Source organism: Coleofasciculus sp. A1-SPW-01, from assembly GCF_040217205.1.
Taxonomy (GTDB): domain Bacteria; phylum Cyanobacteriota; class Cyanobacteriia; order Cyanobacteriales; family Coleofasciculaceae; genus Coleofasciculus; species Coleofasciculus chthonoplastes_A.
In genome coordinates this window covers 57672-115342 of record NZ_JAVJNP010000102.1, presented here as the reverse complement: position 1 = coordinate 115342, position 57671 = coordinate 57672, and the positions used below count along the sequence as shown (strand labels likewise).

General features: G+C 45.0%; 42 protein-coding genes and 5 pseudogenes (2 of these 47 cut by a window edge). 18 read left to right on the top strand and 29 right to left on the bottom strand.

Annotated elements, in window-relative coordinates; translation table 11 throughout:
• The 9 genes from cofH to pipX form a co-directional block, all read right to left on the bottom strand.
• Nucleotides 1–540 carry the start of a 7,8-didemethyl-8-hydroxy-5-deazariboflavin synthase subunit CofH gene (gene cofH, locus RH949_RS15650; protein ID WP_446354346.1) on the bottom strand. The gene continues 636 nt to the left of window position 1, outside the view, so 540 of the gene's 1176 nt are visible here — the first part of the coding sequence; the start codon lies at nucleotides 538–540; the stop codon falls past the left edge of the window.
• Nucleotides 541–758: 218 nt separating this feature from the next.
• On the bottom strand, nucleotides 759–2741 hold the full coding sequence (locus RH949_RS15645; protein WP_446354344.1) for an ArnT family glycosyltransferase: 1983 nt from the start codon (nucleotides 2739–2741) through the stop codon (nucleotides 759–761).
• 17 nt (nucleotides 2742–2758) lie between these two features.
• Nucleotides 2759–4429 carry an ArnT family glycosyltransferase gene (locus RH949_RS15640; protein ID WP_446354342.1) on the bottom strand — a complete coding sequence of 557 codons (1671 nt, stop codon included), beginning with the start codon at nucleotides 4427–4429 and terminating at the stop codon, nucleotides 2759–2761.
• Between the two features lie 7 nt (nucleotides 4430–4436).
• On the bottom strand, nucleotides 4437–6047 hold the full coding sequence (locus tag RH949_RS15635; protein ID WP_446354340.1) for a glycosyltransferase family 39 protein: 1611 nt from the start codon (nucleotides 6045–6047) through the stop codon (nucleotides 4437–4439).
• Between the two features lie 41 nt (nucleotides 6048–6088).
• On the bottom strand, nucleotides 6089–7048 hold the full coding sequence (locus tag RH949_RS15630; RefSeq protein ID WP_446354338.1) for a glycosyltransferase family 2 protein: 960 nt from the start codon (nucleotides 7046–7048) through the stop codon (nucleotides 6089–6091).
• A gap of 95 nt (nucleotides 7049–7143) precedes the next feature.
• Entirely contained in the window at nucleotides 7144–7968 is an 825-nt protein-coding gene (gene proC / locus RH949_RS15625; RefSeq protein ID WP_446354336.1) for a pyrroline-5-carboxylate reductase, read from the bottom strand.
• 51 nt (nucleotides 7969–8019) lie between these two features.
• A complete protein-coding gene (locus RH949_RS15620; RefSeq protein WP_006103375.1) occupies nucleotides 8020–8604 on the bottom strand; it encodes a cell division protein SepF in 585 nt (194 codons plus the stop codon).
• A gap of 336 nt (nucleotides 8605–8940) precedes the next feature.
• Complete coding sequence (locus RH949_RS15615; RefSeq protein ID WP_446354334.1) at nucleotides 8941–9612, bottom strand: YggS family pyridoxal phosphate-dependent enzyme; 672 nt, start codon at nucleotides 9610–9612, stop codon at nucleotides 8941–8943.
• Nucleotides 9613–9678: 66 nt separating this feature from the next.
• The gene (pipX, locus tag RH949_RS15610; RefSeq protein WP_006103405.1) at nucleotides 9679–9942 is read right to left on the bottom strand and encodes a transcriptional coactivator PipX; all 264 of its coding nucleotides are present in this window, start codon (nucleotides 9940–9942) and stop codon (nucleotides 9679–9681) included.
• A gap of 476 nt (nucleotides 9943–10418) precedes the next feature.
• On the opposite strand from pipX, the gene RH949_RS15605 reads away from it, so the two are divergent.
• Nucleotides 10419–10892, top strand: coding sequence for a molybdenum cofactor biosynthesis protein MoaE (locus RH949_RS15605; RefSeq protein ID WP_006103379.1), 474 nt, complete (start codon nucleotides 10419–10421; stop codon nucleotides 10890–10892).
• A 178-nt stretch (nucleotides 10893–11070) separates the two neighbouring features.
• On the opposite strand, the gene RH949_RS15600 is transcribed toward RH949_RS15605, so the two are convergent.
• Both RH949_RS15600 and RH949_RS15595 read right to left on the bottom strand, forming a co-directional pair.
• Nucleotides 11071–11985 (bottom strand): hypothetical protein, encoded by a 915-nt coding sequence (locus tag RH949_RS15600; protein ID WP_446354331.1) that lies wholly within the window; start codon nucleotides 11983–11985, stop codon nucleotides 11071–11073.
• Nucleotides 11985–12569 carry a hypothetical protein gene (locus RH949_RS15595; protein WP_446354329.1) on the bottom strand — a complete coding sequence of 195 codons (585 nt, stop codon included), beginning with the start codon at nucleotides 12567–12569 and terminating at the stop codon, nucleotides 11985–11987. Before RH949_RS15595 ends, RH949_RS15600 begins: the two co-directional genes overlap by 1 nt.
• Before the next feature lie 612 nt (nucleotides 12570–13181).
• On the opposite strand from RH949_RS15595, the pseudogene RH949_RS15590 reads away from it, so the two are divergent.
• A pseudogene (locus RH949_RS15590) lies at nucleotides 13182–13914 on the top strand (ISKra4 family transposase); the annotation flags it as partial.
• A 411-nt stretch (nucleotides 13915–14325) separates the two neighbouring features.
• On the opposite strand, the pseudogene RH949_RS15585 reads toward RH949_RS15590, so the two are convergent.
• Nucleotides 14326–15198 (bottom strand): annotated as a pseudogene (locus RH949_RS15585) (N-6 DNA methylase); the annotation flags it as partial.
• Nucleotides 15199–15316: 118 nt separating this feature from the next.
• On the opposite strand from RH949_RS15585, the gene RH949_RS15580 reads away from it, so the two are divergent.
• From RH949_RS15580 to RH949_RS15570, 3 genes are all read left to right on the top strand, one after another.
• Nucleotides 15317–15583, top strand: a complete 267-nt coding sequence (locus RH949_RS15580) for a hypothetical protein (RefSeq protein ID WP_446354378.1) — start codon at nucleotides 15317–15319, stop codon at nucleotides 15581–15583.
• Nucleotides 15584–15951: 368 nt separating this feature from the next.
• Entirely contained in the window at nucleotides 15952–17856 is a 1905-nt protein-coding gene (gene sir, locus RH949_RS15575; protein ID WP_446354327.1) for a sulfite reductase, ferredoxin dependent, read from the top strand.
• A gap of 262 nt (nucleotides 17857–18118) precedes the next feature.
• A complete protein-coding gene (locus tag RH949_RS15570; RefSeq protein WP_006103463.1) occupies nucleotides 18119–18730 on the top strand; it encodes a LysE family translocator in 612 nt (203 codons plus the stop codon).
• A gap of 412 nt (nucleotides 18731–19142) precedes the next feature.
• Here the strand turns inward: RH949_RS15570 and RH949_RS15565 are convergent, their stop codons facing one another.
• The 3 genes from RH949_RS15565 to RH949_RS15555 all read right to left on the bottom strand — a co-directional run bounded on the left by RH949_RS15565 (nucleotide 19143) and on the right by RH949_RS15555 (nucleotide 24633).
• Nucleotides 19143–20336 carry a helix-turn-helix domain-containing protein gene (locus RH949_RS15565; RefSeq protein WP_446354325.1) on the bottom strand — a complete coding sequence of 398 codons (1194 nt, stop codon included), beginning with the start codon at nucleotides 20334–20336 and terminating at the stop codon, nucleotides 19143–19145.
• A 97-nt stretch (nucleotides 20337–20433) separates the two neighbouring features.
• The gene (locus tag RH949_RS15560) at nucleotides 20434–22989 is read right to left on the bottom strand and encodes a HEAT repeat domain-containing protein (protein ID WP_446354323.1); all 2556 of its coding nucleotides are present in this window, start codon (nucleotides 22987–22989) and stop codon (nucleotides 20434–20436) included.
• 153 nt (nucleotides 22990–23142) lie between these two features.
• Entirely contained in the window at nucleotides 23143–24633 is a 1491-nt protein-coding gene (locus RH949_RS15555; RefSeq protein ID WP_446354321.1) for a hypothetical protein, read from the bottom strand.
• Between the two features lie 927 nt (nucleotides 24634–25560).
• Here RH949_RS15555 and RH949_RS15550 point away from each other — a divergent pair.
• Both RH949_RS15550 and RH949_RS15545 read left to right on the top strand, forming a co-directional pair.
• Nucleotides 25561–26087 (top strand): annotated as a pseudogene (locus RH949_RS15550) (DUF4351 domain-containing protein).
• A 55-nt stretch (nucleotides 26088–26142) separates the two neighbouring features.
• Nucleotides 26143–26844 carry a DUF547 domain-containing protein gene (locus RH949_RS15545; protein WP_446354319.1) on the top strand — a complete coding sequence of 234 codons (702 nt, stop codon included), beginning with the start codon at nucleotides 26143–26145 and terminating at the stop codon, nucleotides 26842–26844.
• Here the strand turns inward: RH949_RS15545 and RH949_RS15540 are convergent.
• On the bottom strand, nucleotides 26826–27560 hold the full coding sequence (locus tag RH949_RS15540) for a TIGR04283 family arsenosugar biosynthesis glycosyltransferase (protein WP_446354317.1): 735 nt from the start codon (nucleotides 27558–27560) through the stop codon (nucleotides 26826–26828). The genes RH949_RS15545 and RH949_RS15540 overlap by 19 nt on opposite strands.
• A gap of 138 nt (nucleotides 27561–27698) precedes the next feature.
• On the opposite strand from RH949_RS15540, the gene ubiG reads away from it, so the two are divergent.
• On the top strand, nucleotides 27699–28478 hold the full coding sequence (gene ubiG, locus RH949_RS15535; protein WP_446354315.1) for a bifunctional 2-polyprenyl-6-hydroxyphenol methylase/3-demethylubiquinol 3-O-methyltransferase UbiG: 780 nt from the start codon (nucleotides 27699–27701) through the stop codon (nucleotides 28476–28478).
• A gap of 165 nt (nucleotides 28479–28643) precedes the next feature.
• On the opposite strand, the gene RH949_RS15530 is transcribed toward ubiG, so the two are convergent.
• Entirely contained in the window at nucleotides 28644–29618 is a 975-nt protein-coding gene (locus RH949_RS15530) for a rhodanese-like domain-containing protein (protein ID WP_446354313.1), read from the bottom strand.
• Nucleotides 29619–29830: 212 nt separating this feature from the next.
• On the opposite strand from RH949_RS15530, the gene RH949_RS15525 reads away from it, so the two are divergent.
• The 5 genes and pseudogenes from RH949_RS15525 (at nucleotide 29831) to RH949_RS15505 (ending at nucleotide 38410) form a co-directional block, all read left to right on the top strand.
• Nucleotides 29831–31849: an alpha-amylase family glycosyl hydrolase gene (locus RH949_RS15525; protein ID WP_446354311.1), complete on the top strand. Its 2019-nt coding sequence runs from the start codon at nucleotides 29831–29833 to the stop codon at nucleotides 31847–31849.
• An 86-nt stretch (nucleotides 31850–31935) separates the two neighbouring features.
• A complete protein-coding gene (locus RH949_RS15520) occupies nucleotides 31936–32205 on the top strand; it encodes a hypothetical protein (RefSeq protein ID WP_044209148.1) in 270 nt (89 codons plus the stop codon).
• 79 nt (nucleotides 32206–32284) lie between these two features.
• Nucleotides 32285–32953 (top strand): annotated as a pseudogene (locus tag RH949_RS15515) (PAS domain-containing protein); the annotation flags it as partial.
• 75 nt (nucleotides 32954–33028) lie between these two features.
• Nucleotides 33029–33756: pseudogene (locus tag RH949_RS15510) on the top strand (PP2C family protein-serine/threonine phosphatase); the annotation flags it as partial.
• A 511-nt stretch (nucleotides 33757–34267) separates the two neighbouring features.
• Entirely contained in the window at nucleotides 34268–38410 is a 4143-nt protein-coding gene (locus RH949_RS15505; RefSeq protein WP_446354309.1) for a transporter substrate-binding protein, read from the top strand.
• Between the two features lie 247 nt (nucleotides 38411–38657).
• Here the strand turns inward: RH949_RS15505 and chlG are convergent, their stop codons facing one another.
• From chlG to hetZ, 10 genes are all read right to left on the bottom strand, one after another.
• Nucleotides 38658–39638 carry a chlorophyll synthase ChlG gene (gene chlG, locus RH949_RS15500; RefSeq protein ID WP_446354307.1) on the bottom strand — a complete coding sequence of 327 codons (981 nt, stop codon included), beginning with the start codon at nucleotides 39636–39638 and terminating at the stop codon, nucleotides 38658–38660.
• A gap of 193 nt (nucleotides 39639–39831) precedes the next feature.
• Complete coding sequence (locus RH949_RS15495; RefSeq protein ID WP_006103376.1) at nucleotides 39832–40932, bottom strand: Get3/ArsA fold putative tail anchor-mediating ATPase NosAFP; 1101 nt, start codon at nucleotides 40930–40932, stop codon at nucleotides 39832–39834.
• Between the two features lie 32 nt (nucleotides 40933–40964).
• On the bottom strand, nucleotides 40965–41159 hold the full coding sequence (gene petP / locus RH949_RS15490) for a cytochrome b6f subunit PetP (protein ID WP_006103502.1): 195 nt from the start codon (nucleotides 41157–41159) through the stop codon (nucleotides 40965–40967).
• Between the two features lie 138 nt (nucleotides 41160–41297).
• Nucleotides 41298–42686, bottom strand: a complete 1389-nt coding sequence (gene argH, locus RH949_RS15485) for an argininosuccinate lyase (RefSeq protein WP_446354304.1) — start codon at nucleotides 42684–42686, stop codon at nucleotides 41298–41300.
• Between the two features lie 58 nt (nucleotides 42687–42744).
• Nucleotides 42745–42984 (bottom strand): hypothetical protein, encoded by a 240-nt coding sequence (locus RH949_RS15480; RefSeq protein ID WP_198016535.1) that lies wholly within the window; start codon nucleotides 42982–42984, stop codon nucleotides 42745–42747.
• Nucleotides 42985–43008: 24 nt separating this feature from the next.
• On the bottom strand, nucleotides 43009–44466 hold the full coding sequence (locus tag RH949_RS15475; protein WP_044209241.1) for a GAF domain-containing SpoIIE family protein phosphatase: 1458 nt from the start codon (nucleotides 44464–44466) through the stop codon (nucleotides 43009–43011).
• A 758-nt stretch (nucleotides 44467–45224) separates the two neighbouring features.
• Nucleotides 45225–45533, bottom strand: a complete 309-nt coding sequence (locus tag RH949_RS15470) for a P-II family nitrogen regulator (protein WP_006103327.1) — start codon at nucleotides 45531–45533, stop codon at nucleotides 45225–45227.
• A gap of 88 nt (nucleotides 45534–45621) precedes the next feature.
• Complete coding sequence (locus tag RH949_RS15465) at nucleotides 45622–47937, bottom strand: transglutaminase TgpA family protein (RefSeq protein WP_446354300.1); 2316 nt, start codon at nucleotides 47935–47937, stop codon at nucleotides 45622–45624.
• A 130-nt stretch (nucleotides 47938–48067) separates the two neighbouring features.
• The gene (locus RH949_RS15460) at nucleotides 48068–49183 is read right to left on the bottom strand and encodes a hypothetical protein (RefSeq protein WP_044209152.1); all 1116 of its coding nucleotides are present in this window, start codon (nucleotides 49181–49183) and stop codon (nucleotides 48068–48070) included.
• Nucleotides 49176–50339, bottom strand: a complete 1164-nt coding sequence (hetZ, locus tag RH949_RS15455; RefSeq protein WP_044209153.1) for a heterocyst differentiation protein HetZ — start codon at nucleotides 50337–50339, stop codon at nucleotides 49176–49178. The genes RH949_RS15460 and hetZ overlap by 8 nt, the downstream gene beginning before the upstream one ends.
• 107 nt (nucleotides 50340–50446) lie before the next feature.
• Between hetZ and RH949_RS15450 the strand changes: the two genes are divergently transcribed.
• The 4 genes from RH949_RS15450 to RH949_RS15435 all read left to right on the top strand — a co-directional run bounded on the left by RH949_RS15450 (nucleotide 50447) and on the right by RH949_RS15435 (nucleotide 53892).
• Nucleotides 50447–50932, top strand: coding sequence for a hypothetical protein (locus tag RH949_RS15450; protein ID WP_006103441.1), 486 nt, complete (start codon nucleotides 50447–50449; stop codon nucleotides 50930–50932).
• A 212-nt stretch (nucleotides 50933–51144) separates the two neighbouring features.
• Complete coding sequence (locus tag RH949_RS15445) at nucleotides 51145–52431, top strand: WD40 repeat domain-containing protein (RefSeq protein WP_446354297.1); 1287 nt, start codon at nucleotides 51145–51147, stop codon at nucleotides 52429–52431.
• Nucleotides 52432–52814: 383 nt separating this feature from the next.
• On the top strand, nucleotides 52815–53033 hold the full coding sequence (locus RH949_RS15440) for a hypothetical protein (protein ID WP_006103512.1): 219 nt from the start codon (nucleotides 52815–52817) through the stop codon (nucleotides 53031–53033).
• 586 nt (nucleotides 53034–53619) lie between these two features.
• Nucleotides 53620–53892 carry a hypothetical protein gene (locus RH949_RS15435; RefSeq protein WP_232231767.1) on the top strand — a complete coding sequence of 91 codons (273 nt, stop codon included), beginning with the start codon at nucleotides 53620–53622 and terminating at the stop codon, nucleotides 53890–53892.
• On the opposite strand, the gene RH949_RS15430 is transcribed toward RH949_RS15435, so the two are convergent.
• Both RH949_RS15430 and RH949_RS15425 read right to left on the bottom strand, forming a co-directional pair.
• Nucleotides 53876–54745, bottom strand: a complete 870-nt coding sequence (locus RH949_RS15430; protein WP_006103338.1) for a sugar kinase — start codon at nucleotides 54743–54745, stop codon at nucleotides 53876–53878. The two genes, RH949_RS15435 and RH949_RS15430, sit on opposite strands and share 17 nt — an antisense overlap.
• Nucleotides 54746–54850: 105 nt before the next feature.
• Nucleotides 54851–55384, bottom strand: a complete 534-nt coding sequence (locus RH949_RS15425; protein ID WP_006103372.1) for a hypothetical protein — start codon at nucleotides 55382–55384, stop codon at nucleotides 54851–54853.
• Nucleotides 55385–55737: 353 nt separating this feature from the next.
• Here RH949_RS15425 and RH949_RS15420 point away from each other — a divergent pair, with 353 nt between their 5' ends.
• On the top strand, nucleotides 55738–57671 hold the 5' portion of the coding sequence (locus RH949_RS15420; protein ID WP_446354294.1) for a cyclic nucleotide-binding domain-containing protein. The gene runs 1267 nt beyond the window's last position; only the first 1934 of its 3201 coding nucleotides appear in the window; the start codon lies at nucleotides 55738–55740; its stop codon lies beyond the right edge, outside the window.

Here is a 57671-nt window from a genome sequence, read left to right as displayed (position 1 = left end):
CATGGAACCAACCCCAGCCTTTTGCAGTTCAGCAATGACCTCAGCGTAACTCAATCCATCTTGTTCAGCGATAAATTGGACTTCCTGGGGAGAGAACGCATGGAGATGTAATTGAGGAAATGCTTGCTTAATCGTTTTCACCAATTCCAGATAATAGGGTAAAGCCGCACCATTAATAGTGGCTTCCGGGTTCAATCCCCCCTGCATACAAATTTCTGTCGCCCCCCGTTGTACTGCATCCTCTGTCTTTTCCAGAATTTGCCCCCAATCTAGCCAATACGCCCCCTCTGTACCCCCATCGCGACGAAAGGCACAGAAACTACAGTGCTGAGTACAAATATTGGTAAAGTTGATATTACGGTTAATCACGTAGGTGACGCGATCGCCTGCTTGGTGATGGCGCAATTGGTCAGCCGTTTCCTGAATCGCCGCCACAGCAGTCGGTTCAGTTTGCTGGAGGAGAATCACACCTTCCTCTGGAGAAATGTCTTCACCAGCTAAGGCGCGGTTCAGAATGGCGTCAACGGAGTTGGTAATCACGGGATATCTGGAAAAGATCAGGAAACACTCATCTTGATACTACTATGCCCTAGAGTATCGAGCCAGTCATCACTCATAAGTCTTGGGTAAATTGTCGGGGCGGGTTTAGCCCCTAAATTCAGATATTCACCAATAAATCTTCAATACAACCTGCCCTTCTTTCCAGGAAAATATCAGCCTCAGCGGTCAATCTAATTCTTTCACATTCTCCCCTATCTTTATTTAATTAACACATTTATCTGATCCGAGTTAGCTGACCAAGCGCTGACATAAGTGCTACTCTGAACCACCATTTCTTTAACGGGTTCCTCTTTACTACTTCTAACCGCAATAATGGCACAGGGATTAAAATTATTGTGGGGATATATCTTAGATTTGACATTCGAGCGATTATCCGGATGTAAAATATGCTGAACCTGAATAGTTTTAGAATTGTTTTCCTGCAAAAGTATCCAAAATGGATATTCCCAATACGTCCCCGATGGTACGGCTGTACCTCCTAAAGATAACCCAATCGTTTCACAGTTTTGTTTTTTGAGAAAATCAGCGGTCGCGAAATAGGGTTCTTTGAGATATTTACGATTAGCAAAGTACAGTTCATTGCGGCTGGTATTAAATATATTTTGCTCGGCAGCAATCGGTCGGTATTTATTATTAACCATAAAGGGAATTGATGCTACGAGCGTAATCACAGCCAGAATCATTAGAACATGACGATTCCAGCTTTTGTTAAAAACTAAACCGACAAAAGACGAAAATAGGACAAATAGCGAAAGATGATGGCGACTTTGATAAGGTTGTATTTTCAGCATCCAACAAAGGAGTAAGAAGCCACCAATTAATGCCAATACATAACCGATTACATTGTTTTTTACCCTCAATTCCTTGTTAAACACAAAAACTATAATCGCTAAAGCAATGAGTAATAGATGCAGGGGATTTCCGGCAACATTTTCATCAAATGATAGACCCGGAACTGCATAGGAGTTTAGGGGCCAGGTGGTTCGCGGATCATTCATGTCAATGCCCAAAACGGAATGGATTATACTGATTAATTTATGGCTAATCCCCGTAATCGGCGTAATAAAATCCTGTAGTCCTAGGTATCTAACGATATCAACATGGAGAGAAAGATTCCTGATAATATTTGAGATCCATGTCGGCAGGCTGTACACTTCTATTTTATAGTCGGCTGAATATTCGGCTACCGATATGGGATTTCCATACAAATCAAAGTTACGTGAATAATGACCCCAGTTCAGGCTTAAAAATATAAGAGTAATGATACCTATTGGTTTCCATAATTTCCAGCGTAAGCGATTTAGTTTCGCCAAGAAAAACCAAACCATTAAAGGAAAGGCATAGATATAGCCTGAACTCTTGGTAAAAACAGCCAAGCCTAAGCTAGCGCCAATACTGAGGACTAAGGGAAGCGGAATCTTTTTTTCGGGCAATGCCAACAGAATATAATGAGCTAGACAAACTAGCCAAAAAGCGACAGCATAATCATTTTGAGTGCTGGACGCTTGCAAAATTCCCATGGGAATCGTAGCACAGAAAATCGCCGCAAAAATTTGTCCCCGTTGATCGGCACCCAGTTGTTTAGCAATTAGGGATACGCCAATAATGCTGCCAACCATACTTAACCATTGCACCAAATTAGCCAAGCGATCGCCCCGACTGAGAATCTGTAGATGCATGATCACAAATTCGGCAAACGGGGGGTGAACTAATTGAGCCGAATAGTAGGTGGGATAATGGGCAACACTGCGATTTTGTATCCAATGAACTACCCGCGCCAGATGATAGGTCATAGAATCCCAATTATTCGGCGGCGCTACCACAGCAATTAAACCAACTGTCGCCACAATACAGACGACACCGCCCAGCAAAACCAGTGAGACTGGGGTGAGTTTGGGGCGTTCAGGGAAATTTAGCGATCGCTTTCCTCTCTTAACCAGTCGATAATAGATAAACAAGAGTGCGATATCTGTAATCAGCCACAAGACCAACACTGAACTAAATGTCAAGACTCTAAATAGACTTAACGTTTCAGTAAATACCGTGATCAAAATTCCCCAAACAATCGCTGCGGATAAAACAGAACGCCGCCAGTCTTGACCGGGAGACTGGAAAATTAGAAATAAAAGCAATAATGAGAGTAAAGGTAAGCCAGCCAGCATATTGATGATTCCGTTCACGAATTAAACCAATAGTCTTAATTTTCTATCTTGTAAACAGTGACTAACCAGGGATAGAATTGCTGGGCAACCATAGGATAATTAACCAGTGAATGTTGCTCAGAATAGAGAATGCTGGATTGCTCTTGCAGATTACGAGTCTCAATCATGTAAGCGTAATAGCCACTATCGAGAATAGCATCCAAGGGTTGGCGGGGAAAACTGGGATCAACGCTAACTTTCTGAGGCTTGCGACCTGTGCGTCGCAGATAAATTTCACGCTGTTCAAAGGGAAACTGATCAATGTTGAGATCCTCTAAGCGTTTGCCAGAAAGTACGGCGGCACGCCAGCGAATAGCCAATAAATTATATTGATCAGTATTGAATCCGAGTAGCAGAACAGGTTGATTTAGGTCAACCTCTTGCAGTCCGAACTCCTGCATTTCGGCATAGACGGGTAACCCTTCAAACACTTTTATCAATCGAGCGTGTAGCTGTAAAGCAGGTTCTATGGCACAAACAATCAGTAAAGCCCAAATCAATCCGATTGTACCGACAACGAAGGGGCGAGTCTGTGTTCTATGACCAAGCCATTGCAATACCTTGACGAGTCCAAGTCCAGCCAGCATCCAGATTACAGGTGCGATAACCAGTATATGTCGTTGAGAGTTGGTCGTTGAAATCCCGAGTACGACGGTTGCAGCCAAAACAGACCAAACCCCAATCCGCACCGGTAGATGTTTCCAATAGCGAACAGCGCCGATGACGGCGAAGGTGAGGGAAAGAAGTCCGACTGGCTTTTTGGTTGAGTATTCGTTAAGCCAGACAATAGGATAGTAGAGAAAATTCTCGACCGACCAAACGTCCACGTAGCTGGGGTGATTGGTAAAGAACATCCACATTGTTGCTCGATCCGTGACCAGAATCCATAAAAGCAAGACAGCGGCGTAGATACCCAGGACTACAGTTGTTTCTAGCCAGACTTGACGACCCAATTTCCCAGGTTTGGTGGCGGTGACTAAGGCGGCGAGTAGTCCAGGTATGTAGAATAAGCCAAAGGAGTATTTGGTTAACACAATTGCCATGACTACGAAAGCCGCGATCGCAATCCCGATCAGGCGTGAACGTTGGTGGCGGATTTGATCAATCTGATCCCCAATCAGTATTAGCAGAACGGCTAGCATCGCACCCGTCATTTCCAGCATACAAAGGACGGCATTGGTGACAAAAATCGGGCTGGTAATAGCGAGGGCGATCGCGAAAATAGCACCTGTCCAGGGAAACCATTGATCGGCTGGGTTCACGGCGTCTTCTTGTCGTTGAGCAATCCTCCAGGTGAGCCAGCCTAAGCCAAACACTGTAAGTGCGAAGAGTAATACTGATGGTATACGACTGGAGACAACACTAGCTCCAGCCAACAGGTATGCGATCGCAACGAATAAGGAGTTGATAAATGGGTAGAAGGACTGGCTGGTAATCGCTTGGAACAAGTCTCCTAAATTAAGCCTAATTAGGCTATGGTAAACTTGCCAACCATCAACCGCGTGTTCAGCTTCATCGCTATCGAAGGGAATCGTTGTCGTCGCCACTGTATGAGCCAAAACTATCAGTAGAGTCAGCGATGCAATGACTGTGATTACACTGACAAAGACTACAGCAGCATGAATCTGTGCTGTTTTGCGGTTAGCATGAGTAAAAGGTAAATTCATGGTTTAGTTAATAATTTTCCTCTCCAATCTTTAATTTCCATAGAGTCGTTTGAGTTGTATTAACCGGGGTTGTTTGCCGTTTCCATTTCCAGGTTTTGTCTATTTTATAGTTGGGATTTTCTTCAAGTAAATAGTCCAATGCTGCTTTAGACTGGTACACGAATACATTACTGAAACCCTTGCCTACAGAATTAACCTCTTGCAGCGGGCGAATATCTTGCAGAACAACATGGGGAGCCAGTGAATGACTGAGAGTACGGATATCGAACCATGTTGCTATAACCAGGGGCTGGTCTGTTGGATTAACAATCTTAGCCACCTCAGTATGATAGTATTCTCGACCTTTCGTCCACCATGTATCTGATTGGGATATGAGGGCGCAAGAAAAAACTCCACTTGAAACGATAACAACTATAATTAGCTGCCATAGCTTCTGTTGCCAATTATTAACATTTACACCCGGATTAATTTTACTAGAAATTAGGTAAGCAACTGCTATCTGAATACCCAAAGAAGACGGGATAAAATATCGCAGCGGAGTCGAGCGTCTTCCTCCCCCTAATAAGTCCGGTAGTATTAAAAATAACGCGGGGACTGCGATTAATAGACAGACAAACAGCCAAACCCGCTTGGGTGTGTGATTACATAAAAAGTAAATAGCGTATAAGACGAGAATGGATGTCAGGGCATAAATCCATAATTTCCCATAAACAAAACTATCATTTAAATCGACAAAAATGTGACTAATATTCACCAGCCAACTTTGAACTAAAGATGGCAGTGGTGTAGGTGTTTTGCTCCAGCCTGGAGATGGATTTTCGACTTGTGAATCAGCGATCATCACCCCAATCCAAGGGAGAAAAAGTAAGCACCCTGCCAAAGATGCCAGCAAGTAAGCGATCAGCGTTTTACTAAATCGGAAGCTTTCATGGACAACCACGTAGATGCCATGTCCAATCGCAACGATTACAGAAATCAGATGCGTATAGAATCCCAGTGCCAGAGTTACCGCATAAACTCCCCAGTTCAGTTTACTGTGGAGACGCATGGCTCGCAGCAATGCCCAGCTTGATAATAATATAGTCACTGTCCAGAGGCTGTACTGCCGTGCTTCTTGGGCATAGAGTATCTGAAGGGGAGAAATCGCCAGAAGTCCGATGGCAACCCATCCAATTAATGACGACTCAAATAGTTCCCAACACAGTAAATATATGCAAGGCATTGCCACCACGCTAATAACAGCCGACAAACTTCTGGGTGTAGTCACGATATTTTGAAATAACTGCATCCAAAATCGCGCCATCAAGTAATAGATGGGTGGATGTTCGCCATGTTTCACAAAAGCATTTATGGCATCCATTAAGCCTCTTTTTGGACTGGGACGTTGATAGTCTTGGATTTCGACTACCTTCATTTCCTCGCCTTGTAAAACTATTGCCTGAAAATCTTCATCGGTATAACCAGAAATTCGTTGTGATGTGAGGCTTTCATCACCCCAATAGGGTTTTTGTTCCAGGTTTGCAAATCGAAAGAATATACCGAGAACTAATAATACAATAATTAAGAGATGCCAAGGATTTTTAGATAACCTAACGTTATAGTTATGCTTTTTGGGCATACTCAATTTAAATGTTTGTTGAGTCTAGAGTGTTGACAAAATTAACGGATTTGGGATCTAGAGTGATCAGGGAAACCACCCACTTCTGCTAGGGTGTAAAGGGGTCTGGCTTTGACCTCTTCATAAATTCGTCCAATATATTCGCCTAATATGCCAATACTGATGAGCTGAACTGATCCCAGAAAGAAAATCGCGATCGCGATCGTGGCAAATCCTGTTAAGGGAGAATTAGGTGAGGCTAAACGCCAGTATAGGACTAACACTGACATGAATAGAGCTAACGCCGCCGACAGTAATCCGAGATAGGTGGATAATCGTAACGGTACTTTAGAGAACGAGACTAAACTGTTCACGGCTAACCCTAGGGATTTCCGAAAGGTGTACTTTACATCCCCAGCAAAACGGGGATCACGTTCAAACCGAATGGCAGTCTGCCGAAAACCCACCCACGATCGCAAGCCTCGAATGTAGCGGTTTTGTTCAGGCATGGCATTGAGCAAATCTACAACTTGCCGATCCATTAAACAAAAATCACCCGTATCTGTGGGAATATCCACCTCGGCTAGAGACTTGAGTAAACGATAAAATACATAAGCGGTGAAGCGCTTAAACACACTTTCGTTTCGGCGTTTAATGCGCTGAGCATACACCACTTGATAACCTTGCCGCCATTTTTCCACCATATCTGGAATTAACTCCGGTGGATCTTGCAAATCCGCATCTAGGACAACAATAACCTGACCTCGGGCAAAATTCAGACCTGCCGTTACCGCCATCTGATGCCCAAAGTTACGTGCCAAACTCAGATAACAGACTCGCTTGTCTTGCTGGTGCAGTTCTCGGATAATCTGTAACGAGCGATCGCGACTGCCATCATTAATTAAAATGAATTCTACAAGCCCATCCATGCGATCGGCTACAGCGCTGATCCGACGATACATTTCCTGGAGGGTTTCTTCTTCGTTATAGATGGGAATAATCCAAGAATACTTTGGCAGCATCGTCTATAGAATAAATGATGGATGACGTAGCTTGCTTCTCAAGGGAGCGAGTATGACTAAGGACGATTCCCACCGTTAACTTTAATTGTCCCCACCTACTTACCCAGTTGTTGAGAGCGCCGATAAGCGGCTTTTACAGCTTCTATCAGCGCCGAACGGAAACCAGAACGCTCTAATTCAGCCACTCCCGCAATTGTAGTGCCACCTGGACTCGTCACTTGGTCTTTAAGCTGAGCGGGATGGAGTTGTTTATCCTGTAACAGTTGTGCTGTTCCCAATACCGTAGACAGAGCTAATTTAGACGCGATCGCTCTGGGGAGTCCGGCAGCTACACCCCCGTCGGCTAAGGCTTCAATCATCACTGCCACGTAAGCCGGTCCCGATCCCGATAACCCAGTAACAGCATCCATTAAGGATTCCGACACCTCCACCACTTCACCCACTGCACCCAAAAGGGTTTTTGCTTGTTCTAAATGGTTAGCCGTGACGCTTTTTCCGGGTGCGATCGCGGTTATTCCTGCTCCCACCGTGGCTGGGGTATTGGGCATCGCCCGAATGACTGGCTGATGCTCAAATACGGCTTCGAGTTCCGTTAACGACACACCCGCTAAAATCGAAATCACCACTGGCAGGTTTTCGGAAGCTGGGGAATGATTGTCATCGTTTGACACCAAGCCACTCGCTACCACCTTAAACACTTGAGGTTTAATTGCCAAGAGTAAAACTTCGCCAGCTTCCGCCGCCACGCCGTTATCCGAGGTTACATTAACCCCATAGCGCTGGCTTAAATCCTCTCGTCGCTGGGCTTGGGGATCACTAACCAGCACCTGATCAGGGCGATAAACTTGCTGTGCGATCAGGCGGGATAAGATCGCTTCTCCCATTACCCCGCCGCCGATTATGCCAAGTTTGATAGACACCCACCCTTCCTTTAGTGAACGGACATTCGCTTTTCGACAATCTCAATTGAATTACTGAGCCATACGTTCCGGCTCAGACGTCCAACTGGGAGGAGGCGCTGAACGTGACGCACGAGTTTGTTCAGCAACTTCGTGAATGACACCCGATTGAGTGCTTACTTGTACACAGCTTGGTGTAAACAGGAAAATACTCTCACCAATACGCTCTTGATGACCGTCGATCGCATAGGTTCCGCCGGCGACAAAATCCACTGCCCGTTGAGCTTGATCCGGGTCCATCATGGTTAAATTTAAAACCACAGACTTGCGCTCTCTCAGGGCTTGAATCACCTGGGGCATTTCTTCAAACGAACGCGGCTCAATCACGGCGACTTCCGAAATCCCGTTAACCGCTCCCGGCATACCAATCACATTGTTCATATTTACCGCTCCCATTCCTGAATCCGATCCTACAACGGGACGTTCCCGAACCCGACGTCGAGGAGGACGTTCTTCCTCCGCAGGCGCTGGCATAGGTGGTTCTTGCTGATATAGATTTTGATACGTCTCTCCATCCACGTCCTCGTATTCATACTCATATTCGGGATCATTGGGACCGACCACAAAATCTCGCAGCTTGTTAAAAATATTGTTCATTGGATCTACTCTCCATCACAACTTTAGGGTTTGTCGGGAAACGCTAAAATCGACCCTCGTTGAGGTATCAGTCTTTAACTCTTGCGGGTTGAGACCAAAACCTCAAGCAAACGGCTAGCTTACCCCGCGATCGCCTAACATTTCCTACCACCGGAGCTTGTCAAAAGTAAGCCCTTAGTATACACCCGCTTCTAATCAAACGGGTAGTTCTATGCCCATAACGGTGAAAACACTCAGGGATTACTTACAAGACAATACTTATCATAAGAGTTATTTTGGCACTATACAGCAGTTGCTTACTCATGATGCTAATTAATAACTCCATTCCTCACCGACTTAATCCCCGCGTTCACCAAAAATAATTCGCCCGAGTCGTACCATCGTTGCCCCCGCTTGGATGGCTAGGGCGTAATCCTCTGACATTCCCATAGAAAGCTGATGCATTCGCAAATTCGACCAATTTTGCTGTCCAATTTCATTCGCCAGATCCCGAGTCCGCTCAAAGACACCCAGAGTTTCCTGGCGGGACAATCCCAAGGGGGGAATCGTCATTAACCCCTGAATTTGCAACGCCTTACACTGATCCAGTTCAGGTAAAGCCTCTAGCAATTCCGGTATCGTCCAACCATATTTATGGGGATCAGGCATAATTTTGACTTGGAGACAGATTTGGGGACTGACAGCCAACTCACAAGCTAATTGATTCAGTCGCTGGGCTAACTTGAGGCTGTCACAGGAATGAATCCACTGAAATTGAGTTAAAGCTTTTTTTGCCTTATTGCTTTGAAGATGTCCGATCAAATGCCAGGTAATGTCAGGCAAATCTTGCAGTTCATCCTGTTTAGCCGCCGCTTCTTGAACTTGGCTCTCGCCAAAATCTCGCACGCCAGCTTGATAGGCTTCGCGCATCGCCTCTACCGATACTCGTTTAGTCACAGCAATTAACCGCACGTCGGGCGGTAGCTGTTGGCGAATCTGAGCAATACGTTCTGTAATTGAGCCTGTCATGATGTGAGATGAGCAATAAGGGAGTCACGAGAGAGGGTGAATCATCCAAAAATCTACCGCTACTGCTCATTGGAATGTTTGCTTATGAATTTTCTGAAGCTGCTCAAAATCTTTGGATGCACCCATACGACGGAGAATGCGGAGACGATTTTCCACTAAATGGCGAGCATCTGAACGACTAATCGGTTCAAACGCCAAACCATTCGAGCCTGTCGTCACCAAAAAAAATAGACGCTGGGCGTAAAGGGTAGTGAACAGTTCCTGGTTGTCTTCAACCATGCAAACGCGAAAAAGTAAACCAAAGGTTGGATGATTTAGATAGGTTTCCATTAAAACCCTGCAATAGACCTGTTAGACAACAGATTGGACATAAGAGAATAAGTATGGGAAGAGATGCCGTATAGGTTAGTCATTGTTAAACACAATTATCAATAGGTCAGCAAGAGATCAGCTAAATTAGTTTACAGCGTTATTATTGATTGCCCCAAACTTACCACAGCCCTTCAGAGTGCTACTATCCTCAAAAGGTTATATCATGCTTAGCATCGCTTAAGGCATCCTCTGGTCATCGTAATTTCGAGTGAAACTCCTCCCTCAGCAGATCCTTTGCCAGCTCAGGATACTGCTAGTCATTAACTGAGGGGTCTGACCCCTCCCCTTTCCCCCTCCCCGAACCTCTCCCGACGCCTCTCCTACAAGGGGAGGGAAGAGGAATTGTTTAATTAGAGCCTATCGCAGCAATATTGGAATCTCCCTGCACCTGTGCGCTAAAAAGAAAATATTCTCCATCTACCCGCAAAATCGCCATGTCTATAGCCTCTCCCAAAAAACCACAAACTAATGATAGCTTCGCCATAACCTTTGCTCCCCTATCCCTCGCCGATGTCTATACCCTCGCCGATGATCCTGCCAATGGTGCTGTCGTCGTCATGAGTGGCACTGTGCGTAACCAAACCGAAGGCAAACCCGTTGTGTCACTGGAATATCAAGCCTACGAACCCATGGCATTGCGTGTCTTTGCCACCATTGCCCAAGACATTCGAGGGAAGTGGGCTGACGTCAATCGTGTCGTCATTCACCATCGCATCGGACGCCTACAAATTGGTGAAATTAGCGTCTTGGTTGCCGTCGGCTGTCCCCATCGTTCCGAAGCCTTCGCTGCCTGTAAATATGCCATTGATACTTTAAAACATAACGCTCCCATCTGGAAAAAAGAACATTGGGCAGATGGTGCCAGCACCTGGGTGAGTATTGGCGCTTGTGAGCAAATGAATCAGTAGGTTTCAAGACTGATTCATTGACAAAAACAAAGAGCTTGTGATAATAGAGCAACAGCTTATGGCAATTTGTCTGTTGGCTTCACTCTTGTTAAATCAGGCTAACCCCAAAACCGTTGTCGAACAGCCCGAAGTAGGTTCAGGTGAGTAAAGGAGAGCGATCGCGCCCTTAACGGGGGAACTAATGCGGTCTGTCATTCAAAATTTTTTCGAGCCATTCCCGCTTTACCTGATGACCACGTTCCATTTTGTAAACTTCAAACCTTGCATAAGCTAAGGCTGCTGACGAATATTCAGAGTCTCGATCAATAAGCCGTAAGAGTTCTGTTAGTCTACCTATATAAAGTTTTTTCATTGTACGATCTGTTATTTTTGAATATAAAATTTCCATATCTTGTATCAACGAACGAATTCTTGTAGCCAAACTTTTGCGCTCACGGACGAATTCTTGGTGATGAAGATGATAGATATGAATAGAAATCTCCGCTCTTTTATGCTCTCTTGTACCCGGAGGTTGTGCAGGAGTAGGCTGACCATTAGGGCGAAAAGTGAGTAGCTTCCAGTCCTCTGGGTCGATTGGATCAAGAAGATCAACGTCTTCCATTTCAAAATCGTCTCCTTCTTGCCTAGCTCTGAAAGTTCCAGAAACAGGAAAGTGATCCCACTTTCCTCCCTCTGTACTGTTTGCTGTACCAACACGACGCTGATTGCACCATTGACAAGAGTAGCGATAGTTACGCCAATCAAATGCAAGCCACCAATAGCCTTCGTGGTCAGGATCTTCACGCACTCGATTTTTAGGACGAAAGTGATCAACATCCTTATTAGAACCTGGATTTAAGCTCTCTGAATACCAACATTTGCTCTTACGGAGTTTCGCTAAACAAGGAGCTAAATCCCGCCAAATTTGTTTGCGTGACCCCTTATCTAATCCTTCCGAAATTGCCTGCCTTCTTGCGACACGAATGTCTTTGCCAGTGGAGCGAGCTTCTTGTTCCGCACGTTCTATTTCTTGTCGTAGCTCATTAAGAGCTTTATCAGCTCGTACCTGCCATCCATCGGGAAGCTCTAATTGATCGATATCAACCCAGCGCATTAGTTAGCGACCTCTGCCTGCAATTCGGCTAAGACTTCTTCGAGAATTTCACCAGCAATCTGATCAACCTCTTCTCGTTGATCTGGACTGAGGAATCGAGTACCACTCATCAAGTCACTGTATCTACGACTCCAGGCACGGATAAAAGCTGCATAGTATGGATCACTGAAAGCCTTTTGAAATCCCGCATCTTCTAAACGTTTGTTGACTTCTTCAAGTTCTCTAGCTTCCTCTGGAGTTAGAGAATCTTCCTTAGCAACTAGACGCACCTTTGTATCTAGGTCAGCAAGTGTTTCCTCATCCAGATCACTCCGCATCCCAAACATCTCACTCGTAAGGATGCCAGTGAATCCAAGTCCGCGCGGATTAACAGTTGGCTGATCCCATTTACAAGCACCTGTTTGCCAATCCCGTTTCAGAAGGTGAATTTGCTCTTTAAATAGGCTTGCGATGACCAAAGGATCATGAGTTGACATGAGAATTTGGCTTGTTTGTTGTTCTTCCGACTCACCCGAATTCTCGCTCATTACACGAGTGAGGAGTTTCAGGTAATCTACGCTCCAATGGGGATTTAGAGGGAGCATCCCATTTTGGCAAATAGGCGGGAAGAGTATTTTTTTTAATTCGCGATTGTTAATCGCGAATTAAAATGATGATGTTGGCTCTCGTTGTGTGACCGAATTGGGGATGGGGAAGAGGATGAATCCTGAAGGGGTGACAAGCTCGCGTCAAAGGTAGGCAGGGTGTGGGGTATAGGGTGTGGGGTATGGGGTGTGGGGTGTGGGGAAAATATTAGAGAAAAACAAAAGCCCAAAAGAGGAGATAGGGTAAGGAGTGAGCGCTCTTTCTGGCGAGCCAACGCCGTCAACTGGAAGGACTTCAGGGTCAAAATGAATAAACAATAGAGTTTTTGGAGACTCCCTGAGTAAAGTTTGACGCCCTCGCGGAGTCGAAGCGTCAATTTTTCCCTACACCCTACACCCTACACCCAGTAGTACCCTCAAGTCCCTTGTCACCCCCTCAGGGATGAATCGCTCTCCACCTTGATTGAGCAGGGATTCCAGCCACTCTCGTGCCTATTACCAGTGAAGAGCGATCGCGAAGACTTACAACAGATAAGATAGCAATCCCAAATAGGTTGTGGCAATTTTAAAACTGTGAGCCTTGCTATACTTAGGTTTCAAGTTTTTCACCTTCAAAATGCCGAGAGTGACTTATATCTGTTAACGGGGCTAAAAGTTGGTCACTCAACTCAGCATCGAAAAGTGAACCAAATTGAATTACCACTTCCTGATCTAAAACAAGGGTTATCTGAGATAAGTGTTGATGGCGGAAAAATTCGCTTGAGGACGGAAGACAAAGGAGAACCGAGTTTTTGGCAAGAATATAAAACAGCTCGCTACCTACGGGATTTATTACGGAGCTTTCTTTCAAGATAATCTATCTTTAACGGATTGGATAAATAGTCAAACATTAACCTCACCCTTGTACTGCTTAGGGGATGGACATGATGGGATATGGAACATATTTGCTGAAATTGGGGAGAATAAGGATAGAATCGAAATTTTAGACTGGTATCACCTGACCGAAAACCTACATAAAATAGAAACAAAAAAATCTATCAAAGACCAGTTAGAAGCTGACCTGTGGACGGGACAGGCATCCGAGGCGATAAAGTTGTTGAAGTCAGCTCAAATTCTAGGAGGAAACAATTTTATTGGCTATCTGAACAAGCACCGTCAAAGGTTAATCAATTATCAATCTTATCAACAAGAGCAAATTTGTTCAATTGGCAGCGGAGCGGTGGAATCAGCCGTCAAACAAATCAGCCATCGTGTTAAAATAACTGGCGCCCAGTGGCTCAAAAAGAACGTGGCTAACATTTTACAACTTCGTTGTGCTTATTTAAACGGTCAACTGGCTATTTAATACCAATTCTCCTAATTATTAAGCGCATCTTTACAGAGAATTGATATAAGGACTTGAAATACCGTCCATTTTTGATAGATTCGCGAGTTAGAATGGCGAATATATCGTCATGGAGATAAAAAAATGGGCAGAAGGGTTTCCAGGAAGTCACAACAAGATAAGCTGGAAAGAATAACTCGTTAGTTAAGTAAATATAAGCATTTAGGCAAGGCTGGAAGTGAAGCCCATGTCGCTTCTGTGATGTCTGTCGCCAGAAGAACGATAGTGTCCGAATTACAAAAAACCATTGATTCTCTTAAAAATAGCTTACTAGATATTTCTTTTGACTCTGAGCAAGAAGATATCTAAATATTTAGGTTGAGCAATTATTCGCGATCATAAATCGCGAATAGCTTTTCTCTCTTTTCCAAAATGGGATGCTCCCCAAAATTGTTTATTGCTGGTGGGAAACTCAAAATCTGAACGGTTGGGTAAGCCTCCACCTTTTTTGCTACCAAATGGCGGATTGGTGAGAATCAGCGTCGCTGGCGGTAAGGCTTGTCCATCCGGTGAAAGCGTATCACCATAATGTATGCCTGCACCTTGGGGAGCAGAATCTAGCCCATGGAGGATCAAATTCATTAATGCCAGACGATGGGTGTCTTGGACATGCTCCATGCCATAAAAAGTATTGCCGTGATATTTGTTGTTTTGTTTGTTAGTCCAACTATTCGGATTACTATGTTCTCGGATATAGCGATTGGCAGCGATTAAGAATCCACCTGTACCCGCCGCAGGGTCTTGAATAATATCATCCAGGGTAGGACGCATCACACGCACCATACTGTCAATGAGTGGACGGGGAGTAAAATACTGCCCAGCCCCAGCCTTCTTTTCATTCGCGTTTTTCTCTAACAACCCTTCGTAGATATCACCCAGTCCTTCTCGCTTGGCACTGTACCAGTCAAGCTTGTCAATCTCAGTGACTAGGGTGGAAAGTGTCGTGTCCTTTTTAATAGAAGAATGGGCATCGGTAAAAATTTCTTTAACCAACGTAGAGCCGTGACTGCCTAAATAGCTCAACAGCCCCTTATAGAATTCCAAGGGCTTCTCTGTTTGTCCCTCTAGATCATCCCAGCGATAACCCTCCGGAAGTTGACGCTCGGTGCTGGTTTCCTTTGCCATCTTCAGAAACAGCAGGTACGTCAGTTCGATCACGTACTGATGGTAGGTTACTCCGTCGTCTTTGAGGATATTGCAGAGATTCCAGAGTTTGGCAACAATATCATGGGTAGCAGTACTCATAAGTAAAAATTATACACCTTACACGTCATCGTGCAAAAGCCCATCATCGCAGATCGGGCGAAAAATTAGCGCCAAATATTCGGATAAAATCAAAAATCAAGAATTACAACGTTGTCCTATGAGCCATGCTTGTTGTGGACCCGGTTACGCTTCCCCTGAAGCGGCAATGAAAGCAGACCGGGAAACGGTTCTCTATACCATCGCCCTCTATACGGGTACGGGAATTTATCTAATTGTTTGTGGGTTTTGGGGGAGCAATAAGACCCACGCCATAATTTTTAATTGGGCGTTGGGATACACTGGACTCCCCCAACCTCAATGTGGTAAATTGACATTGACTTCGATACATCTGCTCACAAAGCTAGTTGAAATTGCTGCACCGTGAGTTGAGTAACGAATTCGATAACAACAACCAACGCAAATCAAACTAACTAGTACCGCTGGGCTAGCGGGAATGGAAACTGCCTGTGCAGACGGTCTACCGGGGACTGAAATGTACTCGTCTCAGTCTAGGTAAGTGTCGAAATCCCCTGAGCTTCGACAGGCTCAGCTACCGCGTAGCCGAAGGGGAAAAAGCAGGAAATCCAAGTTGTGAAGCTTGGAAGCCCACACTAGAATCTTTGATTTGGTGTGGGAGGATGTCACATCAAAGTCGCGCCCACACTTATTAAACAGGTATTAGGATCAGAATATTCAACGTAATCCCCATAGAGTTACGGTAATATAGCTGATCCGTTCGGACTTATAGCATCCATGGTTGTATCTCAGAATCCCTCTGTACAGAAAACGTCTAAACTTGAAGGCATAAAAGAACGCAGTAACTGCTTACGCGAACCCGTAGCCAGTGAGTTGCTGGAAGACACCACCCATTTCAGTGGTGATGCCGTACAAATTCTTAAATTTCATGGTTCCTACCAGCAAGATAACCGCGATAACCGGGTTAAAGGGCAAGAAAAAGACTATCAGTTCATGCTGCGAACCCGTTCTCCCGGCGGGTTTATCCCCCCCCAACTCTATCTGACGCTGGATCAACTCTCTGATGAGTACGGGAACCATACGATGCGAGTCACCACTCGCCAAGGGTTTCAGCTTCACGGCATTCTCAAAAAGAACTTAAAGGCAACAATTGCCGCCATTGTTCGCAATATGGGTTCAACCCTGGGCGCTTGCGGGGACTTAAACCGCAACGTTATGGCACCTCCTGCGCCGTTCAAGACTCGTCCAGAGTACCAGTATGCTTGGGAGTATGCCGATAAAATTGCCGATTTATTAACCCCTCAGACGGGCGCTTATTATGAAATTTGGCTGGATGGGGAAAAGGCAATTAGTGCTGAAGAAGCCCCAGAGGTGAAAGCGGCGCGTCAGCGTAATGGCAATGGTACGATATTCGCGGATAAAGAAGAACCGATTTACGGGGAACATTATATGCCCCGTAAGTTTAAGTGTAGTGTTACCGTTCCTGGCGATAACTCTGTTGATCTCTACACCCAAGACGTCAGCTTAGTGGTGATGATGAATCAGCAGGGAGAATTAGAAGGATTCAATGTTCTCGCGGGTGGTGGTTTAGGGCGCACCCATAATAAGGAAGAAACCTTTGCCCGTATGGCTGATCCGATTGGTTATGTGGACAAAGATGATATCTTCGACTTGATCAAAGCGATTGTGGCAACTCAGCGAGACTATGGCGATCGCGTAAATCGTCGTCATGCCCGAATGAAGTACCTGATCAATGATTGGGGCGTTGATAAGTTCCGTGCTAAGGTTGAAGACTACTTTGGTAAGCCTATCGCCCCCTACAAACCTCTCCCTGCCTTTAAATACAAAGACTATCTGGGATGGAATGAGCAAGGAGACGGTAAGTTATTTTTAGGCATTTCCATTGAGAATGGGCGAGTTAAAGATGAGGGGAACTTCCAGCTAAAGACAGCTTTACGGGAAATTGTCAAGCAATTTGACTTACCGATGCGGATGACACCCAATCACAATGCCATTCTTTATGAGATTGAAAAGGACCAGCAGCAACCCATCGAACAGATTCTCAACCAACACGGAGTTCAAATTACCCCAGAAGGAATCGAACCCCTAGTTCGCTATTCCATGGCTTGTCCCGCCCTACCCACCTGTGGGTTAGCGATTACTGAATCAGAACGGGCAATTCCAGGGATTACCGAACGAATTCGGGCGCTGTTGGACAAGCTGGGATTAAAGGATGACCATTTTGTCATCCGGATGACGGGATGTCCCAATGGATGTGCCAGACCTTACATGGCAGAATTAGGATTTGTGGGCAGTGCGCCTGGGAAATATCAAATGTGGTTAGGCGGTTCACCGGATCAAACCCGGTTAGCACGAGCCTATATCGAAAAACTGCCGATTGAAGAACTTGAATCCTTCCTCGAACCCATGTTCATGCAATTCAAGCAACAGCGCGAACCTGGGGAAAGTTTCGGTGATTTTTGCGATCGCGTGGGATTTGATGCGATTCGGGAGTATTCGGCTAATTACGAATTCCCCAAACCCACCAAGAAAACCCGACATCGGATTTCCCTCAACGATGACCTTTACAGCCGTCTCAAAGACGCCGCCGCCAGTCAAGGTAAACCGATTAGCCATCTGGCTGCTGACGCGATCGAGGCGTTTCTCAATCAGTCATCTTAAATCAGGCTTAACTGATTAAGATTGATTGGGTAGGGGCACGATAGTATCGTGCCCTTTATCAAATACCGTACTCCCATTGCGCCTTCACATTTTTGGGTTTCGTATCTCAACCCAACCGACTGGCGTGACACACCTTATTTGATGAATTAGATTCGGCTTGTAGTAAGGGAACCTTGGTGCCTATATTCTGCCCTAGTAACAGGCGTTAACCCAACCTACAACCTATCCCCCAATTAACGATTTAATTGTTATGCAAAGCAGTATGACCTTTAGCACCATTGTTGCATTATTCAGTGCAATGGTTGTTCTGGCTTCTATTCCCAGTGTCAGTGTATTAACTGTTTCCACCCGATCCGCTACGTCTGGATTTATTCATGGTGTTTTCACAACCCTAGGAATAGTCGTCGGTGACATCATTTTCATTCTCATCGCCATTTGGGGTTTATCACTGCTGGCAGCAAAAATGGGAGGTTTATTTTTCCTGATTAAGTACCTGGGTGGTGCTTATCTTGTCTGGTTAGGTATAGGGTTATGTCGGGCAAAATTGAATAAGGTGGAGACAGCAGCCGTTATGGAATCTTCTTGGCTGTCTAGTTTTATCGCCGGATTATCTATTACATTAGCTGATCAAAAAGCAACTTTATTTTATCTGGGGTTTTTCCCAGCTTTTATTGATCTGTCCCAAATCTCTTATCTTGATACTATCATTATTATCGCGATTACTATCGTAGCTGTAGGCGGTGTCAAACTCGGTTATGCATTCATGGCGGATCAAGCGAGATTACTGATCAGTTCGAGAATAAGAAAAGGAATCAATATGATTGCCGGCTGTATAATGATTGCTGTTGGCGTGTTTTTGATGATCAAACCTTAATTGACCTTTATCGAATAATTATGTTAGCTTGAACAAGCTGTAATGCATTTAAATGGGTGTTAGTAGTGAGTTGAATTGGGTATTAGTAGCGATTTGAATTGGGTGTTAGTAGTGAGTTGAATTGGGTATTAGTAGCGATTTGAATTGGGTGTTAGTAGCGATTTGAATTGGGTGTTAGTAGCGATTTGAATTGGGTATTAGTAGCGATTTGAATTGGGTGTTAGTAGCGATTTGAATTGGGTATTAGTAGCGATTTGAATTGGGTGTTAGTAGCGATTTGAATTGGGTATTAGTAGCGAGCAAGATGCAAAGCCTACGGCATGGCTTCGCTTAACGCACTACAAGGACTCACAATTTTTGACATTATGGTTTAAATGCCGAACAGCTTAACTGTGAATTCATCTCATCCTCCTTAACGTCTCTCGCGTACCACCCATTCCTCAAACAGTTTCGCGCCCATCCTGTATCGCTCATCATCTACCTGGTGAATCACACCTGTTCCCGTCAAAACTTCCAGCGCATCCGCAACTTGTCCAAAACTAAATTGTGCTTGTTCTGCTAATGTTTCAGCCGTTCCCTCTCGCTGCTGAATAAGGGTACGATAAACGGTTTGTTCTACCTGACTAAAACCATAAGATCGTTGATCTTCATCCCACCAAGCGGAAAAATCGCGGTCATGTTTTCGTTGTTGATGCAACATAAAACTCTCAGTCGAACGGGATTTTCCCATCTGATAATCATCGAAAATTTCATTAATGAGTTGTTGAGTGAGATAGGGATGATATCCCGCCCAGTCTAGAATCGTATTAACTCCCGATTCTGTGAGAGGAACATCTTCATTTTGACTGCGTTGAACAATCAGCGATCGCGTGTCGGATTCGGTTAATGTCCCTAACCATTCTACATCGGCAATATTCAGCAGCGGAGAACCGACTCGTTGCTGATAATCTTTTAAGTCACGATAGCCAGAGAAACAGAATCCTAAGAAAGGGTTGATAGCGGTGTCGGTGTCTTTTAATCCCCGCAGATAACTCCAAGCATCATTTGCCCAATCTTGGCGGACAATAATTTCTGCGCCATCTAAGAGGAAGCAAATGCCTTCAAGTTTGTGCTTTTGTAGGTGTTTAATGATTTTCAATAAATCTTGGCGGAAGTCTTCGTGAATTAAACGCCGTTCTTGATGGGGATTGGTAACATTTAATTTAAATCCAGATATGCCAATTTCGCCGCCAGAGAACTGTCTGATTAAGCGGCGATAGGTTCGTCTCAAGCTTAATCGAGACTCGGCGTTGGGTGATTGGGTTTGCTTTTGGATAAGCGCTTCTTGTAATCGTAAAATTAGCAAATATCGTAAGTTATCTAGACTTTCGGGTTGTTCTTGTTGTAAGTTAAAAAGAACGGGAAAAGCGCGGCTATTTTGGTTGAAAAGCGTCCATTGAATAGCATTCAACGTGCTAGTTTTACCTAAACGGCGTCCACCGAGAATGATTCTCACTTGAAAAGGCGATCGCATGACGTTGGCGAGGAGTTTCTGACGTCCAAAAAAGTAGTCGGGTTTCGAGATAGCGAGTCTAAAATTATCAAAGGGGCGATTGTTATTCGTCATTTGTCATTTGTCATTCGTCATTTGTTAGCTAAAACGACAACATACTCATCATAAACCTTCTGCCTGGTTGGTGAGCTTGTCGAACCACTGCCTTTTGCTATAGCTGCCATTGTTGCATCTGTTCGGGTTTCATGTGCATCCGTAGCCAGCGTGATAGAAGGGGAACCTGTAACTGATAGTAATCCTTGTCCGCGATCGCGTCTCGATGGATTAATCCTACGGCTTCTAGCCAGAGTAGGGCGTCTAGACATTGGCTTTCGGTGAATTCGGGGTTGAGTCGAGTGAACAAGGCTTCCTCGGTTATCTGTGGCTGAGTCTCTTGATTACAGGTGAGGAGTTTCAGCAGCGCGATCGCACAGGTAAAATTACGCTTGTCTAAGTCTGCCCAAATATTTTGTCCAAAGTAGTCTTTGAGCACACCAGAATAGGTAAAGGGTTTATTCAGATAGCGTTGGGCGGCGGATAAGTTAATTTCGCCCTTATTTTCCGGGGCGACTTTTTTACAGAGTAAACTTGCCAATTGTCTGGCAATAAAGGGATGTCCGCCACTTTCTCGATGGATGGCGATTTGAGTAGCTTGATCAAAGGTTACACCCATTAGTTCACCAATATCCGTCAACATTCGGGTTGTCTCCGATTGGGAAAAGGGAGAGACAAAGTATTCTTTGAAAAAGCTAAACACTGGATTGGTGGGTACATCCGGTTGTTGCCATTGATTAATCCGATTACAGTCCGCATGGACATCAGCCACCAGTAAGGAGAGTTGGCGCTGTTCCTGACTTAATACCCGCAGCACCCCGAAACAAGCATTAAATTCTTCGGTTCGTTCTTTAGGGTCAGTTTTTGTGGGAAGAATGCGTTCAATTTCATCTAAAAAGCAAAGAATCGGTAGATGATATCCGGCGGCTTGGAGTAAGGGGGATAAGGTGTTGATGCGCTGGGTGAATTCAGAGATTAAATCTGAGGCGGGGCTATCTTGTGGAAAGGGTTTAAAGTTTGTAGTGAGCGCTTTAGCGCTTCTGGCAGAGTTTGTAGTGAGCGCTTTAGCGCTTCTGGCAGAGTTTGTAGTGAGCGCTTTAGCGCTTCTGGCACTAAAGTGCCTACTACGAACCCAATTGAATTTCGTATCCTTTGATTGAGGATGGTGTTCATTCACTAATTTGCTCAGTTGTTGTAGGATTTGATTGAGTAATTCAGCCCCATAACGCTGTTTTCCGCCATAGCGTTGCAGGTCAATATGAACAACAGGATGCTGGCGCATGGCAAAACTTAATTGTAGGAGAATGGAGGTTTTGCCAGATTTGCGTAAGCCAAAAAGTCCAATCCCTTGGTTACGACGAAGTTCTTCTTCCAGACGATTAAGAAGTTCGACACGACCAAAAAACGAGAGAGTATCGCCAATAGCATTCCGATCATCAAACAAGTCAGCACCGGGTAAATAGCGGTCTGTATATTGGGCTAAAAGTCCAGAAGCTGTGCTACTATCTAATAGCGCCTGTTCTATCGCCGCAAACGGAATCGGAATCAGGATAAAATGGTCGCGTAGTCTAACTTCCGCCATCCGCATTCGGAAAAGGGTATCTGGTGGTTCTTGATACAACAGGATACCCGCTTTTTGGTGAGAATTTCCCGTTAATTGGCTAGATTGTTTGACTAACTCCGTTACGTCTTCGGCAACAGGTTGGTCAAGGGTTAGCATGATTGGTAAAGGCGTATAAGATTTTAGTCTACCTGGAATTGAGATAAGTTTGAGACAACGTTTTCCTTGACGGCTGGTGGTTGCACCTGTGTGTTGGAAGAATTGCTGGACTTGTGAGCGAAAGTAATCAAATCTTTCTTTCTGTTCTCTAGATTGGACAAGGACTCGACTGAACCGCAAGATTAAGTCAGGGCGACGCCAGATAATTATACCACCGATGATTGATAGAGAGACAAGGGTGATAAAGATTACATTCAAGACTTGAGAGCGAATGCGATCGCGTCGTTCAGCGTTCAGAATAGTTAGAGAGTCTCGTATTGTCTCAATGTCTTCCTGTTTAAACCCTGCTTGAACTGGATTGATGTTCTCCTCAATAGCTTGGAAAGAAGTGATACGATTTTGAGCCTGTTCTAAATTAGAGATAGCTTGCACTAAATCAGATGTGGATAGACGCTCTACCTTATCTGTGCGGTTTTCAGCAATTTTCGCGATAGCAGACGCTGCATTAGTGTGAATGAGTTCATGCTCACTTTGTAAGGCTTCAGTCAGACTGGGAAAAGCCAGTGAACTCATTTGACTTAGAGCAAAAGTCGCACTATATCGAGCCGATGCGTTTTCATGTTTAAGAGTTTCGATTAAGCTGGGAATAGCAGGTGAACCAATCTTGATTAAGGCAAAGGTTGCTCTGAGGCGAACCACTTCATCTTGCTCAGTTTTTAGGGCGGTAATTAACGCTGGAATAGCAGGTTCTGAACCCATTTCCCCCAAAGCTGAAGCCGCTTGACTACGCTTGCGCCAATCGTCATCGTTTTTTAATTGTTCTATATAGGAGGACGTCTCTTTATCAACAGATTCTTGTCCCAATCCCTGACTCACACTCAGCAGCGGGAATGAAAGGCTGATACAGCCAATTATGATGAAAGTAAAACCATTTCGTTTAGCTTGTGTAAGCATAGCATCGATTCAAGTTCGTTCGTAGTTGCGCTTTAGCGCTATCCGTTCCGCTTAATTCGAATGTCACTGACTTAAGCTGGGTTCGTAGTAGGCACTTTAGTGCCAGAAGCGCTAAAGCGCTTACTACAAACTCTAAAGTCAGTGCCATTCCGCTTAATTCAGTGATTCATCATAATCAGGAATTCGCCGAGTGCTGTAAGTAAGAGGAAGTGCCGAATTATTTTCTATTCTTTCGGTTAACCATTCAGGTTGCTCACTGAGGGAAATTGACATTGTACCATCAGGAGACACTTGATAAACCCATTCAACACCAGGACAAATCTCAGACTCCATATTCGGGACTGACTGGGGCCATTTTCCAGCTTTGGCAGCTAGTGCTTTGACCTGTAGTATTTTTTGAGTTAATTCTAAGTCAAGCATATACTGGGCTGGTTTGCGAAGTTGATTGAACAAGTCTAGTGCTATTATCTGACCGGGAATGTTCCACCAGGCTGGAGTTGTATCACTTGTTGCTGATGTTTCTGAATCCAGCAAACATATATTGTGTTGCTTAGATTCTGCTAGACGTTTCATTTGTCTATTGTACGTATCAATTGCAGAAAAGCGACGATAAGGTCTTAAGATAGGAAGTTTTACTAAGTTCAATAACAACTCTGCATTCCTTGATAAATTTTCAAGTGGATATAAATGTAAATTTTGCATATAATTGAATCCATAGACAAATTCTGCTTCTAAAGAATTTGACAATGATTGATGGTAGTCATGTTCCAGCAAGCGCTGCTGCCACTCGACGGGAATATATTCAAGCTTTCTGATTACACCTGTATTATATCTACCCATAATTAAGACAACCAATTGACTAATAAGATAATAGTCGTTACGAAGTGATTGATTGAATCTCCAGGATACCTCTAGCATTTCTTCGACTTGTTTAAACTGACCACGGCTATTTTTTTCTAAGACATCCAGTAAAATTACCTTTTGTAAATTAACTAAATTCAAAGAACTGGGCAAAAGAAACGTATAATCACCCTCCACTATTGAAGTCATATCTCTCTCCCACTGCGGAACTTCATTATTCAAGATATGCTGACGAATAGCTTCTAGATTTTCCCGATTATTCATTAAATATTGCCTTATTTTATCGGATATTGGAGCAACATTATCATTAGGTGTGCTGATTTGAGCATCCAAATAATCTCCTAGTTCTTCCCGAATTTCTTCAAAAGCTTGTCGGTCACTTTCAGAAATAGTAAAATCGGGATGAGACAGGGTATAGGCGTCGATAGGAAACTCAGGCGTCCCCCCTCCAGATATTCCCAATTTTGCCATCAAAGCTCGCAATTTCAAAGCCGAATCGTTCGGTTCAGTATCCGGAAACCGTTTAACAAATTCGTCGATATCCTGTTCAATGTCCTTTTCCTGTTGAGATGCGAGGAAATTACCACCAATCATCCAAATCGCTAATAAGACACTTACACTCGGTACGAACCAGCGAAGTGACTTGAGGAGAAAAATTAAACTAGGAACTGACCACTGTCTTAATTTAGTTGATGACATACAAATAACTCTGAACAGTCCTTGTTCTATACTTTTGGTTCCCGGAATAGGAGTAAATAAAATTTTAACGATTTTTTCTCGCATAGTTTTATTTCTCTGTGCATCTGTAATATTAAGCTGTCATGCATTTAAATTGGGTATTAGTAGCGAGCAAGATGCAAAGCCTACGGCATGGCTTCGCTAAAGCCTGCGGCATGGCTTCGCTAAACGCACTACGGCAAGGATTGCGCCATTATTGATATTAAGGTTTAAATGCCGAACAGCTTAACGCATCTACACCACGTATCGTGGCAAAGGTGCGTTACGCTACGCTTTCCCCACCCTACACATAGAACACTTAGAGGCTTTGCGTAAGTCCTAACTTAATCATACCTATTTTAATTTCTGTTTAATACACTAAATGACTTTTTTGTCAAATTAGTCCCTTTGCGAGTTATGACAATTGGGTCATGTAATATATTTGTATTGTCTCAATTTTTTCGACCATAGAGGGGGTAAAATCACGCATTTTCAAGGCGTTTAAGCGATGTAGTTAAAAAAAATGCTACAAGAAACACCCAATACAACATTACTGTAACAACATACTACACACTCAAACCCCCGTCAACTCAGGATTTGCCAGTGACTTTTTCTGCCCGCCCTAAATCCGATTGTCTTGAGAATATTAAAACTAAAACCTAAAAATTAAAAGTTTTCCTTATTCAACCAGGCTTAATCAGCACCACGCTTGGCTGAAAGTCAAGACAGCGCCACCACAAGCTAAGTTATCGGGGATTGGTGGAATTATGCGATCGCGTCTCTCTTGGCTTGATGGTGATGGGGCTATACAGGAGGTCTTTGTGGTAAAATTCAAAAATATTCTATCCCTAGTGCAAGAAAGCAGAAATAACTGAACAGCTAATATCTCCCCCCGCTTCCCCTGCTCCCTCTGCTCCCCCTGCTTCATCGTATCTACGAAGCTGCTCAAGTATTTTTGCCTAGCTGTACTAGCGACTCAAAAGGGAGAAACCGATGAGATTTATCAGCCCTAAAGTCGATTACGCATTTAAAAAAATATTCGGTTCTGAACAGAGTAAAGAGATATTAATCAGCTTTCTCAATGCGATCATTTATGCCGGGGAATCAGTCATTAAATCTTTAACCATCGTCAATCCCTATAATCCGGGTCAAGTTCTCAGTTTTATTTTCTCAAAGAAGCCGCAATCTTGGAAGATATTCCCGATACGTTAGGACAAGTGTCAGAGATAGAACTTGCTTTAAATTTAGCGAGCCAAGCGAACATGACAATCGAAGAATTTGAAGTTATAGATAGGCGAGGAATGATTTTACAAGATGAAAAAGGGCGGCTGGCTTATGCAGAACAAAAAGGGGTAAACCGATTAATAATGCGTTTACTGAAAAAGCGTTTTGGTGAACTCCCTATTGAAATAACTAGCCAAATTGAAGACTTATCTCTTGAAAATTTAGAACGTTTAGGGGAAGATGTCTTGGACTTCAACAGTATTGACGATTTGTCGAGTTGGTTGGAAGGGCAATAAGACAGTTTGGTCAAAAAGAGGGAAAACCCGTTAGTTTAGCATAACAGGTACGGAAATGATTGACTTTACCCTCTGGGATCAACTTCTACACCAATACGTTGATAAAAATGGTCGTGTCAATTATCAGGATTGGTCACAGCAATCCTGCCAAACATTAATGAATTGGTTAGAGACTGTAGAACAACTCGATCCCAAATCTCTCTCCAATCCCGATGAACAATTAGCGCTATGGATTAACCTCTATAATGCCTCTGTGATTGCTTCCGTTTTGGCACGCTACCCGATGAACTCCATCCTACCCCGGATTTTCGGTATCCCCAACTGGATAGCCTTTCTCTGGTTCTTCACCCATCCTTTGCCACCCAATCGCCGTTACAGCCTTAACCAAATCGAACACAAAATCCTGCGCCGTGAATTCAATGAACCTCGCATTCATTTTGCCTTGGTTTGTGCAGCGATTGGCTGTCCCTTGCTGCGTCCGGGTGCGTATTGGGCAGAATCGGTACACAACCAATTAGAGGAAGACGCCAGCCGCTTTATTAATAATCCTGATAAAGTGCGATACGAGCCATCTAATCAGACCCTTTATTGTAGTCGTATTTTCAAATGGTATGGGGATGATTTTCTCAAAATTGCTGACTCTATCCCCGATTATATCCGCGCTTACTTGAAAACGGATAGTGCGATCGCGCCGAATACTCCCATTATCTACCTGGACTACGACTGGACGCTCAACGATCAGCGAATATCCGCGTAAAATTTCTTTAAATAAGATGCAGGCATTCCCAACCCCCACAATACACCCACATAAACATAAATCGCCGTCGCTTTCAGTGATCCCCAACCTGCCACGCGGCGATCAGAACTCTGAACCACTCGATTCACCAAACGAATTCGTCCCCGCCTGACCAACTTCAGACACAAATCCGCCTCTTCCATAATCGGTAACGTGGGATCAAACCCGCCACATTCCCAGAAATCGAGGCGGCGAACAAACATCACTTGATCCCCAAACAACAGGCGCAATCCTCGACTAAATAAATGAGGTCGAAACAGTAGAGGCGCATAGTATGTTTTCAGATAATTATGCAACGATATTCCCCAGCGCGTCGTTCGTGAACCCGCCATCAGGGAGATAAATCCACCACAGACAACCGTTGGATCAGTTAAAGTCTGTTGAATGAGTGAAATTAAGTCATCAGGCACTAATGTGTCAGCATGAAGAAAACAGAGAATCTCTCCCTTTGCCTGTTGTGCGCCTTGGTTCATCTGGATCGAACGTCCAGCGTCCTTTGAGAGTATAACCTGTACTCCGGCGGATGACGCGATCGCGACGGTCTCGTCTTCACTTCCACCATCCACCACAATCACCTCTAAAGCAGGAGGCGTCAACACATTGAGATGGCGCAAGGTGCGTTCTAAACAACTTGCCTCATTCAGGGTGGGAATGATAATAGACACAGAAGATGACATGATTGATCGATAGTGTGGGTCTAAGTAGTCAGAATGTTGTAATGCGAGCATCTTGCTCGCTACTCATTCCCAATTTAAATGTGTGACAGCTTACTTAGATATTCCAAAATAGGATCAATATATAGATTTTGCCTTGAAATGATGAAAAATCACCCCCGAAAACGAAATGACTTAGAGTTTTACGACCGGATGGCTGACCGATGGTGGCAACCAAATGAAAAAATATATACCCTCTCTTATCTCAATTCACCTCGCTTTACTTTCTTTGATTATTATGTTAAAGACTGGCAAGGCTTGAACGTTTTAGATGTCGGCTGTGGTGGCGGGTATTCTTGTGAGTTTATGGCGGCAAAGGGGGCAAGTGTCAGTGGAATTGACCGCTCTTATCCATGCATTATCAGCGCTCGAAACCATGCAGCAACTCAGAACTGGGAGATTGACTACAAAGTTGGGCAAGCTGAAGCTTTACCTTGGCAAAATGATATTTTTGATGCTGTCATTTGTGTAGATGTCTTAGAACATGTTGTCGATTGGCAAAAGGCAGTGGCAGAAATTTATCGAGTTTTGCGACCTCAGGGATACTTTTTCTTTGACACCATTAACCGAAATTTCAAGTCCAAACTAATATTTATAGTTTTGTTGGAAGATATTTTACAAGAAATCCCCCGTGGTGTGCATGATTGGCACAAGTTTATTCAACCACAAGAACTGCAAAACTGTTTAATTAAAGTTGGATTTAGTGATATAGATATTAAAGGATTTGACTTGTTTGGGATTTATTCATATCAAAATATTCGTGCCTATATTCACTATAAAAAGACTAGACGATTTCAAGCTAAAATCAGTGATAACACATCCCTGATGTATATTGGCAAAGCAATGAAAGGGAAAGAGAAAAACGCAGAAGGAAATCCGTAAAATTACTGAGGGCTTGCTGAATAAATTTTTGAGTAAGGGGAACTTCAGCTTAACCGGGAATAGAGAAGAGGAAAAGTTGCTGTAGTGCGAGCGTCTCGCTCGCTACTGCGTCTGCGTCTCGCTCGCTACTGCGCTTGCGTCTCGCTCGCTACTGTGTCTTTCGTTTTACTTATTTAGAGGATGAGTCTTAGCCGGATGAGATGACCATTCCCACATCGAACCAGGATAGTTTTTGACACAGGTATACCCTAACTCAGTTAGCACCGCGACAATAAAAGCAGAGCGCACACCCCCTGTACAATAGGTAGCAATCGGAGTCTCGCGATCGCATCCCCGTTGATATAACTGAGTCATAATTTCCTCTGGGGGAAGTAAGTACCCTTTTTTATCCATTAAATCCCGGAAGTGGAAATGCACAGCACCAGGAATATGTCCACCCCGCTTTTCACAGTAGGGCGTAGCGCCAGCAAATTCTTCTGGTGAACGGCTATCAATGACTAAATAGGCTTGAGTTGTCAAATTGTCTTGCAGTTGATGTCGCTGAATCGTCCATAAGGGTGTAGGTTTGACCACAAAGTCTCCGGGTGCTGGACGAGTCACTCCCCAAACCGTGGGAACTCCCACAGAAACCAGCGCCGCCTGTCCGCCATTGACGAAAGCCGCTTGGGGGTGTCCCAGAGTCCGCAACATCCACACCACTCGCCCCTCTTCGCCAAAGTTATTCGGGGGATTGCCAATCACGATAACAGGTTTACGGTTACAGATACCTAAACGCCGCAGTTTTTCTTCGAGTATCTTTGAGTCTTTGAGCAGTTTTCCGTTCGGGGGTAACAGTTGCTCTAAGAATTGCCACCATCCCAACCAAACTGCACCTGGAACATGACTGAAAAACCAGGATATCGGCTGGCGGACATCTAGCACAGTTGCGGCGTTTTGTTCGATGAGTCCCTTGGCTTCGGCTGCATTGACGACCCAGCGATGTTGCAGTTGGCTCATGATTGGGTTGGTTTTGGAAAGATGGGGTAGGTTTTGTTGTTCATTTATTGGTGAGGAGGGCGGGTTTTGTTGTTCCGTTATCGGTGAATAGTTGAATTTAGTCCCTAAACCCGCCCCTACAATTGTCCCTAAACCTAATGGCACTGACTTAAGCCTTTTGGAATCGCTGAAACCCTTGATATACCGTAGGGTGGGCATTGCCCACCAGCATACCAGTCAGTACCATTCCACCTAAACCCGCCCCTACAGTGGCTAAAGGGAAACCCGACAATTGACTTTTTAAATCTCCAGAATAGAATGGTGGTCGGTTGTACGGATCAACCTAAAGTAAGATTCCCATTCAGGAGACCCATACTATGCTCGTCGATCTATTGAGCCGCAAGCAAACCCATTTCGTCTTGTGGCGTCCGGGTATATCCCAACCACCACCCAGCGTTTACATTGCGAAACCTTCAGCTAAGGCTTCAGATCGATTCGAGAAAGTTGGGGAATACCCCCTCAACCAATCTCCAGAGTTCCCAGAGTTGTGGGAAATCTCGGCTCAAGCCTGTGGTTTGACAGAAGGGCAAGTTTACCTGTACTGGTTTAAAATCCACAACACTGAACCCTATAACCCCAACACTATTAATAAAGTTCTCTATTGCACCGATCCAACCGCCACAACTGTAGACCGCCGGATCATCGCCCCCATACCTGACGAGGAAGGCGGTATCGCCAGTCATGATCCGGCTAGTGTTATTTTGTATCAGAATGGCACATTAACGCCCTGTGATCCGGGGGGACAAACGGTGAATTGGGAAGGAGAACCCCCATTAGACACCCTACCCGCGAACAATCAACTGGTTATCTATGAACTACCAACCCGTTGGACTCAAGGAAAAACAGAGGAAAATCGAGAGGTAGGAATTGGTACATTTCAGGATGTGCTGTCTTTGTTGCAACCCCAAGCCACGTCTCCTAATTTTTGCCATGTTGAGGCGTTAACAAATGGGAAAGCGCATCTGATGGAATTAGGAGTCAATGCCTTAGAATTATTGCCCCCAGCCGATAGTGATGACAAGCTGGAATGGGGCTATGGTACGGCTAACTTTTTTGCGGCTGATTTTGATTTAGGACATCCAGAAGGTCAAGATGCACCAACCGCATCCACGGATTTAGCCAATTTAATTAAAGTGTGCCATCAATTGGGAATGCGTTTCTTTGTTGATATGGTGATGGCGTTTTCCCGCAATAATCCGTATCAAAACATCAATTTTCTGGATTTTTACGTCCAATGGCGACCACCGGGCGATCCCCAACGTGATCCTGAACAAGCGGGTCGCGACGGCTTTGGGGGTGACTTATTTAAATACAACTATTGGATTGAAGGGTATCATCCAATTCTGGGCAAAAAATCCTGGTTTGTGCCAGCCCGTGAATATATGAAAGCGTATATGGCTCATTGGCTGAACTACTATCGGGTGGATGGTTTACGACTGGATAGCGTTAATAATGTCGGGAATTATGACTTTTTAGAAAAGTTCCGAGAGTTAGCCCGCACCCTTTGGGAAAAACGGGGCGGTTCCAGTAAGCATTTTTTAGTTGTGGGTGAAGAATTAAGTGTTCCCTTAGCCTTGGTTCATCAAAATCGCTTAGATGGACTGTGGAATGAAAAATTTAAGCAAATTATTCGACAAGTAATTTTAGGCAAGAATGCGTTTAATGACTCTAGCTTTGAATGGAGTGTTCGCAAACTGATTGATTGTCGTTTTCTCGGATTTACCGATAGCGCTCAAGCGGTGAACTATCTCACATCCCATGATGTAGGTGGCTTAGGGAATGAGCGCTTCTATAACTACCTGATCAATAATGGAGTTTATGATACTGAACCCCGGATTAAGCTAGCATTTGTCTGTCTTTTAACCGCTGTTGGGATTCCGATGATTTTGGCAGGGGATGAATTTGGGGATCAGCAAGATCTCGATATTACGGATGAACATGCGGATCATAAACAGGTTGACCCGGTTAACTATAGTCGAGTCCAAGAAGATTGGCGACAACGCATCTTTCAGTATGTGGCGCGGTTAGTTCGCTTCCGCACCTCATCTCAGGCGTTAGCGGTGAATGATAATGAGTTTATTCATGCTGATTTCCATGAAGGTAAACGGGTCTTAGTCTGGCGGCGCGGCAAAAAAGCAGATGAATGTGTGATTGTTGTGGCTAATTTTTCCGACTATGGAACGCCTGTCGGGTCTGAATATAAAGTCCCGAATTGGTCGCCCACTCCAGACGGTAAGCAGTGGAAAGAAATTACCCAAGACCGCATCGTTCCTCCTGAATGGGTGGGCAGAGAACCGATTTTCCCATGGGAAGCAAAAGTTTATGCTCTGATTTAATTTTTTTTAAGGGTAACATCAGCTACAACATTATCCCTGATTTAACCTTGTAGAGACGTTCCGGTGGAACGTCTCTTTCCTTTGCGGTGGTTGATCCTATTTTTCTAGAATATGAACCGGGTGAACGTTTGCAAATGGAAGCCCTGAATGGATATGAAGCTTTAGGTTATCTAGAATACAAAGGCGAAGCCAAAGAACCCCAATGTTTTACGTTAACAGGTGTCGCGGCGGGAATTATGGCATTGCTGCATGGCGAAGGTACGGTTGAGGAACGGGTAGGAACGTATGGTTCGGAAGAAAGCCACTGTATTTGTTGTCAAGAAACATCGTGTAAATTTCAGGTTGAATTACTTTGAATTATTGTTGTAATGACTACATTTATTAACCTGAAAAACCACTATTTAGTAAATAACGTTTTAAACAGGAGCTAATATCATGAAAGATTGTCCTTTATATGCCGTTTATACAGGAGGGATGCTCATCTTAGATGACTCCCTAACCATATTCAATGTTACTCCAGAATTTTGTGAACATTTTACCTGTACTCCGGAGTCGATTGTGGGAAAGCCCTTAGACAGTTTATTCAGTCGCAAAGATAAACGAGGCAGGTTTTTATTCCACAAAAAATTAAGTCAATATAAAAAAGGATTCCTGGACTTAACTATCGTCATATTTATCAATAAAAATGAATTTATTTCCCGTCTGCGACTGGTTAAACGAGACAAAGAATGGTTGGCAATCTTTGAAAATATACTGGCTGAAGAGGATGATCTGTTTCGAGAGTTTTATTTAGGACGAGAACGATGGACAAGTATCGTGCGAAATTCATCAGAGGGTATTGCTATCCTAGATAGTGAGGGACGGTTAGTCGAATTTAATAGTCGCTTCTTGGAAATCATGCAATTCCGCTCTGTTCATGGGGTTTTACTGAATGAATCTGCTATTTTGAATAAATATTTATTTGATTTATCGGACAATGAACAGTTTAATTCAGCCCAACACCATTTTGAAAAAGCCAAAACGAGCAAACGCAAATCCTACCAAGAGATTCAGCATTTATCGTATTATCTCCGTTTAGAAATAACACCGATTTATTTGCCCGTTAAAGGATTTTCTGGATGTAGTTTTGTTATCAAGGACATCACCCACCAAAAACAGCTTGAATTCATGGCGCAACAGTTACAACAGAAAAATCAGGAATTGGAACGCCAGAAACAAGAGTTGCAAGCCGCCCATCAAGAAATTATTACACTGAATCAAAAACTTCATCAAGAAAACCTGCGGCTGAGTGCTGAACTCGACGTGACTAAGAAACTGCAACAGATGATTTTACCCAAACAGGAGGAACTGGATTTAATTGAAGGGCTAGATATTGCGGGATTTATGCAACCTGCTGATGAAGTTGGTGGTGACTATTATGATGTCATTCAACAAAATGGCAATGTCAAAATTAGTATTGGGGATGTTACCGGACATGGGTTAGAAAGTGGAGTGTTGATGCTAATGACTCAAACGGCGGTGCGAACCTTACAAGAAAGTGAGGAAACTAATCCGGTAAAATTTCTGGATATCCTCAATCGCACTATTTACAGTAACATACAGCGGATTAATCCCTATAGAAATGTAACGTTGGCAATTTTAGATTATGCCAATGGTAACTTGGGCGTCAGTGGTCAATACACTTAAATTCCGGAGATGTGATAGTCTTATACACGGATGGTGTCACCGAGGCTTATAACTCCCATCGAAAACAATATGGACTAGAGCGGTTATGTGAAATTGTTAGTCGTAATTGCCATAAATCGGCGCAGGAGATTAGACAAGTGGTGATTGACGATGTACGGCGACATATTGGTGAACAGAAAGTGGCTGATGATATTACGTTAGTGGTACTCAAGCAGAGATAAATATGAATCAGAATCAGATATTGGGAAACTTCAGAGACGATATACTTGCCGATTACAAGCTGTTTAGCGCCATTATTGATATTAAGGTTTAAATGCCGAACAGCTTAACTGTTTAGATGGGCATGATCTTACCGATGTTTTATTGAATTTAATCGCAACTCAATAAACCTGAATATACCTGAAATGTCCTGAAAATATTTAAACTAATTAACCTCAGTTTTACTGAACTCATTATCTTGAACTAAAGTATAATAGTATTCTAGGAATACTTGACCGACGCTAGGTAGTGATTGATAGTCCTAAATTAGGGAGTACCATAATTAAAGTTTATCAGTTTGACTAAGAGATTTGGCTGCTGGTTTAATAAAAATAGGACTTGGATTTTTCCCTGTATTTTTCTGTGATTAAAATTTAATTTTGCAAAAACTCCTGGTTGCCACTCAATTGCCTTGAAAAGGACTAGCTATAGATTCCTCATACACTCTGTATAAAATAACCGTAGGCTTTAATCATGTTGCCTTTAAACCAACCATCCTCTGCATCTGGAGTGCGAGTTGGTATCTTGCATTCCCAAACTGGCACAATGGCTCTGAGTGAGAGACCATTAATTGATGCAGCACTGATGGCGATCGCACAAATCAATCAAGCTGGAGGCGTGTTGGGTGAACCGATTGAGCCGCTTGTGGTTGACGGTGCGTCTGATCCGGCAGAATTTGCCCGCCAAGCCCAACAACTGATTCAATTTGAGGGCGTAACTACCGTTTTTGGCTGTTGGACATCGGCTACCCGTAAAGCGGTTAAACCCATAGTTGAGACGTTGAATGCTCTCCTCTGGTATCCTTTGCAGTACGAAGGATTAGAACAGTCTCCTAACATCTTTTATACGGGCGCTTGTCCCAATCAACAAGTGGAACCCGCCGTCAGTTGGTTACTATCTCACAAAGGAAAGCGCTTCTATCTGCTGGGTTCCGATTATGTTTTTCCCCGTACTTTAAATAAGATTATCACCTGCCAACTCAAGCAACAGGGTGGGGAAGTTATTGGGGAAGACTATGTGGATTTGGCGGAGACGGATTTTAGTGACGCGATCGCCCGCATCCAGCAAACCCAGCCGGATGTTGTTTTCAATACCCTTAATGGACAAGGAAATCAATTTTTCTATCGTCAATACCGAGATGCTGGGATAACTGCTGAGGATATTCCGATTCTGGCGGTGAGTGTGGCGGAAGTAGAACTGCAAACGATGGAGGATGCGGCGGTTGGACATTATGCCAGTTGGAGTTATTTCCAGAGTTTAAATACGCCGGAAAATAATCAGTTTGTGCAGGAATTCCAGGCGCGATATGGCACAAATCGTGTTACGTCTGATCCAATTGAAGCGGCTTATAGTCAAGTTTTCCTGTGGAAATTAGCCGTCGAATCTGCCCAATCCTTTGCCGTAGATCGGGTGCGGTTAGCAGCATACAATCAAAGTTTTGCTGCACCGGGGGGATTGATTCAAATTCAACCCAATCATCATCTGGGTAAACATTCCTATATTGGACAAGTTTTACCCGGTGGACAATTTCAGGTGATCCACAGGAGTCAAACACCGATTAAACCGCTTCCTTGGTTAGGAGTTGAAGAACTTAACTTTAATCAATCAGACTTGGTGATTGAAATGTTATCTCAAGTCAGCCAAGGGATTCAAGAAACCTGGCTGTCGGAGCAAAAATCCCGCCAACTTGAAGCCTTGACGCAAAAATTACAGCAAGCCGAACAAGCCTTACGGGAAAGTGCGATCGCGCTGCGGAATCATAACCGGGTATTAACCCAATTAGCCAAAAGTCCCGCTATCCATCAAGGCGATTTAAATGCCGCTTTCGCTGAAATTACTCAAGCTGGTGTACAAAGTCTGGGCGTTGAACGCACGGGAATTTGGTTATTCGATAAAACCGGAACCAAACTCCAATGTCTTGACCTATGTGACAAGAATCACAACCAACACAGCCAATGGATTGAACTCGCTGTGGCGGACTATCCGACCTATTTTAATGCCTTACAACACGACCAACTGATTGCCGCCGATTATGCCCAAACTGACCCCAAAACCCAAGAATTATCGGCGTCTTATTTGATTCCCTGTAACATCATCTCGGTTCTGGATGTGCCGATTCAAATCCGAGGAGAAATCGCCGGAATCGTCTGTTTAGGGAAAGTGGGAACCATTCGCCATTGGACAGCAGAAGATCAGAATTTTGCCCGATCGCTGGCTGATTTAGTTTCCTTGGCAATGGAAGCGCGAGAACGTAAACAAACCGAGTTTGATTTAGCGGAAAGCCAACGCAGTCTGGCAACGTTAATGAGTAATATACCCGGTATTGCTTACCGTTGTCTGAATGACTCAGACTGGACGATGCTTTTTATCAGTGAAGGCTGCTATGATCTCACAGGTTATCCGGTTGAAGCCTTCACGAAGCAAAAAATACTCACCTACAATCAACTAATTCATCCTGATGACCAAAACGCTGTATTTGATCAGGTACAAGCGGCTATAAATAATCACCGTTCTTACCAAATCACTTATCGAATTATCACCGCAACTGGCGAATTAAAGTGGGTTTGGGAACAAGGTCAGGGGATTTTTTACCCCGATGGTAGGGTGTTTTATCTAGAAGGTTTAATTACGGATATTACCGCACAAAAACAAACTGAAGCGGCGTTACGTAAAAGTGAAGACCGTTGGCAATTAGTGCTAAATAGTACTCAGGATGGCATCTTTGAGTGGAATATCGCCACTGGAAAAGTATTTTCTTCCCCTCACTTGGGAGGGATGCTAGGTTACACCGATCCAACCTTACTGGAAAGCTTTGATCGTTGGCGTAATCTCGTCCATCCAGAAGATATTGATCAAGTTTTAGCCACATTGCAAAACCATTTAACCCAAAAAACTCCCCCCTACAAGTTTGAGTACAGGATGCGCTGCCAAGATGGTAGTTATAAATGGATTTTGGCACGGGGACAAGTGCAATGGAATGAAAACGGACAGCCTGTGCGGGTTGTCGGTTCTCAGCAGGATATCAGCGATCGCAAACAAGCGGAAGAAGAGGTAAAACTCTTATTAAACCTCTCTCAGGCAATTAATGCAGCGCCCGATTTTGATACAGCTTTAGAGGTAGCATTACAGCAGTTATGTGAAATCACGGGTTGGATTTATGGCGAAGCTTGGATTCCCTCCACCGATGAGTCAATTTTAATATCTAGCCGCCGTTGGCATTGTCAACGCCAAGGAATTGAGCCGAATTTGTCTGTAGCCATTGAAGGTTTCCGAGAGTATAGTAAATTACTCACGTTTTATCCAGGAGAAGAGATTCCGGGACAGGTTTGGTTAACTCAACACTCTCAATGGATCAGCGATTTAAGTCAGATCGATGATGTTCTGATGCGATTGGAATCAGCCACAGCCTGTGGTTTTAAAGTGGGCTTTGGCGTACCAATTATTGCCAATGTTAAGCCAGAGAAACCGACACGCCAAGGCAACAGTTGTTTATTGAGTTCTCCCTCTTCTGTATTAGCAATTCTGGTGTTTTTTACCCATGCAAATGGTTCGGAGGACAAACGGTTAAGTGATTTGGTGAATGGGGTGGCGGCTCAATTGGGAACGGTGCTGCAACAGAAGAAAGTGCAAGCCGAAATGAAAGCTCTCTTTGCGGCAATGACCGATATGGTTACAGTGAGAGATGTTTCGGGACGCTGTCTAAATATGATTCCTACCAAGACGTCAAATGTTTACAAATTACCGGAGGCGATGATCGGCAGAAAACTCGATGAGGATTTGCCACGTTCCCAAGCGGATCTGATTCTCCAGGCGATTCTCCAGGCAATATCAACCCAGGAAACCGTCTCGATTGAATATTCCCTGCCGATTAATGGCAAGGAGATTTGGTTGGCGGAAATGATTTCTCCCTTGTCTACAGAAACGGCTATTTTAGTGGCACGAGATATTAGCGATCGCAAGCAAGCAGAAGCAGAGCTTTATTTAGAGAAACAAAAGTCAGAACAGTTATTATTGAATATTTTACCTCAGCCGATTGTTGATCAGCTTAGAAATAATCCTGATGTTATTGCTGAACAGTTTAACGATGTGACCATTTTGTTTGCGGATTTGGTGGGATTTACTCCCCTAGCGGCACGGTTAAAACCGATTGAGTTAGTTAAGTTACTCAATCAGATTTTTTCCCGGTTTGATCAGTTGGTCGATCAATTAGGATTAGAGAAGATAAAAACCATTGGTGATGCCTACATGGTAGCGGCTGGTTTACCGATTCCCCGATCCGATCATGCTGAGGCGATCGCGCAAATGGCACTGGCAATGCAAGCGGCGATGAAACGCTTTCAAGTTGAACTGGGTGAGGATATTAAAATCCGCATTGGGATTAATACAGGCGTTGTAGTGGCTGGGGTGATTGGAACGAAGAAGTTTATCTATGATTTGTGGGGAGATGCGGTGAATATTGCCTCACGCATGGAATCCTCTGGTGAAGCGGGACGGATTCAAGTTACTGAAGCAACATATCAGCAACTTAAGGATAACTATCAGTTGGAAAAACGAGGAGTGATTAATATTAGGGGGAGAGGCGAAATGGTTACCTATTGGCTTCTGGGTAATCAATAATTGTCTAGCTAAACTCTAAAATTATGGCACATACAGTATTAGTAGCGAGCAAGATGCAAAGCCTGCGGCATGGCTTCGCTAAACGCACTACAAGGATTGCGCTCTTATTGACATTACGGTTTAAATGCCGAACAGCTTAACCCGGATTTGGTATAACACGGTGTAGTACAGGAACGATAAAACAGTGCTTTTCGACTCTTGGAAATGGTGTATTATATCGAGTCTGAAAACGCTGTAAATGAATAATCTAAATCCCCGCATGACCTAACGCTAAACCTGCAACCAGCATCCCCAGAACCAAAAATGGTTGAGCGCTGGCTTGATATTTCACATCATTTTCCAGGGGCGATCGCAGAAAGTACATATCCTGAAATGTAATCTGAGGCACAATTAACAGCAACAGTATCGCCGCATAGAGATTTTGATGAATGCTAACTAAATACCCCGCAATCCCCGCTTGAAAGATATCAATCATCAGCACACAGATCCAAGCCGCTGTCCCCACGCCAAACATCACCGGAATAGACTTCAGCCCCAATTGGCGATCGCCTTCCACACTCTTGAAGTCATTCACCACAGCAATGCCTAAACCTGCCAGACTATAAATCAGGGTAAGAATCACAATCGTCCAATTCAGATCCCCAAATAAAGCATGACCCGCCCACCAGGGAAGGGCAATATAACTCGCACCCAGGGCGTAGTTTCCTAGCCAACCATTCTTTTTCAGTTTTAAGGGCGGCGCTGAGTAAATATAGGCGAGAAACGCCCCAAAAAGGGTTAAACAGGTTAATGTGGGAAACTCATGACCCACCCATTGATCTAACCCATACGCCACACTGATACCCGCCAGCAATAGCAAGACAATCTGAGTCACCACTTGAGGAACCGAAATTGCCCCAGAGGGAATCGGGCGGTAGGGTTCATTAATCGCATCTAATTCGCGATCATAAAAATCATTCAGGGTTTGGGTATACCCCGCCATCAACGGACCCGACAGTAACATACACGTCACCGCTCTCAGGATATCTTCCGGCGTCCAGGTATATCCACCGCCCGACGCCGCGCCACAGACAACCCCCCAGATTAGAGGAATCCAGGTAATCGGTTTCATTAACTGGAGACGAATTTTCCAGATCGATTTTTCACCCGGGGCGGCACCTTTCATGCCTAGAAGTTGGCGCGTTTTACCCGTTTTATCGCTTTGTTCGGTTGAGGGAGAGTTAGACATTTTAGTATTAAGTGTTGAGTGTGTAGGGGCGGGTTTAGGGATTTCCTTATTGGTATTGATGGTAACGTTTGTACAAAACCCGCCCTAACCGATACGTAGAGGCAGGTTTCACTATTATCCTTTGAAATGGTGCGTTACGCTCCGCTAACGCACCCTACGCCCACCCCGACAAATGACATAAGACAAATGACAATCAGAACGAAATAATTAAACGCTGATCTTGGAACTTCGCCCCTTTCACAGCTTGACCGCTTAATTGGGGCGGAAGCCAAATATTACGCCGCTGATCGCCCGCTTCAATTGTCACCTCTGGACCATATTGGGTGAGTTTCACCTGCTTTTTGTCGAAGCCCGGTAAAAATAAACTGACTTGACGATTCGCCACATCTATGGTAATAGCCTTGGGCGCTTGCATCGCTTGTTTAAAATCAGGTAAGGCATCCATCAACGGTTGCCAGTCAGCCACCTGAGATAACTGGGGCAAAGCGCTAACCGTTAACGGGGCAAAATCAGCGGCTAACGTATCCGTTGCTGGAATTTGGTTCAACAGAACCCCCCCCACCGTCAGATTAACCTGCTGGGCGCTTCCCCAGAAATACTTAGCCGTCGCTAAAGCCGCCGTATCTCCCGTGGTCACCAAATACGCCGCCACCCGATTCGGATCAGCCACAGCCGTTTTACCCTGTTCCAGCATTTGGCTAGTTTGCTGAGTCGGTTTATTGGCAAAATCGTCGGGTGTCCAGGTCACATTCAGAATGGCACTGGTAACGGGTTGGATAAATGGGGAAATCGCCTTACCCAGATCCGACTCGGTAAAGATTTGGCGAAAGCGGCGAAAATACCAACTGAGAATTTCTGGCATCCCCAGCATCCTCAATGTGGCTTGATCGCCGCTGCCATCATAGATGATCACATCATACTCACCACTGGCATCGTACTCGCGAATCGCATTCAGGGCTAAAGCACTATCCATCCCCGGTAAAATGCCCAATTCTTGACCATAGACATTTTTCAGCGTTGGCGATCGCAAATACTCCGCCTCTAGCTTTTTCACCTCATCCCAACTCCGTTCCAGGAGGAGGGTAGACTGAAGCTGAACCGCTTTCAGGTTCGGTTCCACCTCCGTCGGATCAGCCCTGGGGAATGTTCCCAGTAACAGTCCAAACGCCGGGGTAGGATCTTGCCCGACTAAAAGGACACGCTGACCAAGATTTGCGAACTTTTTAGCCGCCGCGATCGCAATTGTGGTACGACCGGTGCCGCCTTTGCCTAAAAAGGTGAGAATAAAAGCCATGATTTTGCTGGACGCTGCTGGGGAAGTCGTCACTAACTGACGGGTTTGAGTTCATCTTCAAAAAACCAGGTTGCCGTGCTGTCGTCAAATTCGACGATCGCACCGACACCGCTGCCATCTGTCATTTTAAAGTCTTTGACGATGCCAACTTTCCCTAGTTTATTCACGATATCGCCCGACACCCGGTCTCTGAGACGACAAACTTGAACTTTTTGACCAATCTCCATTATTGCTGCTATTACTTTTAATAGGATGAACCATTCCAAAGTGTACCGGAATCTGGGACGTTGGGTTAGATCTGGCGCTGACTTTTCGCAGCCGGTTAGTAGTCGGCACTTTAGTGCCATCCAGCGCTAAAGCGCTGACTACAAACTTACCATCCGCTCCTGAGCTTCCGCCAAGGCGCGTCGGACTTGCTCAAATCCTGTTCCCCCATAACTATTACGAGCAGAAACCACCTGATTGGGTGCGATCGCCTCGTAAATATCCTCCTCAAAGGCAGGATGGATTTCTTTCCACTCTGACACCGTTAAGTCTTTCAGCAGTTTACCCGACCCTAGACAGGTTCTCACCACTTTACCGACCAAGTTATAGGCTTCTCGGAAGGGAACCCCTTTACTTGCCAAATAATCCGCCACATCGGTAGCGTTGGAGAAATCTTCCGTCACGGCTGAGGCGAGACGCGGAGGACAAAACTCTAGCCCCTCCCGTAACAGAATTGTCATGGCTTCCAGACATCCTTTAACCGTTTTCACGCTGTCAAATAATGCCTCTTTATCCTCCTGCAAATCCTTGTTATACGCCAAAGGCAATCCCTTCATCAGCACCAACATGGCTTGCAGATGCCCAAACACCCGTCCTGTTTTACCCCGTACCAATTCCGGCACATCTGGGTTCTTCTTTTGCGGCATAATACTCGAACCTGTCGAGCAATTATCCTTGAGGGTAACAAAGCCAAATTCCTGAGACGCCCAGAGAATAATTTCCTCCGACAGTCGGCTCAAGTGAACCATAATCAAACTCGCCGCCGTCAAAAATTCAATGGCAAAGTCGCGATCGCTCACCCCATCTAAACTATTACGATAAACATCGCCAAAGTCTAGCAGGGAGGCGCTGTAGTGCCGATCAATCGGGAATGTCGTCCCCGCTAGCGCCCCACACCCTAAAGGAGAAATATTTACCCGCTGGTAAATTTCCCCCAATCGTTGCCAATCCCGTTGCACCATTTCCCAATACGCCAGCAAATGATGGGCTAAACTCAACGGCTGGGCGCGTTGGAGATGGGTGTAGCCAGGGATAAGGGTTTCGACATGGGATTCAGCCAGAGTAAGCAAAACCCCTTGCATCTGTCGCAACTGAGTCCGAATTTGGGTAATTTGATCCCGCAAATAGAGCCGCGTATCTGTACCCACTTGGTCATTTCGCGATCGCGCCGTGTGTAGCTTTTTCCCCACATCGCCAACAAGTTCCGTGAGGCGTCGTTCCACGGCAAAATGAACGTCCTCAGCGTCAATACCGGGGTTAAATTTTCCCTGGCGGTATTCTGAACGAATTTGTTCTAACCCGTTCACCAGTTGTTCCGCTTCAGGGGCTGAAATAATGCCAGTGTGTGCCAGCATCTTCGCATGAGCCACCGAACCCGTCAGATCATACTCAATCAGCTCGATATCGAACCCAATACTGGCATTGAACTGTGCGATCGCCGGATGCAGTGCCGATTCAAATCGCTGACTCCACGTTGTTTGTTCCGTCACAATACCGATTCACCAATGACAAAGGACAAATGACAAAGGACAAAGGACAAAGGACAAATCACCCAAACGAACTCATCCCCCGAAAAATATAACCGATAACTAAACCAATCAAAAATGCCCAGACTTGACCCGATTCAATGAAATTATTGAACGCCTGTTGAATTTGACCCAAAATATCCGGCTCTTCAAATTGCTGGGCTAACACCAGTCCATCGGTTAGCCATGGACTCACCAAGTCAATCAAGGGATGAAGACCAGTTACAACAGACGTTAGAGCTTGCACTTCCACAAAAGCCATGGCGATGATTGCCTTTAAATTAGGTTACTCGGAAGATTTTACCTGCAACACGACCAAGGTCATATCATCTCCGTTACGGTTTTTCCCGCCCATAAACTCTCCCACCCGCTCAAATAGATAATCTAGGATGGGTTGAGAGCCTTGGCGATGTTCACACGCCCACCGAAAGGCTTCAATCAGATTTTCCTCATCAAAGCGATCGCCGTGTTGATTGGCGACATCAGTAAATCCATCCGTGTAATAGATAATCGTGTCTCCTACATCGAGTTGGATTTGATCATCTTCATACTGAGAATCTGCCTCTAAGCCAATCAACATCCCATCCGTATCCAGACGTTGGATGGAATGGCTGGACGCTTTCCATAGGAAAGGGGGGTTATGGGCAGCATTGCTATAGGACAAAATCCGGGTTTGAGGATCGTACTCCGAATAAAACAGGGTGACAAATCGATTGGAATTTTCCAAATCCGCATACATCACCCGATTCAAATGTTCCAGGATGCGGGCAGGGGTATGACGGTTGAGGACTTCTGCCCGAAGCATACCCCGCGTCATTGTCATAATCAAGCCCGCTGGCACGCCTTTGCCCATGACATCACCAATAACCACGCTCCAAGGTACAGAGGCTTTGTGAGCATCAATATGTTTATTGTCACAAGGCGGGATCGGACGAAGCTGATCATAATTGGTGGGAATAAAATCATAATAATCCCCACCGACTCGACTTGCCGTCTGACACCGAGCCGCCAGTTCAATTCCTTTAATCGAGGGACATTGACGGGGGAGGAGGCGTAATTGGATTTCCGCGCCAATTTCTAACTCTCGATCTAAGCGTTCTTTTTTGCGAAGTTCTACAGTCAGTTCATCATTCGCGATCGCGACGGCTGTTTGATCGGCTACCAAACGCACTAACTTCTGTCGAGTTGGCGTCCAGCTATAATTCAGGTCATCAGTAAACACATACAAACGCCCTCGTTCGACATTTTTAATTAAAATCGGTGTGCCAAATAACTGAATATCTGTGTCTAAATAGCGATTGACCTGATCGTCAAATGATGACCAAATGGCGTCCAACTGTTCTGGACTCATTGCCGATTTTCCATCCTCATTGCCTTGAGCCGCGATCGTCTGAGTTGCCCGTTCAAGTGCTGGACGCAAGGTTTGACACTCTTGATTATCTTGGCAATGCATCTGTTCTAGCCGGAGTTGACCATTTGGTTTTAACAAAACCAATGCGCCTCCCTCCGTATCGGTAACCCGTGCTGACATCAAGGGAATTAATTCTAAAAATTGATTCAAATTGTTGAAGCTGCGTAGGGCAAATCCCAGTGAGCTTAACAAATCTTGGATTTTATGTTGTTCTCGGTGTAGGCAAGCCACAAGTTCTTTCAGGGCGGAAACGGGTGTTCTGTCAGAAGCCGCGATATAGGGTGTGCCATTCGCTGAATTAGGGGGTTGGCTGGGGAAGGGGCGTGCTGTCATTACATCAGGGTTTGGGAGCATCACTTTTTACTAAAGATATAGTCCAATCGGAGGTAGTCTCTACACTTATGGTCTTCAAGTAGCTATTGAAACACTTTTGACCATCCATGCTTCCATAAGTAAGTTGCAAACGTCCGGACAGTCTTCTTGCAGGCATGAATAGGACAATATAAAAAGCGTGGGAAAATCCCGATGACATCCTATCTTAACGCTGTTGGTCTTTGGCGCTGTATTGAAGTCTGTTCCGGTTATTGTATAAGTATTTGACTGATTTTAGGTGTCAATCATAGCGCCAATTGAATATTCTGCCAACGTCTATCTGGGGGATTAGTTAAACTCTGTCTTGTTTTTGGTCTTCAATCAAGCCTCCAAAATCACGATTAGCACTTCAGGAATTCCCCATTTTTTCTATCGATTGGAAAATAAAAGGTACATTTACCCTTTTCTTCGACCAGGATAATAGAGCAACCGCTGATATCGGACAAAACCGATAATAATTTAGTAGGGACGTTCCGCCAGAACGTCCCTACCACAGTTTACTTGTCCTAAGTTATGGTTTGATCTACTTACTGTACTTCATGACAGCGCGAAGCGCTGTAAAGGTGCATCAGGTGCAAGGTTTTGAAACCCATAAGCTAGAAATCCTGGCATTTTTAAAGGATGTGTAAGCAGAATTTGCCTGAGACAGGGAGGTGAAACTGTTCCCTGTTCCCTGTTCCCTGTTCCCTCCCCTCACCATAAAACTTATCCAGCAGCCCCTAATTATTCAACACTTCTACCTCATGACGGAAGGCAATTAAGGCATGACTATTCTCCATTTCAGTTAAGGCTTGGAAAATATCGTCAGAGACTTCTGCGGAGACAACGCTTTTCATCTCAATATTGGTGTTATAGCCGACAATATCTCCCATGCGCCTGCCATGACCCCCTTCACCAAGGACATCGTTGATGGTAAATCCCGTTACCCCTTTGCTTTTGAGCAGTTTGATTAAACGATCTTTGAGTACGGATTCACTGATAATCGTGATTAAGACAGCGGGTTTGACGGGAATGGCTTCAGTAGACATAAGAAACTCCTAAAATATTTGTTTAGGGAAAGATAACAGGCAAAGAATAACTCAATTCCTGTACCAATTCGAGATTTTCCGGAAAAGTTCACCGTCTCAGACTTCTGTTTGACAATCGGGCAGTCGTTTTAATCCACTGCCGCAGTCGCTGTCGCAGTTCATCGATATTCGGCGTTTGTTTACCATAACGCCAGCGTACATAAGCTTGAGAAATATCATCAATCACGGTGGCTGATTCAGAGGATTGCTGCTGACGCATGACCTTAGCATATTCTAACGGCGTCTGGGCGGGGTGCTTAATATATCCTCTCGCTTTCAAAACCTTTAACATTTGCTGGTACAGCCGTTCCATGGGGGGTAATTTCCCTAACCAGCGACGGTAACGCCAGGTTTGCCACTGTACCCAGCTTAACCAACCGACGAACCCCAGCGCGATCGCGAAAATTAATCCGCCAAACAATCCCATCCAACCACTGGAGAAGATCGCCCACAGTCGCACAATCAGCCGCAGCAGCGAACCCACCACCAGATTCCACAATTCCCCGATAAAATTACTGACGGGTGAAGGTAGCCATCCAGCAACCCACTGCCAAAACTGACGCAGCACGCTAAAGGTTGCCGTATCTTCCACACTTTGGGGAACTATTTCATGTCCGGGAATGGGGTCAAAGGCAAACCAGCCATAGTTGGGGAAATAGACCTCAGTCATGGCGTAAGCATCGGTATTTTTGACCACATATAAGCCAGTGAAGGGATTAAATTGACCTGTACCAAATCCTACGACTAACCGCGCCGGAATCCCAATCGAACGCAGCATGATGGTTAAGGTGGTGGAAAAGTGATCTGGATACCCGCCTTCATAGTTAAACAGAAACGCTTCAACTAAATCCTCGTCTTCTTGTAAATAGGGAAGTCCAAAGGGATTATCGGGAATTCGATACCGTTGTTTCAGGGCTTGAGCCAAATACAGTGCCTTCTCGTAGGATGAGGTGAGGGGGTTGGAGGAGGTGGCTAAAAGTTGTTCGGTTTTTTCACGCACCTTATCCGCGATGTCTGGCGGAACATCAAGATAGTATTTTTGGATGTTGTCGGGATAAGTTTCCGGGGCTTGTTGGAGTCGGGTGCGATCGCGCACGGGTACTTCAGATACTACCGTATAGGTTAATCCTTCCAGTAAAGCTAGAGGCGATCGCAAACTGCCTTCTGTATCAATGCCGACTTCCTTGGTGGGAAAATAAAGGCTTTTCGGATAACTCAGTGCCGGAATAATATTCGGCAGTTCCGATACGGCGGTATAACTTTGAATCACCCTTTTCGTCCGACCCAAATTAAAGCTAGTCGGATAGAGTGCAAATCGATAAGACCAAGGCGGACGAGTCACCTCTACCACCTGATCTTCGCGAGACAATTCCCATCCTTGACCTGTATACTGGTCAAACGCCTGCACCCGCCAAAATCCGGGGGCTTGGGAACGCACCCGCAAGACGACTTTTGGCTTTAGGGCGCCTCGGAGGTTCTGGTTAATTTGGTTGCCAAAACCATAGTAAAACGTTTCATCCATTTCACCCGCACCCTGACTGGGAGAGGTTCCCTCACCACCAGAACCTTCCCCTTCACCCTCACTCACGTATCCAGGATTATTCACGTTTCCCGTATCCCCATCTAGATCATCCCAATCCAATGGCGCACTCACCGGAAAGGTTTGCAGTTGATAACCGGGAAACCGAGGCATTAGGGCAAAAATCCCTAACCCCAGGGCGATAACTACTAACAAAAAAATACTTAACCGTCGTAGTGACAGCGGCGAAGAACGTTTAGCTTTTTTCCTAGACGTTTTCCGTTTTGGTGATAAACCGATGCGGGATTGGTAATCGAGGATGAGTGTGGGTAACGCGATCGCTAAAAATATTAACAGTAGCGGTGCAAACGCTAAGGTTTGGCTCAGGGTTCCTGCTACCCCCAGCAAAATCAGCCCGATTACCATCGAATAGCCTAAATCCTTGCGCCGGGGCAAGTCAAAGCTGTGGAGGACTTGTACTTGAATCAATAATTCTGCGAGAACGAGGCGGGTATCATTGAGGCTGGCTAATAAATTATTAAAGAATACCCCCATAGCGATTAGCATCCCAATCGCCAAAAAAAACTTAACCGCAATGTTGCGATGGCGGCGACGATACCAACTCCAGGTTGCTCCCAGGATAGAGAGGGGTACAGCCCAGACACTCATCTGGGTTTCAGCAGCAATATCGGTGGCGATAATTCCCACAATCACTAGCCCCTGGACTAGGACTCGTAATCCGATCGAGTCTTCGGTTTGAGGCAGTGGCATTGCGCCAAGACGCTGCCACACCTGATTTAGACCAGGTAGACGCCGGATTCGCTGCATCCCTGAAGGGTTCGACATAACAATTGACTCTCTTGTGTGCGAGATGGCTGTTAGGTTAAATTCACGGGTTCAATCTATTGTATCTAAGTCCACAGTCGGGAGTGAGAGAAGCTCCCAAGTCTAACAGCTAGCACTTAACCCTTACCCCTTACATTGTTGGGTAAATCGCAAAAACCAAGGGGTTTTGGTCTGAGTCTTGGAACCGAATTTCCAGGGGATAGGTTTGATTCGGCGGCAAATCAAAGGCTTCAACACTCACATAGCCGGGATAAGTGCGTTCTGATACGGCTGAACCTTCAGGTGTACGCAAGGTCAAACTGCCACTTTCGGGTAGATTGCTGATCACCCGCAGGGTGGGAACACCTTCTTGGATCTGGTACTCTGCCTGGACGGTGATCACGCCGACAGAGGTTTGCCATTGGCGTTCAACCGAAGGCTGGTTGGGTGAAAGGGATACCGTCAACGTGCTAATAATTTCTTTAGCCGCTAACAATGCCAGAATCATTTGTTGCTCTGGAGTTGCCTCGTCATAGGATGGAGATGGAAGTTCCTTGAGCAACAGTTGCAGTTGTTCAGGGTCACGACCCGATCCCGAAGACAACAGTACCATTTGCGCTTGATTATTCAGCAACTGGAATTGGGCGGGGAATAAGTTTTCCACAGCCTTGACCATTTTTCGCCCCAATTGATAGGGGGAATAGACTGACTCCGAACAAGCGTTAAATAGGGTGACTAAAACGTTTTCCGGGATGGGGACAGGTAGCGGTAGGTTCAAGAGTTGGGGTGTCCAGACTTGAACCGATGGAACCCCAGTCGAGGCTACGCTGTCTGAGATATCAGGTTCGTATTCATGAATATTCGTCTCCCAGGGGAATAAGGGGGGATGACGCTCAATTTCTACTTGCAGTTTGCGCTTAATTAGCGCCTCAAAACGATTTTGCACGATCGGCATATCTCCCAAGTTGTAGGGGCGGGTTGTACCGCCCGGTTCAATGTCCTCACGAGTAGGAATGTCTTCTGAACCCACTCGCGTGTGGTCATTAGCGGTGTCGCCAGTTATAGTGGGTGCAATGTTCACGTCTTCAACATCCAGTGGATCTAACTCATCAAATTGAAAATTTGCTGCTTCTAGCTCATCGATAGGGTTTAACCCGTCGGGTTGCCCATGGACTGATGGTGTAGCAGCAGGAACGGACTCTTGTAGCAGCCAAGCCATTAAGCGGCTGTATAGGGTGTCCGAGTTATTGTTTATGTCACTATTCATCTTCAGATGCACCTGATCCGGATACTGAACGATTGCGAATATCCCAGGCAATTTCCAGCAATTTAAACCATCGCTTGTCAACCTGAGTCACTGTACAACTTAGGGCTTGGGCTATTTCTTGGGTGGAATGACCCTGCTGCTTGTGGTGCAGCAATTCCCGCTGTTGGGGATCAATTTTATTCTGAAATAGCTGCCACTGGTGGGGGGTTAACCCCAGATTTTTCTCTAAATCAGCTTCTAGCCATTGATGAACAAGTTCCCAACGGTGAGAAAGGGCAAACCGAATTAAATGATACTTAAATCGTTGCTGTAAGTAATCCCTCTGACGGGGGGTTAATCCTAATATCTCCTCAATTTCGCTGGTCGGCAAGTCTTGTAGACGCAGGGTGAAGTAGTCGGCACAATCGTGTTGTTGCCGTTCTTCGAGATAGGCGAACAATTCCTCAACAACTTTATCCCGCAGGTTCGCTTCCAGAGGTTCGGGTTCAGACGCCACCATCACCTCTCGCACCTGCTGAATCGCGGCATCGTTCCAGGTATTTTCTGAATCGGGAGTACCCCCTTCGGCGGCGGTATCCATGTCTACCGAGGTTTCGGGGGGTTGCTGTTGAGAAAAGGTTTGCGCCCGCAAGATCAGCAGTTGCTGGGATCGCCGTCCGGGTAAAGGAATACGGCGCTTGGCATACCGTTCGGTAAACGCCATGTACTCCGACAACTCCAGAAGCGATCGCGGACGATAATTCTCGTCAATGGATGTCTCACGCCGAAATGCATTTAAGGATTCGACATAAAATCCCTGTAAGAAATCTTCAATCAGGGTAACCCGGGCTTGATAGCTCGCGGGGGTTTGAGACGGGGTAATATAGCGGTAGACGATCGCACTCAACGTACTCTGAAGGTCGATTCGTCCCCGGTGAGATCCAAGGCGGTAATACTTTAAGACTTGTTTGAGACGATGGTTGGCTAGGGTCTTTGCCCAGCTTTCAATATCTCCAGACGTCTTAATTCGATGGCTTTCATTACAAATTCGAGTGACTTCATTTGCTAAACGCGCTGCTACATCCCGGCAGTTCTGCTCGGATGCAGTCGTAGACTGCCGGAGTTCGTTAAATAGCAGTTGAAAAATAGCCTCCACGCCCTGGCAGACTTCCCTCATGATGTTCATTCTTTCACAAAGACCCTAACACACATATCAACAACCGTTTTAATCTGGGTTTAGACTCATACATAGCAGTAAGAGGTACTCGAAAAGAGGATCGCTCGATGGATTTAACCCAACAAATTCAAGCTCTGATTGACAATGCCCCGGCTGACGGGACGACGCCGAAAATGGTTGAGGCGATTGCCCCTGTCCTAACCACGCTTGCCAGTCAGTTACACCACTCGGACTATCATATTCTCCAAACCCTAGATCAAGGTTGGGTGGTAACGACCCTGAGTAATCGTGCCCAGCCTGAGGTCGAAAAAAATGTTGTCTATGCTTTTCCTACACTCAAAGACGCGGCTGATTTTCAATCCAATTGGGACCCTCAAATCATCGCGATGCCCGTGCCAGTCACTCACATTTTGTTCCAGATGTTAGCCCTTGACACGGTAAATAGCACCGTTTTCTTTGATACACCTGGTAATTTAACAGCCGGAACCGAGGTGCGTCGAGAGGATCTGCAACGCTTGGTTCAAACTCAGCTCCAGCATACTCAATCAGCACCTCGGTCATATCCTAGCAACCTCCCTCCAGACATTGCTTAATTTAAACTAACCTACAGCCGCTAAAATTCTAGAGACTTGAGGGGAGAGCGATCGACTCGCCCGCCAATTCGGTGCTGGAGGTTTCTCTAACCTTAAGCTTTTGGTCAGCTTTGGCGCTGTTATTTCTCCTGAAAACCCTGGCTTTTCTATTGTAAGCGGTTATAGTCGTTATCCAGTGTCAACGCCTGTAATTTATATCACAGAGGATAACCATGTCTGAATGTCCTGTTTGTCAAACCCAATATATCCCAGGTAATGTGCATCGTTGCTCTGTCTGTGGGTGGGATTTGACCCCCTATCCACCTGCCTTGGCGCAGTCTGTACCCTCAGAATTTTGGCACCAGCAGTCCGTTCAATTAGATTGGGCGAGACAGATGTGGGCGAAATGGTCATTTTCCCAAGGGGTTTGGCAAACCCTTTCTCCCCTGAAAGAACAGTTAGCCCAGATTGAACAGCAGCTTCAGCAGGCACAACAGGAACGGCAGGATTTACGGGAGCAACTCCAACAACTGCTGCCGCAACTGGATCAGCCCTTACCCACACTAAACACCGAAAGTCATCAAGAGTCAACACCATTACCTCCCCTAGAGGTCGCCGTTTTAAATTATGAATTAATTGAACATCAATTCACGCTCAATGATTTTTCTGACTCGGTATTATCGGTTGCCATTAGTCCAGACGGCGAAACCTTAGTTAGCGGCGGTTATGACAATATGATTAAACTGTGGAATCTCCAAACTAGGGAGATCATTCACACACTTGCCGGACATACCGACTCCGTTGTTTCTGTTGCCATTAGTCCGGATGGTAAAACCTTAGTCAGTGGCAGTGCTGATAATACTCTGAAAATGTGGAACTTAAACACTGGCACAGAAATAATGACGGCTGATGAACATTTGGACTCAGTGTTATCGGTAGCGATTAGCCCAAATCGTAAAACCGTAGCCAGTGCCAGTTCTGACGGTACCATTAAGCTGTGGGATTTGATCACCGGCTATGAGATCCGCACCTTATTTGGTCATAAAGACGCCGTATTGTCAGTGGCGATTAGTCCAGATGGACAGAATCTAGTCAGTGGCAGTTCTGATGATACGATTAAAGTTTGGAATCTGAAAACGGGGAAAGAAATCCGCACCTTAACTGGGCATAGGAATTCAGTTTTGTCGGTGGCAATTAATCCCGATGGACAAACAGTCGTGAGTGGGGGATATGATGATACAATTAAAGTTTGGAATCTGAAAACCGGGGAAGAAATCCGCACAATTACAGGTCATGAAGATTCCGTCTTATCGGTTGCTGTCAGTCCAGCGGGACAAATGTTAGTTAGTGGCAGTTCTGATAATACCGTTAAGGTTTGGCATCTGAAAACAGGCGAAGAAATTCACACTTTAAGGGGTCATTCTAGCTCGGTTATTTCGGTGGCGTTGAGCCGAGATGGTAAAACAATCGCCAGTTGCAGTTCTGATAAAACGATCAAGGTTTGGCACGTTTTGAGCTGATGTCTTATGTCTTATGTCTTATGTCATTGGTAAGGGGCTAAGTTTACCTAACGTAATATCGTTCAGTTTATTCTCACCATGACTGAAGAAGCGTTTTAGTCCATTTTAATGGACTTAAGCTATTAGCCCGGAGTTTGAACTCCGGGCGGATGTCGGGATTGACTGAAAAATCTAAAATTCTCTACAAAATTGATTTAGTAAATCTTATAATTGTCAGAATACTCTAACAACTATCTCATTATAACAAGCTGACTTGTATCACTGTTCAATAAGACTTGAATCACATTTCAAGTTGAACGATATCACAGACGTTTCTGTCTAGCATCACGGTATTCCTTGACCAGATTATTTATACTAGGTAATGTTGAGTTCTGACTTGTCCTATGCAAGTCCCCGTTAAACTTTTACCCGGCGCGATCGCCGATTTATTTGCCCAAGTTAGTATGTGTGGGAAAATTACTCTGGCAGACCGATATGGACTCATGGCAGCTTTATTGGAGGATAGTCTTACCGAAGAAGAAAGAAATTCCATCGATAGGTTACTCCATGCAATCTGTCGTGGACGTATGCAGATCGTCAATGAACTTTCAAAAATTTCGTGATAGTCCTTACTCTCACTTAATTGTCTAACTAAGATACATATCTTAGAAAATTAAAAATAGTTGCCTCACCCGTGGAGACGTTTCTTAATATTAAGGAACGTCTCTTAATTTAGGGCTTGCTGCACAAAGCCAAAACCGCAAAGCCCATCAATACTTTGAGCTTGATTGACAGAGGGTTAGATTCAAGGAAATCGGGTAGTATTCTTTAAATATATGGCATCACCTTGCTCAGGAAAAATGTACCCTTGCTCCCCCAGCTTCCCCAGCTTCCCCCGCTTCCCCCGCTCCCCCTCACCACAACACTTATTCAGCCGCCCCTAATTTATAGGTTCCTGTTGCCAGTCAAGCTGGATTTTATCTTACAGTTACCCTTGAAAAGTTTGTGATCTATCTCACTCAATTAAACAAATTTTAATCACAAAGTTATAGCATTTTGGTTACACTAAAATCCGAACGTAGTCACGTTACTAAGGAGACTTGAATTACCTTAATATTTGATGATTATCACTAATCAGATAAAATGTCAATCACTTTAAAACGAGAGTAACTATCTCATAGTATAAGGGTTGAATTTATGCGGAGTAACATGAAACTTCAAGTCCAACTTATACCGGGTGCGATCGCGGATTTATTTGCTCAAGTCAGTTGTTCAGGCAAAATTACACTAGCTGATCGATATGGACTCATGGCAGCCATCTTAGAAGACTCGATCACACAGGAAGAAAGAGAGTCCATTGATAGACTGCTACGTGCATTTCGCAAGGGACGAATGCAAATGGTTAATGAGATTTCAGCACAGCCGTGTTGTTCTTGTTCAGAGTCACCTTTACAAATCGCTAACTTCACGCTGAACCATTAGATGCCATCCACTGGCGAGTGCCAAAAAATTGACAAGAATGGGCAGCAACGTTTGCTGAAGCGGCTAGGGCATCAGTAAAGGTATGCTTAAGGATAGAGTGACAGAATGCCCCATGAAAAACATCGCCAGCTCCCAATGTATCAACCGCATCAACACAAGGTACTGATAATTGACCCGATGTTCCACTGGAGAAATACTCAATTGGTTTTTCCCCATGGGTAATTGCAATGTGGGGAATTCCAGCGGCGCGAAGATAAGCGATCGCGTCTTGGTGAGTATCACAATCTGGGGGATAAAAATTCGCCGAGCAAACGGCATAATTGACGAAGGGCAAAAGATTTTCTAATCCAGGTTTCCAACTCCCCCCATCCAGGACAACTGGAATCTGACGGGATTTTGCCGATTGCGCGATCGCACGACTCACTTCCATTTGATGACCATCAATCATCACAATCGTAATATCTTGGTCAATATCCGGCGGTACTTGCTCAACCCCTGCTTGAATCTTCGCTGCATTAATCGAAACCACCGCGCGATCGCCCGTCTCTTGAGTAACAATAATTGAAGAAATCGGTGGAGGATTGGTTGCTGTCGGATCTAAATCCGCAATAGTTACCCCCTGATCTTGCAAATCGGAACGGATCAGGGGTGTGATCGGGTGAGTTCCCACTACCCCTAAGATTGTCGCGCGATCGCCTAAATAACTAAACGTAACCGCTGCGTTTGTCGCTGGACCCCCAGCCGCCACGGTATAGTCAGAAGCGGCAATTTTTTCATTTTGACCGGGTAGCTTAGGGCTAAGGTAAACCAGATCTAATGTTACCATACCCACGAAAAGCCCATTGTTTGCCATTGACTATCTTTTGAGAACTATCGAGTAACCAGATAATCATAAGACTTGACTCGATATCGCATCAATCTGATCTTCCTCATCTCCCTCATCTTCCTAATTTCCCATTCACGGAATTCGTTGCACAGGTAAACCCGCAGGTCCCAAACCCTCAAATATCAAGACCTCACAAGAGGGTAGCCCTGAAGTCGTATAATCACAAGTATAGGTAGCTAAGGGTTCGGCTCGGTCATTGAAGACTCTGACATTGTAGTTATAGTCTCTAGCAACCGTTCCGAAATGATTAATAAAGCTGTATCGTTCTAAATAGTTGAGCAGTGTCCAAGGTTGACGGCTAACCACCAAATCAACCCGTTGTTTATCTTGGTAAGCGAGCCAGTTCACGAGCAGTTTACCGCCAAATTCATCAAACTGCTCTTCTGCCCACCAAAGGCTAGGAATTGTAATGTTTTGCTGGGATATTGTATTTGCTGTAACTATGTTGGGGGGTAGGATAGTATCGGGTTCTAAGAATTCTGTTTCTAGAGGAACTAAGGACGGTATTGGTGCAGAATTGCGTTGAGCCGTTGCTGTTGGTGTAATCAACAGAAGTGAAGAAATCCCGATGAAACAAATTTTAAATAGCCCTAATTGACTGAACATAGCTTTGATACTATTCACAGAACCTTATGTTTGTAGTTACGCTGTCTTCGCTAGAAACTTAAGTCGAATGCCACTGACTGGTATGCTGGTGGGCTCTTGCGAAGTCGTGGGTTGAGCGAAGTCGAAACCCACCCTACGGTATATCAAAGGTTTCGGCGATTCCCTAATGCTTTTGACACTCACCCGCGTTTTAACCGGGTGATTCTTGAGCTGATTCTGCCTCTGGTTATCCGCTTCAACAATTGAATTGGGTAAGCAGCGTTTGTTTCCCTAATTATGTTACGTTATGTAAAACTAGATCAAATCCTGACGAGACTTAACTGGATAATGCAATATTCTTAACCCGAACACCCATGCTAAGTCAATTTATTGAGCAACGTTGTGGTCTTTCGATTTGGAAGGTACAACGGCTGGCTCATTTATTATTTCTGGGGGTGACGATTCTCACCTATAACATTTTGGCGATGACGATCGCCAATTCCCTGTTTCTGAGTCATGCGGGTTCAGAGAATCTGCCCCTGTTTTATGTGCTGATTGGGTTAGTCTCGATGCCCGCTTATGCGGTGTTTTCCCAAGTGATTGACCGTTTTAGTCGTCCCCAGCTTTTCCGCTATATGTTGGTTTTTGCCATCGCTATGGCGCTGGGAATGCGACTGTTGATCACTTTGGATACATTATGGGTCTATTATCTTATCTTTATCGCTATTTTCTTCCAATGGGATTTGTATAACAATATCTTATTGCCCAACCTGTTAATGGATTATTTCACAGCGTTGGAGTACAAGCGTTATGCGCCATTTATGGGGATGGCTCAGGCGGTGGGTATCCTGTTGGGCGGCGGTTTGACCAGTTTGCTGTCCCAGTTTTTCACCACGGAAGATATGCTGCTGAGTTTGCCGTTTGTCTGTGCGGTGGCGATCGCGCAACTGATTTATCTGGAACGCTCTCAACGGCGCATCGAGACAAATCGGAGTCAAACCCCGGTGAACCTGGTGGAAGCGTTAAGGACGTTTCCCGATTTAGTCAAGCGCTACCCAATTATCCTATTTTTGGCGAGTAGCAGCTTCCTGTTAGTGATTATCTATATTACGTCAGAGTTTGAATATTTAAGCATTTATGCCCAAACCTTCACCAATGACAGAGAATTAACCAGTTTTCTGGGATTGCTGAGAGTGGCGAATAGTATCCTACAGATGGTGATTCTCTACTGTTTCACTCGCCCTCTGTTGCAACGATTAGGCGTGGGGCGGATGAATCTGGTTTATCCGGTGACAACCTTAGCCAGTTTACTGGGATTGGCGTTTAACTTTAATTTAAAAGCGGCGATCGCGGCGAATGTGAATAGTGATGGATTGTATAAAGGGATTAACTTACCCGTCCATCAATTAAACTATAATGCCGTACCTCCAGAATTTATGGGGCGAGTGCGATCGCTCAGTGATGGTTTATTTTATGCGATCGGGTTGACCTTGGCTGGGGGGCTGTTGTGGGTTGTTCAATCCTTTCTCACCCTAGAGCAAATTATCTGGATTGGCATTAGTTTAACGGTGCTATTGCTGATGGTACGCTTGTTTATGGGCAATAGCTATGTCCAATGCTTAGAAGTCATGTTACGCTCCGATGCGGTGAATCTGGATGAAATTGGTGAGGGATTGATGCAATTACCGCCCCAATCCAGTCCGATGATTCACGACTTGCTCAACAGTGATGAACGGTACACGCAAATTAAAGGACTAGAATTAGCCGCAGGTTTGGGACAACCTAGTCAATTTTTCGCCGATGTGCAGCCCCTGTTACCGGAAACCGATCCGGGTATCCGGCGCGGGATTGTCAAGCTGTTTAGCCATAAATCGGATTTAGACACCATCCATCAGTTTGAACGGTTGTTAGACGCCCCAAATCCCCAGGTGCGAGCCACGGCGTTAGAGGTGTTAATTGCCAATCAGCAGCCCTTGGAAGAGGAGCAACTCCGCTCTCGCTTGGGGGATATCAGTCAGGAAGTTAGCCTCTTAGCTTCAGTCGCAGCGACTCAAATGGGGGCAATTAATAATCCCCAAATTCAAACCACCTGCGAACAGTTATGGCAATCGGATTTAGAGAGTACCACAGGACAGGCAATTGTGCGGGTGGTGTCTTGTAGTGGGAATCCAGACTTAATTCCCCTCCTGAAACAGATTCTCACCCATGCTACCTCTGAGGTGAAACGGGGGGGACTAGAAACCTTGGCAACCTTGGCGCATCCGGGGGATTGGGAACTGGCGGAATTGGCTGTCTCGGAATTAGAACA

Coding starts and splice junctions, on each gene's coding strand:
- RH949_RS15505 (WP_446354309.1), top strand. CDS start 34,268: ATGTTGCCTTTAAACCAACCATCCTCTGCATCTGGAGTGCGAGTTGGT.
- RH949_RS15495 (WP_006103376.1), bottom strand. CDS start 40,932: ATGGCTTTTATTCTCACCTTTTTAGGCAAAGGCGGCACCGGTCGTACC.
- RH949_RS15430 (WP_006103338.1), bottom strand. CDS start 54,745: ATGGCAAACAATGGGCTTTTCGTGGGTATGGTAACATTAGATCTGGTT.
- RH949_RS15435 (WP_232231767.1), top strand. CDS start 53,620: ATGAAACTTCAAGTCCAACTTATACCGGGTGCGATCGCGGATTTATTT.
- RH949_RS15605 (WP_006103379.1), top strand. CDS start 10,419: ATGTCTATAGCCTCTCCCAAAAAACCACAAACTAATGATAGCTTCGCC.
- RH949_RS15480 (WP_198016535.1), bottom strand. CDS start 42,984: ATGGCTTTTGTGGAAGTGCAAGCTCTAACGTCTGTTGTAACTGGTCTT.
- pipX (WP_006103405.1), bottom strand. CDS start 9,942: ATGGAAACCTATCTAAATCATCCAACCTTTGGTTTACTTTTTCGCGTT.
- RH949_RS15635 (WP_446354340.1), bottom strand. CDS start 6,047: ATGCCCAAAAAGCATAACTATAACGTTAGGTTATCTAAAAATCCTTGG.
- RH949_RS15445 (WP_446354297.1), top strand. CDS start 51,145: ATGTCTGAATGTCCTGTTTGTCAAACCCAATATATCCCAGGTAATGTG.
- RH949_RS15630 (WP_446354338.1), bottom strand. CDS start 7,048: ATGCTGCCAAAGTATTCTTGGATTATTCCCATCTATAACGAAGAAGAA.
- RH949_RS15615 (WP_446354334.1), bottom strand. CDS start 9,612: ATGACAGGCTCAATTACAGAACGTATTGCTCAGATTCGCCAACAGCTA.
- RH949_RS15595 (WP_446354329.1), bottom strand. CDS start 12,569: ATGCTCCCTCTAAATCCCCATTGGAGCGTAGATTACCTGAAACTCCTC.
- sir (WP_446354327.1), top strand. CDS start 15,952: ATGGTTGTATCTCAGAATCCCTCTGTACAGAAAACGTCTAAACTTGAA.
- RH949_RS15545 (WP_446354319.1), top strand. CDS start 26,143: ATGATTGACTTTACCCTCTGGGATCAACTTCTACACCAATACGTTGAT.
- RH949_RS15440 (WP_006103512.1), top strand. CDS start 52,815: ATGCAAGTCCCCGTTAAACTTTTACCCGGCGCGATCGCCGATTTATTT.
- RH949_RS15470 (WP_006103327.1), bottom strand. CDS start 45,533: ATGTCTACTGAAGCCATTCCCGTCAAACCCGCTGTCTTAATCACGATT.
- RH949_RS15580 (WP_446354378.1), top strand. CDS start 15,317: ATGAGCCATGCTTGTTGTGGACCCGGTTACGCTTCCCCTGAAGCGGCA.
- ubiG (WP_446354315.1), top strand. CDS start 27,699: ATGATGAAAAATCACCCCCGAAAACGAAATGACTTAGAGTTTTACGAC.
- hetZ (WP_044209153.1), bottom strand. CDS start 50,339: ATGAGGGAAGTCTGCCAGGGCGTGGAGGCTATTTTTCAACTGCTATTT.
- RH949_RS15425 (WP_006103372.1), bottom strand. CDS start 55,384: ATGTTCAGTCAATTAGGGCTATTTAAAATTTGTTTCATCGGGATTTCT.
- RH949_RS15555 (WP_446354321.1), bottom strand. CDS start 24,633: ATGCGAGAAAAAATCGTTAAAATTTTATTTACTCCTATTCCGGGAACC.
- RH949_RS15640 (WP_446354342.1), bottom strand. CDS start 4,429: ATGAATTTACCTTTTACTCATGCTAACCGCAAAACAGCACAGATTCAT.
- RH949_RS15565 (WP_446354325.1), bottom strand. CDS start 20,336: ATGACGAATAACAATCGCCCCTTTGATAATTTTAGACTCGCTATCTCG.
- RH949_RS15570 (WP_006103463.1), top strand. CDS start 18,119: ATGACCTTTAGCACCATTGTTGCATTATTCAGTGCAATGGTTGTTCTG.
- RH949_RS15525 (WP_446354311.1), top strand. CDS start 29,831: ATGCTCGTCGATCTATTGAGCCGCAAGCAAACCCATTTCGTCTTGTGG.
- chlG (WP_446354307.1), bottom strand. CDS start 39,638: ATGTCTAACTCTCCCTCAACCGAACAAAGCGATAAAACGGGTAAAACG.
- RH949_RS15600 (WP_446354331.1), bottom strand. CDS start 11,985: ATGCGCTGGGTTGATATCGATCAATTAGAGCTTCCCGATGGATGGCAG.
- RH949_RS15450 (WP_006103441.1), top strand. CDS start 50,447: ATGGATTTAACCCAACAAATTCAAGCTCTGATTGACAATGCCCCGGCT.
- RH949_RS15540 (WP_446354317.1), bottom strand. CDS start 27,560: ATGTCATCTTCTGTGTCTATTATCATTCCCACCCTGAATGAGGCAAGT.
- petP (WP_006103502.1), bottom strand. CDS start 41,159: ATGGAGATTGGTCAAAAAGTTCAAGTTTGTCGTCTCAGAGACCGGGTG.
- RH949_RS15620 (WP_006103375.1), bottom strand. CDS start 8,604: ATGAACAATATTTTTAACAAGCTGCGAGATTTTGTGGTCGGTCCCAAT.
- RH949_RS15460 (WP_044209152.1), bottom strand. CDS start 49,183: ATGAATAGTGACATAAACAATAACTCGGACACCCTATACAGCCGCTTA.
- RH949_RS15465 (WP_446354300.1), bottom strand. CDS start 47,937: ATGTCGAACCCTTCAGGGATGCAGCGAATCCGGCGTCTACCTGGTCTA.
- RH949_RS15560 (WP_446354323.1), bottom strand. CDS start 22,989: ATGCTTACACAAGCTAAACGAAATGGTTTTACTTTCATCATAATTGGC.
- RH949_RS15475 (WP_044209241.1), bottom strand. CDS start 44,466: ATGACAGCACGCCCCTTCCCCAGCCAACCCCCTAATTCAGCGAATGGC.